Below are 57,671 nucleotides of genomic sequence, written 5' to 3' on the forward strand. Positions count from 1 at the left end.
CTCTTCGCTGTTCTCGCAGCGAAGCCGATGTCCGAAATACGGGTGCCAACGGTAATGGACCTCGACCTCCTGCCCAACATGGGCAGAATGACCCCGAGATGGCGCTCAACCGCAAGAACGCGCTCTTCGCGGGCTCGGACGGCGGTGCCGAACACTGGGCAGTCATCGCATCGCTCATCGAAACCTGCAAACTCAACGGTGTCGAGCCGCTCGGCTATCTCGCCAACGTCCTCACCAGGATCGTCAACGGCCATCCGAACAGCCAGATCGACGACTTGCTGCCCTGGGCCTACATCCGGGCGCCTGAGCTCAAGGCCGTGGCCTGAGAACAGCGCTTACGGTCCATCAAACGTGCGGGAGAAGGGATTTGCTGGTAAGGTCGGTTTCCTTTCAGAACAACCAATACTATGATCCGCTGGGGCCAGGCCACCGATGGACCGCAAGCTTGCCGCGATTCTAGCCGCAGATGTAGTAGGCTATTCGACTCTGATGGAGCGCGACGAGGCCGGTACATTTGAGCGACTACGTGCCGGACGCAAGGAACTGTTCGAGCCCGAAATTGCCCGCCACCACGGCCATATCTTCAAGCTGATGGGCGATGGGATGCTGGCCGAATTCGGTAGTGTCGTCGATGCCGTCGAATGTGCAGTGTCGTTGCAGCGGGGACTATCCGAGCGCAACGCCTCGCTTCCCGCAGTGGAACAGATCGTGGTGCGGATCGGCATCAACCTCGGCGAGGTGATCGTCGACGGCGACGACCGGTATGGCGATGGGGTCAACATCGCGGCCAGACTTCAGCAGTTGGCGGAATCGGGCGGCATCTGCATCTCGGGAAAAGTGGCCAAGGAGGTTGATAGGAAGCTGGCGTTCGCCTTTGAGCCAATGGGCGAACAGAGGGTCAAAAACATAGCCGAACCCGTTCAGGCGTATCGCGTGTTGCTTGATTCCGCGACAGCGGGCAAGACCCTCCATGCTCGCCGCCAGCCGCGCGCCTGGCGTTTTCCGGCCGCGGCGGGAATTCTCGTCCTGGCTCTCGGCCTTGCAGTAGCATGGTGGCAGCCGTGGGAGAGGCCTGCACCGCTTGCCGTTCCGACCGTCAGCGAGGCAGCCGACACCCGGCCCTCGCTAGTCGTCCTGCCCTTCGACAATCTCAGCGACGACAAGGAACAAGAATATCTCGCCAACGGCTTCACCGAGGATCTGACGACCGCACTGGCGCGTGTGCCGGGTCTTTTCGTCTTCTCCCCCAACGCGGGCTCCGCTTACAAGGACAAGGACCCGAAGGAGATTGCGGCGGCATTGGGCGTCCGGTACCTGCTGAAAGGCTCGATTCGCCGCGTCGGCGACGACATGCGCATCAATGCGCAGCTGATCGATGGCTCGACTTCCAGACATCTCTGGGCGGAGCGTTTCGACGGCCGGTGGGCAGACGTATTCGCGCTGCAGGACAGCGTTGTCAGCAGCATCGCGGGTGCGCTGCAGCTCCGCCTGGTGAGCGGCGCGCCGGCTACCCGGGCCGGAGGCACCAGTAATCCCGAGGCCTATGAGGCCTATCTCAAGGGGATGGACATCTACAACCGTATCAACACGCCCGAGGAGTTTGCGCAGGCTGTGAAGTATTTCCAGCAAGCCGTGCAACTCGACCCCGATTTCGGCGCGGCGTACGCCCAGCTCGCCTGGGCCTACTGGGACGCGGATGTCGGTCGGGTCGTAGTAATGGGACTTACGACGGACGTGGCCCAGGGCAAGATCTATGAAACCCTGGAAGCGGCGGCCAGGGATCCTTCGCCGGGCTACTATCAGCTCGTCGCCGAGTTGATGGTCCGCGAGCACGACTCGGACGACGCAGTTACCGTTCTTCTGAAGTCGGTGGCGCTCGATCCCAGCGATACTTGGAATTATCTCTCGCTGGCCAATGCTCTGAATTTCAACGGCAGGCCGAAGGAAGTGCTTAGCTATCTCGATGCGGCTGCGCGCGTCGACCCAAACTCGTGGATGGACTACAGGCGCTACCAAGCCGGACTGGCCGAGTTCGGCCAGGAGAAGTTTGAGGACGCGGTTCGCTCGATCGAGAAGATGGACCTTATATCGGCCGATCCACGGGCGAAATTTTATGCCCTGCAGGTCCTTATTTCGGCTTATGGGCATCTTGGGCGCACAGACCAGGCCGCGGCGGCTTTGGAAACGCTTAGGAAGGTTGTTGGGCGGGTGGACAGGGGGCCGAGCCAGTTGATGACCCAGGATTACATGGTGTTCAAGAATACGGCCGATATCGAACGCCTTTTGGCCGGGCTGACCAAGGCAGGTGTGCCAGAGCTGTCGGCATTGGCAAAGGCAGGCATGAATCCGAAGGACCGGCTCACAGGGGCGGAAATAAAGTCTCTCATGTTCGGGCACGAAACGCGCGGAAAATTGGTAATGCCCACGTTCCTGCCGATGCAGCGCACAACCTCGGTCGACGGCGCCGTCAGCGAGACCGTTGGCCAGAGGAGCCGCGTAGGAACCTCGTGGGTGCAAGGCGATTTCTTGTGCAACGCCTTTCCCATAGAACTGACAAGCTGTGGGGCGATTTTTCGCAATGTGTTCAGGACGCCGGGGCGCGACGACGAATACAAGGCCGTTTACCGCGGGGACCAGTTCGAGTTTTCGGTCGTCAAGTGAAACTCCCAAATGCCGCAAGGCCGTAAGTCTGCTTGCCGAGTAGACGCGACGTTGTTGGCATAACTGCAAACGTCGACAATTGGCGCTATCAAGACGTCCGGCCCTGTCGCTGACCACGTCTGCTTTCAGGCAGCGGCTAAGCCAATCTCTACGGCCGAATGGAGGCGCGAAGCTGACGCCACCGGCGAATTTGAACCGAATACCCCATCATCCTATGTTCATGATTTGTGCTTCGAAAGTCGCATAATTGGCAGACTGGAATGTGAGGGGTTTCACACCTTTCTCATTTCATACTTGCGTGATAGGTGCCGAACCTTGTTAGCAGATTTTGCCAACGCCTCGGCCGAAATCGTTCCGGACCGAGTTGCTGTTTCGATTGCATCGGCGATCTCGTCCAGTTGCGTGCCGATGTCGGCGAGAAGTAGGAAATCGCAACCAGCGTTAAGCGCATCAATTGCGACCGCGGCAACGCTATCGCCACGCATGGTGGCCATGGAATCTAAGTCATCGGCCATCACGACACCATCGAAGCCGAGGGTCTCCTTCAGCATCCGGACCACCGCCTTGGATCGGAGTGCAGCCTTTGCTTGATCGTAGGCCGTCACGATGGCAGGTCCGACCATAATCAGTTCCACCTCGGCAGCGATGGCAGCACGAAAGGGTGCCAGACCCGCCTCGACGTCGGAGAGGGCAAGGGGATTGATTGCAGTAGCATCGACTGCCGGATCGCCAGTTGTCGTGCTGTAGCCTGGAAAGTGCTTGCCCGTCGCTGCGACACGCCCGCTTTGAACGCCGCGGATGTAGGCTGCAGAAAGGCGCGCGATCAGTAGAGGGTCCTTCGACCATGTGCGCCTTTCCAGCCATTTGTTGGAACCGGTCAATACGTCAAGGATAGGAGACAGGAAAACATTGATCCCCATGCCGGCGGCCTGAGTCGCGATAAACATTGAAAGTTCGGAAATCTGTTCTTCCGACGCAAAGGGCAGCTCGCTTGGTGCAGGAAACTGCGGAACCAAATCATGCAGTCGGCAAATCCCCCCCATCTCCTGATCCACTGCCGCAAGTAGCATGCCCGACCTGCCCCGGGCGTCGTCGGTTATCCTCAGGAAGGACTCCGCCGTTTCTGACCCACGTCTGGTATCACTCATTTCGCGGGCTAGATATTCTTCCCGGCTTTCTCCCAGCAGAATGGAGATTCCTCCCCGATCGAGAAAGCGCTTTGCCGGATCACTGAGCATCATTCCATCGAAGGCAGGAAGAATAACCGCGTGAGCATCCTCAGCAGGCGTGAAGCTCATAATTCAGTCCCTCTCGAGTAGATTCTTGAAGACTCACCTCGACGATATAAGCGCGGGCCGAGGCAAGTCTCCTAAAGGCCCTTCCGCCTTTCTGATGACGGCGAGTACCCGCGTCTACGGTCCGTCCGTACCGTCTGGTTGGAAAAGTGAAGCCTGTAGCGCAGCAATGTCCGCTCACGTTCGCCCCCGGCATTGGGGCAAACCGTCTGATTGGACGCGTTCAGTGTTATGGGGTCCACTCGGCGTCTATGACGAATTCTTGCGACGAACAGAGCGCACCATCATCACTGGCCAGAAACAGTGCGAGCCCTGCGATATCATCGGGCTGAACGTGTACTCGAACGGACTGCAGCGCGTCGATCCGTGCTTCTCCTTGCAGAGTCAGATGTTCGCGCCTCTGTCTTTCCTTCATCACCCAACCCGGAAGAAGTGTGTTGACCCGGATATTGAAAGGACCGAGTTCTCGAGCTAGCCCCGTTGGCAGACGGTGCGCGCCAGCCTTGGCCGTCATGTATGTGGGGATGATCGACGCTGTACGCGCGCTCAACGATCCAAAGTTGATGATCGACCCGCCTCCGAGACGCTTCATTTGCGGGATGACGGCCTGTGTAGCGAAGAACATTGGCCGCAGGTTGATCGCCATCCTGTTGTCCCGTGTGTCGTTGGCGACATAGTTGATCAGAACTGAAACGTCACCGAGATCTCGCCCGACACGCTCTATCGTCATCTGGAGAGCGGCGATATTGCGGATGTCACATTCGATGAACACCGGTGGATATACGTGCTCGCTCAGCGACGTCACAAGCGCCTCAGACAAGGATTTCTCGATATCCACGAAGGCCACCCTTCCACCTTGCCAGGAAAATCCTTGGATCATCGCTGCGCCGATGCCAGAGCAGCCTCCGGTGATAAAGATGACCTTGCCCTTAAGCGAAGGGTAACAGGCTGAGTTCCGTCGAGAGTGTTTTTGCTGCATGAAAATCCGCGTCCACTTTCTGGATGATGGAGAAGCGAGGGCAGCGCCAGGCGTTCACACCGTCACTGTGATACCACCGTCCACGTAGAGCGTGTGGCCGTTGACGAATGAAGACGCGTCGCTGGCGAAAAACACTGCAGCCCCGATGAGTTCTTCAACATTGCCCCGCCGACCGGCCGGTGTGCGCCGCTCGAGCCACGTGGAGAATTCGGGGTCTCGAACGAGAGCCTCGTTGAGCGGCGTCTTGAAATAGCCTGGCGCGATGGCATTGACTTGCAAACCATGCTTTGCCCAATCCGCACACATGCCTCTGGTCAGGTTTCTGACAGCCCCTTTTGTCGCCGTGTAGGGCGCGATACCCGGACGGGCCAATTCGCTCTGAACAGAGCCGATGTTGATGATCTTTCCGCGCCCGCGGCCTATCATGCCTTTGGCCACGGCTTTGCTCACATAGAAAATGCTGGAGAGATTGGTTCGAAGGAGATCGTCCCATTTGTCTTCCGGGAAATTCTCCAATGCTGATCGGTGCTGGATGCCGGCATTGTTGATGAGAATGTCGATCGAGCCGATCGAGGTCTCAATCCGCTCGACCCCCTGACGCGCAGACAGGGCATCCGTGACGTCGAAGGCCTCCACCTCCACCGACAGACCGTCCTTGAGCAGATCCGTGGCGGCGTCCTTCAACAGCTGTTCACGGCGGCCGTTCAGGACAACACGGGCACCGCACTCCGCCAGGCCACGGGCAAGCGCCAGGCCAATGCCCTGACCCGAGCCCGTAACCAGGGCAATCTTACCATCGAGGTCGAAAAGCCGTCGCATCTGCATTTCGCCTTCGATCAAGAAGCGTAAGACACTGGCGTCGCATGCCAGCCGTCCTGCCGCTTGTCCCAAAAGGCTGTTCTCAGCCGCGCGGAAATCGGACCCGGCCGGTCGTTCCCCAGGATCCTTTTTCCCAGGCGGCTCACCGGCATGATGCCGCCGGCGGTTGTCGAGAAAAAGATTTCGTCGGCAGCTTCGAATTCGCTACGCGAGATATCCCGGACCTCACAGCGAATTCCAAATTCGTCGCAGAGTTCCAGGACTGTTCTTCGAGTGATGCCTTCGAGCGCACCGTGTTTCGGCGTGATGACCTTGCCATCGATGACGGCGAAGACATTGAAGCCCGGTCCTTCCGTCACGTTTCCATCGCGATCCAGTAAAATGCAGGTCTCGGCGCCTTGATCGTGCGCCTCGAAATTCCCGCGTGTCAGGTCGCCCCAGTGGAAATTCTTGATGGTCGGGTCGACTGATTCCGGCGCAATCCGTTGGGGCGACGCGATCATTGCGTGCACGCCGCGTTCCTGCTGCTCTGGGGTGAACACCCACACCCAAGGCATGACATGGCAAATCAAATAGCTGCGGCCGTTTATGGGATGAAGCGGCACGCCGCGCGGCGGGCGGGAGCGGACACAGTCCATCGCCACATAGGCCTCGCGCAAGCCGGTGCGCCGCACCAGTTCGGCGAGAATATTCTTGATCTCTTCGTCGCTTTCCTTCGGGTTCATCCGCAACTTCGTCATCGAGGTGCGAAAGCGTTTGACATGGTCGTCAAGCCGGAAGAATGCGCCGTAGTAGACGCCCGCGACATCATAGGTAACGTCGGACCGGCGGTAACCCCACTCGGTGATGCCGAGCTTGGCATCCTTGAGAGGCATGAATTCACCATCAATGTAGGCCGCGCCAGCGGACCAATCGACGTCTGTCATCGTAGTTCTCCTTGATCTGAATCGTGCCCGCTGTCGGGCAGCCTGACAAAAAAATCCGGGCTAAACGGCCACCGCCAGTTCGCTCCGGCCGGCGCGCAGGATGCGTGTTTGGACGATGTCCAATTCAAGATTGTCGTCTTCGGGAGACCCCTTGACGGCTACTCCGTAGATGTCTCGTGCGCGCTGCACGCTGATCCACCCTTCGGCGAGATCGTGTAGCACCCGCGCCGCATCGCGTTCCCGGGGCGAGCCATATCCACCGCCGCCTGCGGAGTGAGAGACCATGTGCTCACCCGGCTGCAGAGTGACCCCGTAGCAGGGGGGAAGATCGACGACCGAACCATCAGCCTTGCGCATTGCCGCCCTGGACACACCGCCGGCGCCACCGCCGCGGGCGCCTGCGGCAGGCGTGATGGTACCATCGGCGGTGTAGAGGACGGTCAGGGAGTTTCCGCCCCACGGGCCGTACTCGCTATAGACCGACGGCGCGCCGCGAAACGTGCCTGCCCCCTCGGTGTCGCCGAGGATATGGCGATCCTGGATGATGATTGGATGATGGAGCTCGTCGACTTCAACGCTGTCGATATGGCACATCCCCGCATTGCCGGCATGGATCATGGTGAGGAAGCCGTCGGTGACCGGCGTGCCGGCGCCACCACTGATGCCGATATGGACCTGATTGATGAAGGGCTCGTCATTGTTGTAGGGATCGCGCCCGGAGATGACGCCCATTCCTGGCGGTTGGATCGGGCCGGTCGCGGCTTGCCCGAAGCCAGCCGAAAGCTCGGCGATCGCCCGCTGCACCGGATTGGTGACGTGGTCGGCGAGATTGGTGGTCGCCACCGAGCACGAGGCCGGATGCCTCGGTATGCCGACACAACAATTTTCGCGAACCCGAATCTCAATGCGTCGAAAGCTGCCAGCATTGGCGGTAACATGATGATCGAGTATGCCGTTGAAAATCCCGATCATCGCCGCGCTCTTGGCGGTTGCCTCCGTGAGATTGAGGCCGCAGGGCTGGCAATCGGGATTGTCGCGCAGATCGACGATGATCCTGGCCTGGGCCGTATCGACTTCAACGTCCACCTTGACGGGAATGCCGTGCGGGATGCCGGGGAAGGGGTCGTGAGCAGACTCCAGGACGACACGTCCCGAAGACAACCTCCTGATTGCCTCGATCATCTTTTGTTCGGAATAGTCGAACCAGCGGGCGGCGTAGCCCTCAAGCATGTGCCAGCCGATCTCGCGGCCAAGGTTGAGCAGTTCGCGCTCGCCGATGCGGACGGATCCAAGGCTCGCAAGGAAATCACCCCACCATTGGTCCGGGACCCGGATACGGGCCTGGCACATGCGCACGATGTCGTGGTTGGTCTCGTAGTCTTCCTGAATCTTCGTCGCCGAAAAGATCAGCGCGCCCTCTTCGTACAAATCCTTGACGTCAGCGAGATAGCTGGATGGACGGGAATTGCCGCAGTCCGCCTGATGTGCCTTGGCCAGGACGAAGAAGCGCAGGATGCCCTCATCGTCGATGACCGGGACGATCATGCAGTGGTCGGCCGCGTGCGAGTTTCCCTCATACGGGCTGTTGTGGAGGAAGCAGTCGCCGCGCTTGAGCACCGGATGGTGCTTGAGCACCGCCTGGCACATCAAATCAGGGCCGATGAGCGTGTGGTTCGGCAAGCTCTCCGCCGCCGCCAGCAGCTTGCAGTCGGCGGTCAGAACGACACACGAGAAATCATGGGCCGTGTTGAGGATCCCGGAGCGGGCGGTTCGGAAAAGAGTGTTCTGCATCTTGCGGGCGATGGTTTCCATGCGGCTGGAAATCATCGCCATCTGAACGCCGTCCGGCGCCTTCTTCAAAATTTGCTCAGACATGGGAAAGCGCCTCCTTAGAATGTCACACGCAGGCCACCGCTGGCCGTGCGTTCTGCGACTGTGCCCGGATCGACCACGACGGTCGTGAACGATGATTCGATGATGGCGGGGCCGGCAACTGGTTCGCCCGGCTGCATGGCTTCGTAGCGATGAACCGAGACGTCGCTCCAGCCGAGTTCGGAGAAGTAGACCGGTCGCCTTGCGCGACCACCGGCAAAATCGCCTTCGGGGGGGATCGTGCCGGCGGCCCGATCGGTCAGTCTGCATCTGACCTTGGCGCGCCATGTCACGAATTCGACATTGGAATTGCGATCGCTGATCTCGAAAATACGCTGGTGGGTGTCATGGAAGGCATCCGAGACCTGCTTCAAATCGCCGTCGCTCTTCACCTGATCAAGCGGGAGAGGAACGTCGATTTCCCAGATCTGATGCGGATACCGCGCCTCTACGGAATACTCGATGTGGTAGTCGAGAGCCCCGGCGCCGGGCCCTTCCGCGAACTCAAGGCATCGCTTCCTCAGCTCTGCCAGAACCTCGTTGATCTTGTCGCCCGCAAATCTGTCGCTGGTCGTAAATTGCAGTTGCGCATAGTCCGACGAAAGCTCCGACATCAAGGCCCCGGCCGCGCTCATGACCGCACCTGCTTCGGGGATGAGGACACCAGCGCATTGAAGGCGCCTGGCAACTGCGACCGCATTAAGTCCGGCGGCACCGCCGCCGCCGATCATGACGGCCGAGGTGGGATCGATACCCTGATTGACCGTGATCTCCTCGATCGCTCCGACCATCTTTTCGGTTGAAAGCCTCAACACAGCGGCAGCGGCTTCCTCAACCTTGATGCCGAGCGGTTCGGCGACTTTCAGACGCAATTGCCGGGTCGCGCCCTCCCGGTCGAGGACCATGGCGCCGCCCAGGAAGAAGTCCGGGTCGATATAGCCCAGGATCAAGGCGCAGTCCGTGACGGTGGGTTCGGTTCCTCTGCGGCCGTAAGCGACCGGCCCCGGCGTCGAGCCCGCGCTCTGCGGACCGACCTGCAGAATTCCGCCATTGTCGACCCATGCGATCGAGCCACCTCCGGCGCCGATGCTCTTGATATCGACAGATGGAAAGCCGGTCATATGGCCGCGCGTGCGCTGGCCAATCCATGTTTCGCGGCTCCAGGGGATGCGCCCGTCACGCACCAGGCTGACGTCAAAGGTGGTTCCACCCGTGTCCGCGACAATCGCGATGGCGTTGCCAAAATCGCGCTCTGCGTAGTAGCGGCCGGCGACGGGCGCCATCGCCGGTCCAGAATTGATCGAGTGGATTGGAGCGCGTGCAACTGCCGAGGCATCCATGATGCCGCCACTTGAGGTAACCATCAGTGTCCGGCCGTTGAAACCGGCGTCCTGCAGCCGGTTGGTCAAGCCATCGAGATACTTGAACATCAGCGGCTTCAGCGATGCATCTATGACGGTCGCGGAAGCTCGGCGATATTCGCGCAGGGTTGGATTGAGCTGGTGCGAGAGCGTGTATGGAACGTCAGGCAGATGCTCCTTCAGCAGGTCTCCGATACGTCGCTCGTGAGCCGAGTTGACGACAGACCACAGAAGGCAAACGCCAACCGCTTCAATTTTCAGTGCCTCCAGTTTTTTGATTGTCGTGATGAAGTCGGCTTCGTTCAAATCCTCGACGATGTTGCCGCGCGCATCGACGCGCTCATTGACTTCGAACGTATATCGCCGAGGCACATAGGGCTCAGGGTAGGCGACCGTGAAGTTGAACGGTTCAATACGCCCGCCCTCGCGCATGACCAGGATATCGCGATGACCTTTGGTCGTGATGAAGGCTGTTTTCGCCGTCTTGCCGGTGATGATCGCATTGATGGCCCGGGTGGTTCCGTGCACGAACATGGCGCCGCGGCTGAGGAAATCCCCGAGGCCTAGTCGATAGTGCCTAGCTGCGAGATCCAAGGCATCGAGCACGCCGCGCACCGGGTCGTCAGGTGTCGTCGACGCTTTGAACAGCCTGATCTCGTTGCCATCTTCAACGACGAGGTCGGTGAAAGTACCACCGGTGTCGCACGCCATCCTGATATGATTTGCGCTGGGTTTGATCTCGGTGGCGTGGGTATCCATAAGGCAAGCCTCTTTCGTGCCGGCGCGGATGCATCCGGCCGGATATTCTGGGGTTGTTGGAAGAAGGGCGCTGTTTGGGACTGCTATTCCAAGTGTCGTTTGCCGACACGCGTGGCGGCATCTTCCTGTGGCGGCGCACATGTGTCTCGAATGACGAGTTCGGGCAGGAAGACCGTGTCGGAGCCGGCGTTGGCCGGCGCCGCATTCGGTTTGAGAACACGCTCGACGGCTGCGCTGGCCATCGCCTCGATAGGCTGACGTATGGTCGTCAGTGCGGGAAATGAGAGCTGGCTGATCCAGGCATCGTCCACGCCAATAATCGACATGTCCTTTGGAACGGCAATGCCGGCGGAACGGAAAGTCGCAAGCAACCCCAGCGCGATCATGTCGTTGAACGCGATAATGGCTGTGGGCCTGGGCGACAGCGCCGCCACATCGGAAGCGGCATCGCGACCGACCTCGACCATCTGGGCGTCTGCGACATCAAGTGCGCTCTGGTGACGCTCGAGCACCACTGCCTGGCTGTCATCGAGCTCGTGATCTCTCATCGCTTTCTTGAAGCCGGACAACCTCATCACCCGGCTGTGGGTGATGAGGGGATCCGTGACATACGCAATCCGCCGATGACCGAGAGCAAACAGATGTTCCACGGCAATCCCGATTGCCGCCTCGTGATCGAGATTGACCGTATCGAGCCGAGCAAGCTTCAAATCGAGCCTGTTGGCGTCCACGGCCACGATCGAGAGGTCGCTCCAGGCCGAGTAATAACCCCGCCTGGTGTTCAGGGGCGCGATCGTGATGAGGTCCGCAACGCCTACGGCGGCCAGATTGTCGAGAAACTCCTTCTCGAGCTTCGGATCGCGCATGGTGTTGCACAGGTGAACCCGGTAACCCGCCTTCACTGCGGCCTGCTCGATCGAGAACACCATCTGCCCGTTGAAGGGATTAACGATGCTCGGCACGACAAGGGCGATTACACGGGCCTTACCGGTCTTTAATTGGCGCGCTGCCTGGTTCGGTCGGAAATCAAGCTCAGCAATTGCCGTCGCAATGCGCGTCCTGGTCTCCGTCCCGAGCCGGTGGAATCGATTGTTCATGTAGTTCGAGACGCTGCTCACGGATACGCTCGCCGCTTTCGCGACGTCCTGAATGGTGGCGCGGTCCGCGGCATCTGTGGGCGATCCACTTTTCGGCGGCATGTCGTTCAAATCTCCCAAGGTCCCAGAGACCCTCATTCTACAACTCCCGCAAGAGAACAAAACCTCGATGGTCGCGAGTCCAGCTCCGCCGTTGTGCGGTCGAGCAAGTTGGTAAAACGGTACACTAAAAATTCTCCCTGTCAATCGATCGCCGATCTGGCGATGTCGCCTATCATGTCGTCGATATCCCGGGTTTTGGCGAGATAGCTCGACTCTGATGAAGGCAAACACGTCAAATGGGAGTTGACAGGTGAAAAAAGGCAGGTGTATCGTTTTACCAACTGTAGCAAGCCGAAGAGCTTCGCAGCAGGCTTAACGGCGCTGAACACGTCTCGCTTGGGGCAACGCCACGCCTGAAACTTGCACGATCGTTTTCTTGTGATGCTGCCGCTAGTCCGACGGGTACCGGGGCGAAGTCGGCAATACAAAGCTTTCCATCATCAAAAAACCGACGGAGACGGAACATGAAAAAGTTTTTGCTGGCCGCCGCATGTCTAACGTTGCTCGGCGTCCCTGCTCAGGCCGAAACAATCGGCTTCAGCATGCAGCGGTTCGACGACAATTTTCTCGCGATTCTTCGCAGTGGCCTGGAGGCGCACGCCAAAGACCTTTGGAACGTGACGTTGCTGATCGAGGATGCGCAGGGCGATATCGCCCGGCAGCAAAGCCAGATCGAAAACTTCATTGCCGCCAAGGTCGACGGCATGATCGTGATCCCGGTAGAGGCCGATGCCGGCGTCGCAATGTCCAAGACCGCCGACAAGGCCGGAATTCCCCTGGTCTTCGCCAACAATCAGCCTTCCAACGTCGATCAGCTGCCGGAGAAGCAGGCTTTCGTCGGCTCTGACCAGATCCAGGCAGGCAGCCTGGAGGCGAAAGAGGTGTGTCGCCTGCTGGGCGGCAAGGGCAAAGCCGTCATTCTGATGGGCGAACTCGGAACCCTGGTTGCGCGTGGCCGCACCGAGGCGGTGCACGAGGTCTTCAAGTCCGATGACTGCAAGGGCATCGAGATCGTCGAAGAGCAGACGGCCACCTGGTCACGCACGCAGGCGCTCGACCTGACCACAAACTGGCTGTCGGCGGGTCTCAACTTCAATGCCGTCATCGCAAACAACGACGAGATGGCGCTGGGTGCGCTTCAGGCCATCAAGGCAAGTGGCGGATCAACCGGCGACTACGTCGTTGCCGGCATCGATGCAACGCAGGACGCCTTGACAGCCATGAAGTCAGGCGACCTCAAGGTGACCGTTTTCCAGGACGCGATCAGCCAGGGAAAAGGCGCGCTCGACACGGTTCTGAAGCTGGCCCGAGGCGAGAAGACCGACAAGAAGGTCTTCACCACGCTCGAACTCGTCACCAAGGACAATATGGACAAGTACCTGAAAAGGAACTGACCGCCAGCATCGCGCGCCGGTCATTGATCGGCGCGCGGACTGTTCCGTTCGATCTGGATTTGGGACGACTTCGATGCAGACCACAGTCGCCGCTACGCCAATCCCACCTGGTCTTGAGGACAAGCGTCAGCCCTGCCTGCTGAGCGCGACCGGAATCAGCAAGTCGTTTCCGGGCGTGGTGGCTCTCGACGACGTGAGCTTTCAACTCAGGCGGGGTACCGTCCATGCGCTGATGGGCGAGAACGGCGCCGGCAAATCCACGCTGATGAAAATCCTGGCGGGGATATACCAACCCGATGCAGGAGAAATCTTCCTCGACGGCATTTCCGCCCAGTTCAAGACCCCGCTCGACGCGCTGACACAGGGTGTCGGGATGATCCATCAGGAATTGAACCTGATGCCCTCGATGACGGTCGCGGAGAACATCTGGATCGGCCGAGAGCCACGCAATCGATTTGGGATCGTCGATCATCGGCGCATGAATCGCCTATCGCGCGATCTTCTCGCGGAGCTGAAGATCAGCCTGGATCCGGAGGCGGAAGTTCGCCATCTGTCGATTGCCAGCAGGCAGATGGTGGAAATCGCCAAGGCGGTTTCCTATCGCTCGCGTGTCCTGATCATGGATGAGCCCACCTCGGCACTGACAGAGCGCGAGTCGGCCCATCTCTTCGAGATAATCGGGGATTTGAGAAAGCAGGGCATCGGCATCATCTACATCTCGCACAAGATGCACGAGATCTTCGAAATATCGGACGAGATCTCCGTTTTTCGTGACGGCAAATATATCGGCACCCATGCGGCAGCAGCCACCAGCCGGGACGAGATCATCCACATGATGGTCGGCAGAGACATCTCGACGCTGTTTCCGAAAGAGAACGTGCCGACCGATGATGTCTTGCTTTCGGTTCGGGACCTGACTTTGCGCGGCGTCTTCTCGGGCGTCTCTTTCGATCTGCGGGCGGGCGAGATATTGGGCCTCGCCGGTCTGATTGGGTCGGGGCGGTCCAATGTTGCCGAAACCATCTTCGGGGTGACACCCGCCACCAGCGGCGAGATACGGATAAGGGGGCGACGCGTCGATCTGAGATCGCCACGCGATGCGATCGCCAACGGAATGGCCTTCCTGACAGAAGACAGAAAACAAAGCGGCTGTTTTCTCGTCCTGGACATTCTCGAGAACATGCAGATTGCCGCTCTTCAAAGCCAATTCGTCAATGCCGGTTTCGTGCACGGCAAGGCGATTGCCGCGGCATGCCGCGAGATGAGCAGGACGTTGCGCGTCAAAAGCTCAGGTATCCACACCACGGTCGAAAATCTCTCCGGTGGCAACCAGCAGAAGGTGCTGATCGGACGCTGGCTTTTGACCAGACCGGGCATCCTCATCCTCGACGAGCCGACACGCGGCATCGACGTTGCCGCCAAGGCCGAGATCCACGCTCTGGTCTCAGCGCTCGCCAGCGCGGGCGCCGGCGTCATTCTGATTTCCTCGGAGATGCCGGAGATCCTCGGAATGAGTGACCGCATCATGGTGATGCATGAAGGCAAGATCACCGGCGTTCTGGACCGCGATGAGGCGACGCAGGTCAAAATAATGGAACTCGCTTCGAAGTAGGCGAGGAAAGAGGAACTGTACGATGGGAAAAGACACAACAGCCGCCGCCATGCCTGAGTACCGTGGCGGCCTTGGCGGTTGGCGAAAACCTCAGGAGCTCAATATCTTCCTGGTCCTGGTGGGGATCGTTGTCCTCTGCGAGGTGTGCGGCTGGCTGTTGATCGGGCAGAGTTTCGTCTGGAATCCGCAGCGCCTCACGATCACCATCCTCCAGGTGTCCGTGGTCGGGATTATCGCAATCGGCGTGACGCAGGTCATCATCACCGGCGGCATCGACCTTTCTTCGGGGTCCGTCGTGGCGGCAAGTGCGATGCTGGCGGCTGGGTTTGCCCAATCCGCGGAATGGTCGAAAGCGCTTTATCCTTCGTTGACCGATCTGCCGGCCATCGTCCCGATCGGCGTTGGTGTCCTGGTCGGTTTGATTGCAGGGATAACCAACGGTGTTTTTGTCGCCTATGCCCGGATCCCGCCGTTCATCGCAACGCTCGGCATGATGGTTTCAGCTCGGGGCATTTCGAAATGGTATACAAAAGGCCAGCCCATTTCGGGGCTGACCGATCAATTCACCGCCATTGGCTCGGCTGCATGGCCGGTGTTCGTCTTCATAGTCGTCGCCATAATCTTCCATGTTGCGCTTCGCTACACCCGCTACGGCAAGTACACCTATGCCATCGGCGCGAACGTCCAGGCAGCGCGGGTCTCCGGCATAGATGTCGAAAGGCATCTGGTTAAGGTCTACGCGATCGCCGGAATGCTTGCCGGTCTCGCCGGCATCGTCACCGCGGCGCGCGCGCAGACGGCTCAGTCCGGCATGGGATACATGTATGAGCTCGATGCGATTGCCGCAGCCGTGATCGGCGGAACGTCGCTTGCCGGCGGGGTGGGCCGGATAGGGGGCACCGTAATCGGCGTGGTGATCCTGGGCGTGATGTCGTCAGGCTTCACGTTTCTGCGGGTCGACGCCTACTACCAGGAAATCGTCAAGGGCCTGATCATCGTCACGGCCGTGACCATTGATGTCTACCGGAATCGGCAGAAACGCTCCTAGATCGAGCCCGCTCGCGGGCGCCTACTCCAAAACAATAAAAGCCGCCAGATAAAAATCACAAAGGCAGGAATGTTTCCGCAAGCGCAAGAAGACTTCAGGTCAATTCTGAAAATTCCATCGATGGAGATCGAAAATGCAAATAAGAGCACTGCACAGCTTGACATTGCAGCATTTTGACTTCGGCGCACTCGCCGAATGCGTATCTCAAAGGTGGCGATATCTGGCCAGGGTTCACGACTTTGCTCGTCGCCTTGTTGACAAACATGGGGCGGGCCGTGCGTCGGATCTTACAAAAGGGGCCGCCGCCAGAGCGTCGGGGAGGCGCGGGGCGATCCTGCGGGCCATTGCCGAGTCAGTGAACGATCTGACGCGGTTGGACATTTTCTACCATTGACTGGACGGTTCGAGCTTACGGCAAAAACCGCCCACAGTCGCTCACCAGGCAACGATCAACTCAGCCGATCGGGTGCAGTTCTATGGCCAACCAAACCGCATCGGTGTCGGCGAAATAGCGACGCCATGGATATTTCCACTGGTTCGTTCCGCTGACCCGGCAAAACGCCTCATAGGTAAAGCCCGGCGCCATGAGGACATCTTGATAAAGCGTCGCCTGGTCGTTCTCCCGGAATTTCTGCATGCGGCCGGTTCCGAATATCTGCGTGTGGATCTCCAGGAAGGGATGGTTTGTCGTGAATGAAGCAGTCGGTTTCAGCAGGTGACCACCAGAGGTTCAGTTTGAGCACGAAGCGCTGCATTTGCCGTTCCACGGCGACCTCGCCTGTAAAGAACAGCGGGTCGAGCTCGACTTCGCCGATCGTGTCCTGCGGCGAGATGAAGAGCGGGGTCTGGCGCGGGAAAGACCGGATGCGGTTGCCGAGCCAGTCCCAGCCGCGGAACATGACGCCGCCCAGGTCGACTGTCTTGCAAACTTTCAGGACAGCGATCCGGCCGCTCTGTTCGATCGTCGCTTTCGACAGCATAGCCGAGCGCCACGGCGCAATTGAAGTCTTGATCGCATCGTCGATGATCAGCCGGTCGCTCGACAGGTTGACGACGATGCTGCTTTCGACGTGCAGGCCGGCGCCATTTTCGAAGAAATCGGCGGCGACGAAATCGTCCGCGAAATTCAGAGATCGATGCTGCAGCAGGCCGGTGCCCCGATGAACACTCATATCGTTCCTCCACCCATCGCGACCGTAGGGCGATGCCGTCCTGCGACCGCTGTCGCCATGTCACATCGACTGACGATCAAAAGGACAGAAAGGGCGGGCTTCAGCAATTTCGCAGACGCCCTTCGATCAGCGCGATCTGACGCAATGCCTGCGTCACTGGCTGGCATTGCCCTGTCAGCGGCAATGGTCGAGCCGTCGATCCAACAGCGGGCAGAGGGTCTGGCGCCGAAATTTCAACGGCCGATTTGGTTTCGCTTCGCAAGCCCGGCGCCATCGCAGAACGGGCGGCAGCATAAGCTGACAGCATTTTACGCACTGGCAGCTTCAGCTTGCGTCACATTAGACATCATTGAGAAATTGCGAGTTGGCTGTCGGCGAAGTCACATCGCAGGACAATCAGCCGATCCGGACCGACCTCCCAGAGGAGTGGTCGTGCATACCGGAGGCAAGCCAGAAAAGAGCGGAGCAAATGCATGCCGGCGCACGAAGACGTGCGACGGCCGACCGCTGACGAGGGGAGTTCTGCAGACATGAAGCTTACTGGCGGCCAGGTCATCGCGACCGCATTGAAGAAGTACGGCATCAAATACGTGGCAGCCATCCCGGGGCATGGATGCTGGGCGATGCTCGATGCCTTCCTGCAGAAGGGCAGCGAAATCCCGGTCATCCAGGTGATGCATGAGCAATGCGCCGTCCACATGGCCGATGGATACTGGCGCGCCTCGGGCAAGCCGATGGCGGCGATGACTTCGATTGGACCCGGTGCCGCTAACACCATCATCGGCCTGGCGACAGCCTACGCCGACTCGACGGCGGTGCCGCTCTTCACCGGCGGGCCGGCGACGCATATGCGCGGCCACGGGGTCATGCAGGAGCTCGATCGCCACCGCACCAATTTCTTCCCGCAGATCGCCAGCGGCGCCGTCAAACGATCTTTCGAAGCTGGTCGCGTCGATGAATTGCCCTTCATCATGCATCGCGCCTTCAACGCCATGCTCAGCGGTCGTCCGGGTCCGGTGCATGTCGAAGTGCCGATGGATATCCAGTCGCAGGCAGCCGAGGTGGACATCCACGACCTAGATCTCAGGATGGCGATGGGCCGCGCCCGACCTGACCAGCGGGCAGTCGAGGCTGCCGCCGCGGCGTTGCTTGCGGCAGAGCGTCCGGTGATCGTGGTTGGCGGCGGTGCCATCACGGCGGAAGCAGCACCGGAAGTGAGGAAGTTGGCCGAAAAGACCGGCGCCGTGGTTGTCACGACCTGGAACGGCAAGAGTGCCTTCCCGGAAGATCATGTGCTTTTCGCAGGAGCGGTAGGCCAGACGGGAACTTCGGCCGGCAACAATATCGCTGCCGGGGCGGACCTCGTTGTTTCCGTCGGCTGCCGCTTCACCGATTGGTCCGCGTCCAGCTGGCGCAAAGGCGTCAGTTTCTCGATCCCGCCGGCGAAGCTTGTCCACATCGACATCGACCATCAGGAGATCGGCAAGAATTACCCGACTGCGGTCGGGCTTGTCGCCGACGCCAAGATGGCGCTTGCCGATATCATCGATGCCATTTCGTCCGAGCAGTCAAAGAAGACGCTTGCCCGGCGGGAAGCATTCCACAATGCGGTCGCTCGTGAGAAGGCCGATTGGGAAACGCAGCTCGCCGTACGTCGCGACAGCAACCAGTTCCCTTTCACGACGCAGCGTCCGCTGAAGGAACTTCGCGAAATCATGGGTCGCGAGGACATTCTTCTGGTCGGCTCAGGCAACACGCAAGGCGTCGTCAAACAGACCTATCCGGTTTACGAGCCACGCACGCACATCACCTCCGGCAGCTACTCCTCGATGGGTTGGGCGCTGCCTGCTGCCCTCGGCGCCAAGCTCGCCTGCCCGGACCAAAAGGTCTGCGTCATCCTCGGTGACGGCGACTTCATGATGTCGATGCAAGAGATGGCGGTGGCAGCGATGCACAACATCCCGATCGTCATCGTCGTACAAAACAATTCCGGCTACATGTCGATCCGCGGCGGACAGCGCAAGATCCTCGGCCGCCATGTCGCCAGCGAATTCAATATGGGCAATGGCGGCGCCTACTCGCCGCAATTCGCTGAAATTGCCAAGAGCTTCGGCATGGACTCCTGGCGCGTCGAGAGCGCCGACAAGCTGAAGCCGGCCCTCGAAGCTGCATTTTCCTGCGGCGGCCCAGCGCTCGTCGAAGTGCCGACGGCGCGCGATGCGGCAGGCGCTTTCGTCCCAGGCTGGTGGGACTTCCCGATCCCCGCCTATCACGACGAAGGTCAGGACGACTATTGGCGAGAACGTGCGCAAGAGCAGCATCTTTGACCGCATGGTCAGGGCAGCAGCGACAATACCGCCACCAAACCTGAGAGGCGCAAGAGCCACGTGACGACGAATAGCCCCCGAGCAACGATCACAGAAATTTTGACCGGCTGGCCCTCGAAATCCTGGCTGGTGTTGCTGCCGACTTTGCTGGTCACGTTGCTGGTCGTCTACGGCTATATCCTGTGGACGGTCGTCGTTTCCCTGACCTCGTCGCGCTTCTTCCCCAAGTACGATTTCGTCGGCATCGAGCAATACGCAAAATTGTGGAAGGCTGATCGCTGGCAGATCGCGGTCGACAATCTTTGGATCTTCGCATCGCTCTTCATCGGCCTTTCAGTTGTTGCCGGCCTGGTGCTTGCGATCTTCCTTGACCAGAAAGTGCGGCTCGAGAACGTCATCCGCAGCATATACCTCTACCCGATGGCGATCTCCTTCATCGTCACCGGCATCGCCTGGAAATGGATACTCAACCCTGGCCTCGGCATCCAGAAACTGGTGCGCGATATGGGCTATGTCGATTTCAAGTTCGACTGGCTGATCGACCCGAAGATGGCCATCTACACCATAGTGCTTGCCGCCTTCTGGCAGTCCTGTGGTTTCGTCATGGCGATTTTCCTGGCGGGCCTGAGAGGTGTCGACGCGGAGCTCTTCAAGGCAGCTCGCATCGACGGCGCTGGCCTGCCGAGAATCTACTGGTCGATCGTTCTGCCGATGCTGCGCCCGGTCTTCTTCAGCGTCATCGTCATCCTGCTCTACCAGGCGCTACGCTCGTTCGACCTCATCGTGTCTCTGACGAATGGCGGTCCGGGGTTCTCCAGCGATCTGCCGACGACCTTCATGTACCAATACACTTTTGGACGTGGCCAGCTCGCTCAAGGCGCCGCAAGCGCGGTGATGATCACGATGACGGTGATCGCCATCATTGTCCCTTACCTCTATTCGGAAATACGCCATGAACGCCGCAACGCTCGCTAGCCCGGTGCCGCGTTCGGCGGCGCGTATCGATGTCGCACGAGTCCTGGGATGGGCCGCGGTCTACTTCACCCTTCTCATCTTCGTTCTGTTCTTTGTCGGGCCATTGTTCGTGATGATCACCACCTCGTTGAAATCGATGGAGGAGATACGTCTCGGCACTTTGGTCGGCATCCCGCGCCACCCAACCATTCAGCCCTGGATCGATGCGTGGTCGAACGCGTGCGTGGGAGTCGAATGCACCGGCCTCAGCCCATTCTTTCTCAACACCATCTACCTGGTCGTTCCGGCAACGCTCATTCCCACGGCAATCGGCGCACTCAACGGCTACGCCCTCACGCAGGTCGATTTTCGCGGGCAGAACATCGTCTATGCGATCATCTTGTTTGGCTGCTTTGCGCCCTACCAGGCAATTCTGATTCCGCTTGCTCAAACACTCGGCAAACTCGGCCTCGCCGGCACGATCAACGGCCTGATCCTTGCACACGTCGTCTATGGTCTGCCGTTTACGACGATGTTTTTCCGGAACTTCTTCATCTCTGTGCCAAGCGATCTCGCCAAGGCCGCCAGGATAGACGGCGCGGGTTTCTTTCAGACATTTCGCCACGTGATGCTGCCGATGTCGCTGCCGATCATGGTGGTGGTGATCATCTGGCAGTTCACCAGCATCTGGAACGACTTCCTGTTTGGCGTGGCTTTCACCTCGGGACGAAATGTCCCGATCATGGTGGCGCTCAACAACATCGTCTCGAGCAGCACCGGAGAGCGTCCGTACAACGTCGACATGGCTTCGGCCATGCTCGCCGCGTTGCCGACGCTCCTCGTCTATGTGTTCGCCGGAAAGTATTTCGTCCGCGGTCTGATGGCCGGATCTGTAAAGGGGTAGGGCCGTGGCACAACTCAACATCCGCAGTCTTCACAAGTCCTACGGCAACCTCCCGGTGCTCGAGAACATCGACATCGAGGCAAGGGACGGCGAATTCCTCGTATTGCTCGGCCCGTCGGGTTGCGGCAAGTCGACCCTGCTCGGCGCCATCGCAGGCCTCGAACCAATCAGCAGCGGCGACATTCTGATTGACGGGCGCTCGGTCGCCAGACTTGAGCCAAAGGATCGCGACATCGCCATGGTGTTCCAATCCTATGCGCTTTATCCGACGATGACGGTTCGCGATAATATCGCCTTCGGCATGAAAGTGCGCGGCGTGGCAAAGCCAGAGCGCGACAAGGCGATCGCCCGTGTCGCGGAGACGCTGCAGATCGGCGCTCTGCTTGACCGGAAGCCGGGTCAACTGTCGGGTGGTCAGCGGCAGCGTGTCGCAATGGGCCGCGCGCTCGTGCGCTCGCCCAAGATCTTCCTGTTTGACGAGCCGCTATCGAATCTGGACGCAAAGCTTCGCGTCGAAATGCGCGCCGAGATCAAGAAACTCTACCAGCGTCTCTCGGCGACAATCGTCTACGTGACGCACGACCAGGTCGAAGCGATGACGCTTGCGACCAAGATCGTGGTGATGAAATCGGGGGTGATACAGCAGATCGGCTCGCCCGACGAAATCTACGGCCGCCCCGCCAACACCTACGTCGCGGGGTTCATTGGCTCGCCGCCAATGAACCTGATCCCGGCTCGCATGCGTCGAAAGGATGGCCGTGTGCTGCTTGAAATCGAGGGCGCTGGCGACAAACCGATCCACCTTGCGATCTCGGGTCCTGCCAATCCATCTGCCGCCCCAGAGGGGACGGCGGTCATTGCGGGTATCCGCCCCGAGGCGATCTTTCTGCCGCACGAGAAAAATCATGAACACACCCAGAAAGTCGATGCGGTGGTCGACCTTGTCGAGCCAACGGGCTCCGACACTTTCGTCACGCTTACCCTTGGCGGCAACAAAGTCATTGCGCGGTGCCATCCGAAATCGGCGCTGAGGGCAGGCCGCGAAACCTTCCTGGTCGATATCGATGGCATCCAGATATTCGACGTCAACACAGGCATGCGCATCGAGCAGGCTGGAGAGGACGCGGGCATGCCACCGATCGACGTGACGCGGTTCGCGACCGGGTAGATCAACCCAGGGCCTTCGAGGCAACACGCCACAACCGACAATGAAAAAGGCGGCAGACGTTTCGGCGCGTCTGAGCCTTCGTGCACCAATGTCTGCCGAACAAGGAGCAACCATAATGAGCATCAAGGGGAAGCGGAAATATTTCGGGCCAGTTCTGCTGAGTGCAGCGGCCGTCGCGTCAATGGCAATCAGCATACCGGCCTACTCCGCCGAAAACGAAATCGAGGTCGTCCATCAATGGACCGCCGCGGGCGAAGCTGCGGCAATGAAGGTGTTGAAGGACGCTGTCGACGCGCAGGGTCTCAAGTGGGTGGACTCGCCGATCGCCGGCGCCGGCGGCAAGAACATGACACAGGCGCTGCAGGCGCGCTTCGCGGCCGGCAATCCGCCCGCCGCATCGCAGATGCCAGGTCAGTTCGTCTTGGAATATGCGCAAGCCGGTTCTCTCGGCGACCTGTCGGCAACCGCTGAGAAGGAAGGATGGGAACAGCTCGTCGCTCCCGCTCTGCTCGACTACATGAAGGTCGATGGAAAGATCGTTGCGGTGCCGCTCAACCAGCGGCGCGAGAACATGCTCTGGATCAACAAGAAGGTTCTCGACCGGTTCGGCGGAAAGGTACCGGAAAGCTGGGACGAGTTCCTGACGCTTGCCGAGAAGATCAAGGCGGGTGGGATAATACCGCTGGCGCTGGGTGGTGACGACTGGCAGGAGGGCGAAATCTGGACAGACATCCTGATCGGCCAGGCCGGCGTCGACTTCTACAAGAAGGCAGTGATGGCGACCGACCACGCAGCCATCAAGAGCGACACGATGGTCAAGGTGTTCGACACCTTCCGCAAGGTGCTCGCCTATGCCGACCCCAACCGCGCCGGCACCGACTGGGCGATCGAGACGGGCAAGGTGATCAAGGGCGAAGCCGCAATGCAGTTCCAGGGTGACTGGGCAAATGGCGAGTTCGTCGCCGTCAACATGAAGCCTGGCGTTGACTATCTCTGCACGGCGGCGCCCGGACACGGCCACACGTACGTCTTTCTCACCGACTTCTTTGGCATGTTCAAGCAGCCGAATCCCGAAGCGCAGAGGAAGCAGGAAATTCTCGCCAGCGCGGCGATGTCGATCGAAGTTCAGGAGAACCTGAACCTCAAAGGTGGCTCTATTCCGGCACGCCTCGATGTACCGCGTGACAGGTTCAATGACTGCTCCAAGCAGGCCTTTGCTGACCGTGAGGAAGGCATGAAAGACGGCACGCTCATTCCCTCGTTCGTCGAAAACAATGCGCTGCCGCGCGACATCCGCGCTCCGTACATGGACGTCATTACACAGTTCGCAAATACGCCCGACATGACCTCGCAGCAGGCAGTCGACAAGCTTGTCGAAGGGTTGAATTCCCTCTGACCCTCCTTGGACGCCGCCGGTGCGAAAGCCGGCGGCGTCGCATCCTGCCAACCGGAAAGACGAGATGACCATGGCACGCCATTTGAAGCGAGCAGACGAGAACTTGCGCCCCGCTGTGTTCGAAGGCGAACTGCGCGCGACGATCGAGGCGATCATCACCGACGTCGCAGAGCATGGTGACGCGGCGGTGCGGGCGCTCTCGGCGAAATTCGACAGCTGGGACCGTGAAGATTTTCGCCTGAGCGAGCAGGAGATCGAGGATTGCCTGTCCCAGCTTTCGATGGGTGAACTCAGCGATATCCGTTTTGCTCAAGCACAGGTGCGCAATTTTGCGGAGAAACAAAGGGCGTGTCTGCTCGACCTTGAGGTCGAAACGCTGCCGGGCGTTTTCCTCGGTCACAAGAACATACCGGTCGAGAATGTTGGCTGCTACGTACCGGGAGGCCGCTACCCATTGCTTGCTTCCGCACATATGTCGATCATCACGGCAAAGGTGGCGGGATGTCCGCGGGTGATCAGTTGCGCGCCGCCCTTTCGAGGCAAGCCGGCGCCGGCGATCGTGGCCGCACAGCATCTGGCGGGCGCCGACGTCATTTATTGTCTGGGTGGCGTGCAAGCCGTTGCGGCGATGGCCCTCGGCACCGAGACGATCGCCTCCGTCGATATGATCGTAGGCCCCGGTAACGCCTTTGTCGCGGAGGCCAAGCGGCAACTCTTCGGGCGGGTCGGCATCGATCTCTTCGCAGGCCCGACCGAGACGCTTTTGATCGCCGACGAAACCGTGGATGGCGAACTTTGCGCGACCGATCTGCTTGGCCAGGCCGAACATGGCGTCGATACCCCGGCGATTCTGATCACGAATTCCGAAAAACTCGCTCGAGACACGCTCAACGAGATCGATCGGTTGCTGGCCATCCTGCCGACGGCGGCGGTCGCGGCCAAGGCGTGGGCCAATCATGGGGAGGTCATTCTGTGCGAGGACGCAGTGGAAATGCTCCAGGTGGCCGACAGGATCGCCAGTGAGCACGTGCAGGTGATGACAAGGGATGACCGCTACTTCCAGGAGAATCTCACCAACTATGGCGCGCTGTTTCTCGGGCCGCGCACGACGGTCGCCTATGGCGACAAGGTGATCGGCACCAACCACACGCTGCCTACGAAGCTTGCGGCGCGCTACACCGGTGGGCTGTGGGTGGGCAAGTTCCTCAAGACCTGCACATTCCAGCGCATCGACACTGACGCTGCTTCCGCGGAAGTCGGAGCCTATTGCTCGCGTCTGTGCATGCTCGAAGGCTTCGTTGGTCACGCGGAACAGGCCAACATCCGTCTTCGGCGCTATGGCGGCTTGAATCTGCCCTATGGGACCGGCGCCCGGCGCTACGCCTAATTCGGAGAGGAAATCCGTTCTCACGCGTGGCGCTACTATTGTTTGGAGGGAGTATGGTCGATTTCATCGTGGTTGGAGGAGGGTCTGCCGGTTGCGTGGTGGCTTCCAGGCTCAGCGAGAATCCCGATGTTTCGGTGCTCTTGCTTGAACAAGGCCCCCGAGACAACAGCCCCTACATCCATATGCCGGTCACCTACTACAAGACCGCACAGGGCAATCTGCTGCAGCGCTTTGAGCAGGTCCGCAGCGAGGCGGACAAGCATCTTGGCGCTCAAACAATGGTCCAGCCCAGGGTTCTTGGTGGAGGCAGTTCCGTCAATGCCATGCTCTACATTCGAGGCGCGCCGGACGACTACGAACGCTGGGTGGAGCAAGGGGCCACGGGTTGGTCCTACAAGGAGGTCTTGCCGTTTTTCAAACGCTCCGAGGACAATGACCGGCTGTCCAACGAAGCTCATGGTGAGGGCGGCCCGCTGGGCGTCTCGGATCCCTGCTATGTCCACCCGCTGAGCCGTTCATGGCTGAAAGCCTGTCAGGAGGCTGGCCTTGCCTTCAATGCGGATTTCAACTCCGGGGAGCAGGCTGGATGTGGTTTCTATCAGCTGACAATTCGCAACGCCCGGCGCTCGAGTGCAGCCGTTGCCTTTCTGAAGCCGGCGCAGAGGCGATCAAATCTGAAGGTGCGAACAGATTGTCGCGTCTTGCGCATCGTCTTCAAACAGGGACGCGCCGTTGGGGTAGAGATAGCCGACGGGCAACGGACGTCGACTATCTATGCCGATCGTGAAGTCATCATATCCGCGGGAGCGATCAACTCACCCCACCTGCTGATGCTTTCCGGCGTCGGTCCCGCCGCGCATTTGCGATCCTGCGGTGTCGACGTGGTGCACGATTTGCCTGGTGTCGGACAAAATCTCTGTGATCATGTCGACATCTATATGACCTATCAACTGTCGGGACCCTACAGCTACGATCGCTACAAAAGCCCTCTGTGGCAGTCTTGGGCAGGCCTGGAGTATCTGCTTTTCCGACGCGGGCCGGTTACGTCGAACGTCATGGATTCGGGGGCGTTCTGGAGCTCGAGCCAATCCACCGATCGGCCGGATATTCAGTACATATTCCTGTGCGGCAGCGGCATAGAATCCGGCGCCCCGGTTCCTGGCGGGTTCGGCTGCACCTTGAACGCGACCCACATCCGACCGAAGTCCAGAGGATGGTTGGGGCTACGAAGTTCCGACCCCGCGCAGCCTCCGCATATCGTGCCCAACTATCTTTCCGAGCCTTCCGATCTCGGTTGCCTGGTCGAGGCAGTTCAACGCGGCCAAGAGATCATGTCCCAGAAGGCGCTCTCAAAATACATCGAACGTGAGCATATGCCGGGCAAGCAACTTATGACGAAAGCCGATTACGAGCAGTACATACGGCAGTATGCGCAGTCGTCCTTGCATCCCAGCGGCACCTGCAGAATGGGGACCGACGACCTCGCCGTCCTGGATCCGGAACTACGCGTCCGCGGCCTCGACGGCCTGCGCGTCATCGACGCTTCAGCGATGCCGTCCGTGGTGTCGGGCAACACGAATGCTCCGACAATAATGATCGGGGAACGAGGGGCGGACTTTATCTTGCGCTCATTGACCTGACACGCCGGTTGCTGCGCCTTTCTGCCACCATTCCATGAAGGCGGCGCGCCGGGAAACTTGATCTTTCGGATTCAAAAAAGGAGACAGACATGAACAATCAGACGAAGGGCCTCCCTGGACTGGCAGGGATCGATCACGCCGGTTTGGTGGTGCCGAACATGCAAGAGGCGATCGCCTTCTTTCGAGACATCATCGGATGCGAATTCATCTACTCCGGCGGATCGTTGAAGGACGACACCGGGAATTTCATGCAAGACAAAATGAATATCCACCCGCGCGCACACATGAAAGAGGTCGTCTTCATGCGCTGTGGCAATGGGAGCAACATTGAACTTTTCGATTTCGAGGCCCCTGATCAAAAGACAGTATTCCCCCGAAACAGCGACATTGGCGGCTATCATCTGTGCTTTTATGTGGATGATATCAACGCAGCCAGCGAACATCTCCGCAGCCATGGGGTTAAAGTCTACGACAAACCGGAGTTCGAAAAACACGGTCCCGGAGCGGGCGAGTCGTGGGTCTATTTCGAAGCGCCATGGGGCCTTCAAATGGAACTTATCAGCTATCCATCCGGCAAGGCCTATGAGGCAAATGCAGGAATGCGGCTGTGGAACCCGACACAATCTAGCCACTAGGTCCACCGCTATCTATCCGCCACCCCGATCCAAATCGGGTTCGATTGCCTCCCAAGGCGAAGTGCGCTCCGTAGTCCGGACAGCCCGGCTGCGGGGCGCATTTGTGTGTGCAGATGGGCGGGCGCAGAAGAACTGGGCGGCGACGAGTGCCCTCCGACTTGTCCACAAAGTACTCCACGACCCAATCGCGGATTCAGTCAGTCAGATGGCTTGGGTTGGGCGCACCCGAGCAAGTGTCGCCTTCAGACAAACGGGTCCGCGTCGACCCGTCGCCCCAGCATGAAGCAGTCGGAGACCAGTTGTAGCGGCGTTGAATCTACATCCGATTTCCCGGACTTCAACAGCTCGGCGAAATGGGCATAGATGCCTTCGTATTCCTGGGACGATGAACCGGCGAGAGTAACCTCGCCATTAACACGGAGTTGCGTCCCGCCGTTGCTCAGCTGAAGAGTCGTGCCTTCGTTGGTTTCGACGTCTATGTCCCAGGATGGTTCACCGGTTTGTTGCCAGTCGAGTTCGGCGGTCAAATCGGCGTCAATCCCAATGGGCGACTTGAAGCGAATGGAGGCAGCAATGGGTGTTGCCTTGTTCGACGGGATCATCAGGAGCGCATCGGCTACAAGGATCGGAACCGGCATGATTTTCGAGATGATGGAGAATGCGTTGATGCCAGGATCAAACACGCCGAACCCGCCTGGCTCCCAGATCCATTCTTGACCAGGGTGCCAGTAGCGGACGTCCTCCTTCCACGACACATGCAGACGGCGGACCGTCAAACCAGCAAGGAGGTGTTTTGCCTCGTCGACCGCCGCGTTGTGTTGCGAATGCCATGCTGTGAAGACAATGCGTTTGTGGGCGGCAGCATGGGCCAGCAGTGCCTCCAGTTCACCGATTGTCGATGTCGGCGGCCTCTCGAGAAGAAGGTGAAATCCGGCGTCGATTGCTCGGTGTGCGATATCGAAGCGCGGTTTCGGAGGCATACACAGCGTGACGGCATCGAGTTTGATCCCGCTTGCGACGAGTTCCGAAAAAGTCTTGAAGGTTTTCACATTTCCGTAAGAGCCGCGCGAACTGACTACCGCTGCGAGGTTGAAGTCAGCGTTCTTGGCAGCTACCGGCAGATGCTGATCCTGTGCGATCTTGCCCAGGCCTACAACGCAAATTTGAATTGTCACAAATCCTCCTTCCAAATGGCCGAGTTTTTCGTCGCCATCGTTTGCACCGCTGTTAAGGAATGCCAGATTGGAGCCTGATTGGCTCGCTCTTGCCGTTTCAACGAAACACCTCGTCCAGTCAGTGAGTGGGCGTGGCGTCGGGTCGAACCCGTCGAGCCTTTTCTCAAGCTCAGACCGCCAGACCTGCGGCCAGAAGCACGTTTCGTGTCGATTCCGCAGACTTGCGCGCCACGTCCTCGACGCTCATTGACGTGAGCGTAGGCGAAAACACCTCGGGTCCGACCTGGTTGAGGCCGCCTGTGTCCGCCAGGATTCGCAGGATTTCGGCATTCGGGAATTCACCGTCGCCAGGAAACTGGCGGTCGTAGCAATTGTCTTTGATCGTCACCCCCTTCGGCAGCGCCAGAGGGCCATCGTTGACCTGCACGCAATGGATCATGTCGCCGGGGATCGTCTTGAGGAGCCCAATGTCGGAGCCTCCGCGCACGAAATGCCAGACGTCGAACACCAGCCCGCCATTCGACGCGCCGGAATCACGGACGACATTCCATGCCATTTCCAGCGTTGGAACGCCCCACAGCGGGATGAATTCGAGATCACACTTCAGGCCATGCGCAGCCGCGCGGGCGCAGATCGCCACATAGTGCTCCGTGATCTCGTCTGTCGACATTGCATTCAACGGAAAGGTGGCGTTCAGGCTCGCATGGGTGCAGCCGAGCGCGTCGGTCAGGCGAAAAAACTGGTCCGGTGGCGTGTTAACTGTGGCGATGTAGGCCTCGTCCATATTATCCGGGCGCCAGATCCGCGGCCAGGTGTTCAACGGGTCGAGCCGGGTGATGCGCACACCATGATCCGCGGCCTCCGCGACGATGTCCGATGCCGGTTTGCCGCCCTGGATCAGTCTCTCGACGTCACGCGGCATGAGCGACAGCTCCTTGAAGCCGGCAAGTTGCGTCGCCCGGAATTTGTCCGTTAAAGACAGATGCGCTACGTTCGAGAACGGCATCATGTAGGAATTGACGGTTCTCGACATATGCGGCTCCGGCACGTCTGCGATGGTGCTTACCATCTGCACCCACCAACTGGCGTGGACGCGCGCGGCTGACAGGCATCGACGGCAGCTGACTTCACCCGCAAGCAGCGCTCAGCGCAATTTCGCAGGCGGCATGACACTTGAGCACTCTGACGCACTTCGCTTGAGCGGTGACGGTCAATCTCAAATGGAGTCTATCGTCGACGTTCCGGATGTAAGATAGGTGATCACTTCCTTGGGTATCGAAGCGTCGCTCGGTGAAAGCACCGTGGCACGGCGCAGGTCGCCTTTCCGAGTCTTCCGGTCTCCCACAAAATGCATGGCCACCTTTTGCGCAACCGGCTGTCGCACCATGCTCGCCGCGATTCCGCTGGTTACCCCGAACATGAACTTCTTCGAATTTCGGTCGATTGAGGCGAGATTGCTGAATGTCATCTCGTTACGTTGGATGGTCTCGAAATCGATTGAGAACAGGCGATTGGAAATATAGAAACTGAATCCGTGGTATTTGAAAATATAGTCAATCTTATTAGAGCCATCGAGGTTCGGGAACCGTTCAACGTAGCTATGCATCAATATCCCGTCTTTCGAATAGAGATAAAATATTGACCTGAGTATCTGACCTTTGTAGATGGAGGAGTAGTGGTAGCGTTCGTAGGCCCCAAGAAAATCTGCCGCGTCTGTCGCATTCGCGGACAGTATTTCCGTGATAAACATCATCATCTTAGGCGATTTTTGTATCCGCTTGAACAGATGGAAGTGGTTTCCCTCGACAAGCGATTGGAAGTCATGCGGATTGTATGTCAGGACATCGACGCTCAATCCGAAGAAATTCGCGATCAAGCGGAGATTCTTCTGCGACGGCGCGTGAGTTCCGGCGAGATACTTATTGAATTGCTGACGATTGATGCCCAACTTTCGGCATGCTTCCGATACGGTGCCGTGCTGCTCGCATAGAGTTTTAAGATTATCGGCTAGGTTCGCCTGCTGGTTCATCGCGGTTCTCCTGCTGCGCTCTGCGCTGAGCGTTGGCAGCGATATGGCCTCTATTTTGAAGCTTGGTTGCCGCGAATTGACGCTAGATTACACCGCAGTCGCGTCAGTTTGAATAGCGCACGGTTAGTTGGTGTGACAAAAAGTGGAGGTCGTGTATCACGTCCCGTGTGGCCTCCCGCAGCCTGTGTCGTCCGTGACCTCGCCATTCCATTCGCCGCCGACAACGTCGGACTCGGCGGTGGTGATGGGGCAATCTACCCGTTTTGAGTGTCGGATAATCTGCAGTCTGGAATTGTCAGCGCATATCCAGATCCAGCGTGCTGATCGCGACCAGCCGGGTCGTAGACGATGTCGGTGCGGCCCACTGGTCCGCGAATGTTTCCCTCCAGGAAATGGTCGAAGTTTGGATCAGCGAGCAGCATGGTAACCTGTTCGGCGATGTAGGCCCGGATCTCCGGCTCGCCGTTTGCGATTTCCTCGACGATCTCCTCCCGCCCGTCGACCAAAAGCAGAATGTCCTCGGCATCGCGGCTGGCGATGAGATCGCCTTGGCCGCGTCCGCGGTATGCCTCCAACTTGGTCGCGACAAACAGCTGCGGCTCGGCATGCCGCTAGCAACCGCAGTCCTCGAGTCTCGTCCTCAGTCCCGGGACAGTGGACAAGCGCGGATCGATCCCGCGCACCACAACGGGTTAATACTCCGAGGTGCTGGAGGAGCCCGGTCTCCAAAGCCAGATCAGCGTCGCTCCGCGTGCCAAGGCGGGCGGCTGCAAACCACCCACCGACTTGCACGCTCCAACCCTCATTGGCGACTCCGCCAGTGAGCCGCTCCAGGCGTCCCAACCAAGACGCACGTGTTGAACCTGCTGCACCGCCTGGTTGACCGCAAAGCCATCACGCCGCCGACCATCGATGCGCCCCAAGCCCTGATGCTGACCAATGAGCCAAAGGTCAATGTCGAGCGCTATGACGCTCTGCGCAAAGCCTCGGAGGCCCGCCATGCACCATAACCCCGCCGCCGGCGCGATCATCATCATGCTCAAGAGCCTCAAGATGCACGGCATGGCCCAGGCCGTAGGCGAGTTGACCGAGCAAGGTGCTCCGGCCTTCGAGGCTGCCATCCCGATCCTGTCGCAACTGCTCAAGGCCGAGACGGCGGAGCGTGAGGTTCGATCGACAGCCTACCAGCTCAAGACCGCCCGCTTCCCGACCTATCGCGACCTCAATGGCTTCGACTTCTCCAGCAGCGAGATCAATGAGACCCTGGTGCGCCAGCTTCATCGCTGCGACTTCCTCAAGGAAGCCAATGACATCGTTCTGGTCGGTGGCCCTGGTACCGGCAAGACCCATGTCGCCACCGCCATCGGGGTGCAGGCCATCGAGCATCATCAGAAACGCGTCCGCTTCTTCTCGACCGTCGAGCTGGTCAATGCGCTCGAGCAGGAGAAAATGCAGGGGCGAGCTGGTCAGATTGCCGGCCGCCTGGCTCACTGTGATCTGGTCATCCTCGATGAGCTCGGCTACCTGCCGTTCAGTGCCTCAGGCGGCGCCTTGCTCTTCCACCTGCTCAGCAGGGTTTACGAGCATACCAGCGTGGTCATCACCACCAATCTCAGCTTCAGTGAATGGGCCAGCGTCTTCAGCGATGCCAAGATGACGACGGCGCTGCTCGACCGGCTCACCCATCATTGCCACATCCTCGAGACCGGAAACGACAGCTTCCGCTTCAAGAACAGCTCGGCCCATGCGCCGCCAAAACCGAAGGAGAAACCCAGACCCTTGACCACCACATTTGACCAAGAACCCAATTAAGAGGCGGGTCACTTCTCGGCGGAAATCAACAGGCATACACAAGTATGATGCCACGAACCACTCGTAGAATGGTGCCAAATCATCGTCTGGCCGATGCTCTCCCTATCAACCGGCCGCACCGGCGGGTTCGCGACAGTGGAGAGCAAAATGAGCATTTTTCAGGTCACCGACGGCACGGCAATTTCCTACACCGACTGGGGCACGGGTCAGCCGATCCTGTTCTCGCATGGCTGGCCGCTGGCCGGCGACGCGTGGGCGCCGCAAATGCTGTTCTTTGCTTCGCAGGGCTACCGCGTGATCGCCCATGACCGCCGCGGCCACGGCAAATCGGGCCAGCCATGGGCCGGAAACAACATGGACCAGTATGCCGACGATCTGGCCGAGCTGATCGAGGCGCTCGATCTCAAGGACGTGATCATGGTCGGGCACTCGACCGGCGGCGGCGAGATCGCCCATTACGTTGGCCGGCACGGCACGGCACGGGTCGCCAAGATGGTGCTGGTTGGTGCCGTGCCGCCCTTGATGCTCAAGACCGAAGCCAATCCCGAGGGTACGCCGATTGAGGCGTTCGACGGACTCCGCAAGGGAACGGCCACCGACCGGTCGCAGTTCTTCAAGGACCTGTCGATGCCGTTCTACGGCTTCAACAAGGAAGACGCCAAGGTCAACCAGGGTCTGCGCGACACCTTCTGGCGGCTGGGCATGCAGGGCAGCATCAAGGCCGAGTATGACTGCATCCGCGAATTCTCCGAGGTCGACTACGCCGAGGACCTCAAGAAGATCGACAAGCCCACGCTGGTCGTACACGGCGATGCTGACCAGATCGTGCCGATTGCAGCGGCCGGCCTCAAGACGGCCAAGATCGTCAAAGGCGCCGAGCTCAAGATCTATCCCGGCGCGCCGCATGGTCTGGCCGAAACGGAGGCCGAAAAATTCAATGCTGACGTGCTCGCCTTCATCAGGGCCTGATCAGCGCCCGGGGCCACGCAGCCGCTGTGTGGCCCACTTTCTTTCGGCCCCAGGAGAGACTCCCATGTCCAGCCATTGCACGCATGTACAGACCATACGCGAGGTGACACCCGGTAGCCGCGGCTGCGAGGAGTGTCTTAGGACCGGGCAGCGCTGGCTGCACCTGCGCATCTGTCGCACCTGCGGCCATGTCGGTTGCTGCGATCAGTCGCCCGGACGCCATGCCACCGCCCATTTCCACCATACCGGTCACCCGATCATCGAAGGCTATGATCCGCCCGAGGGCTGGGGCTGGTGCTATGTCGACGAGATGATGATCGATCTGCCTTCCCAGACGCCGCAGCTGGGGCCAATCCCCCGCTACTACTGAATTATTGCCAGGAGGGTTTGGGCCATGGCTACCAGCGAGACCACTGAGGATCGACGCTTTCCCACCCTGACGGCTGATCAACTCGCTGTGGTCGAGCGGCGGAGCGGCGGTGCCCCGGCAACATTGACGCCAGGTGCCCTGGCCTATGCAGTGGGCGCGACAGACGCGCCTGCCTGGTTCATCGTCGCCGGCACGATGGACATTTTTTCGCATGCGGGCCTCGACCATGAGCGCCTGATCCAGACGCTTGGCCCCGGGCAGTTCAGCGGGGAAATCAATCAGCTGACGGGGCAGCCGACGCTGGCCGGCGGCCGCGCCGGTGCGCAGGGGTGTCAGGCGGTGCTATTGACGGCGGCGCAGGTGCGGGAGCTGGTGATCGGTTCGGCCGATATTGGCGAAATGGTGATGCGTGCGTTCATGCTTCGGCGGGCTGCGCTGATCGACGCCGGCAGCGGGGGACCGATCCTCATCGGTGACCCCAATAGTCCGGACATGGTGCGCCTGCGTGGCTTTCTGGCCCGCAATGGCTTTCCCCATGTCGTGCTGGACGTATCAGTTGATGAGAGGGCTCGGGCCTTCGTTGCGCAGATGCAGCCCGGCGGGGCCACTCTGCCGCTGGTGGTCTGCGCCGACGGCAGCACGCTGCGCTGTCCGGACGACGCTGCGCTGGCGCATTGCATCGGCATATCGCCAACCATCGACACGGACGTCGTCTATGACACGGCCATCATCGGTGCTGGTCCCTCGGGACTGGCGGCGGCGGTCTATGCCGCGTCAGAAGGGCTCAGCGTAGTCGTGCTGGAGGCCAATGCCATTGGTGGGCAGGCCGGCGCATCGGCCCGAATCGAAAACTATCTCGGCTTTCCCAGTGGCATTTCCGGCCAGGCGCTGGCCGGGCGCGCCTTCAGCCAGGCGCTCAAATTTGGCACGAAAATAGCGCTGGCGCAGTCGGTGACCGCCCTGAAGTCTCTGACGGATGAGCGCCTGACCGCCCTGACGTTGTCTGACGGGCAGGTCATCCGGGCCCGGACCACGGTGGTGGCCTCCGGGGCGCGCTATCGCCATCCACCGCTTGCCAATCTCAAGACCTTTGAGGGGCGCGGCATCGCCTACTGGGCGTCCCCCATTGAAGCCAGGCTGTGCGAGGGCGAGGAGATTGCGCTGGTTGGCGGCGGCAATTCCGCTGGCCAGGCTGTGGCCTTTCTGGCGCCGCGGGTGAAAAAGCTGCATCTGGTGATCCGCCGGCCCGATCTGACGGCCACCATGTCGCGCTATCTGATCGACCGCATCGCATCGCTGCCCAATGTGGTGCTGCATGCCAGCTCCGAGGTGTCGGCGCTGGAGGGCGATGAGGTCGCCGGGCTCGATGCAGTGGTCCTGCGCCATCGGAAGAGTGGGCAGGACAGCAGGCTGGCGCTGCGACACCTGTTCCTGTTCATCGGCGCCGATCCCAACACTAGCTGGATGGACGGCTGTGTCGAAACGGACAGCCACGGGTTCATTGTGACGGGTGCGGGTATGGCTGCCATCCCGCCGCCGGCCGGTCGTTTGCCGCTGGAGACCTCCATGTCGGCCGTGTTTGCCATAGGCGACGTGCGGGCAGGCTCCACCAAGCGCATTGCTGCGGCGGTCGGCGAAGGGGCTGCCGTAATCTCCCAGATCCATGCCGCGCTGGCTGCCCGCTCTTCTGCCCCTTGATGGGTCAAAAGCCGTCCGGCCTAACCGATGCTCGGCAGGCCTTGCGGCCGGGCGACCTCCTGCCACGGCGGGCGACCCATACCTGCGTATGAGGCAATCAAACCAAGACACGTCCGGGCCGCCTACACGTACGACAGACCCCACGACGGTGCCCATGCGATCCTTGTAGTCATCGAGAGGACGGTATGTCGAGGCGGAGTTCATCGCCGCCGACGCGGGCTGATCGCGGGTACGCATTGCACCAGACCGTCCCTCCAACCCTTGAAGACAGGAGATGAAAATGGACGACATATCCACCTCAACCGCCAGCAGCATTGTTTCCGACAAACCCCGCAACGGCCGGATCTGGCTGGCTATGCTGGGCTTGGCCCTGCTCGTCGCCGGTCTGCTGGCCAGCGCAAGCCTGATGCTCGCAACCGTCTTTTCGATCATCTATATTGCCGCAATGATGATCATTGCCGGTCTTGCGCAGGTGGGCTTTGCCTTCACCGCCCCGGGCTGGCAGGCCAAGATCCTTTGGACGTTTGGCGGCGTGCTCTACACCGTCGCGGGCGTTTTGGCATTTACCAACCCGCTGCTGGCCAGTGCCGGGTTGACATTGCTGATCGGCGTATTGCTGGTGATTGGCGGCGCGTCCCGCATCGGCTCGGCCGCGCTTGAACACAAGGGCAGTCCTTCCTGGTCGCTCGCTGCCGTGGGAACGGTGACCGCCTTGGCTGGTCTGGCGGTCCTTCTGGCATGGCCCGGGGTCAGCCTGTGGCTTCTGGGCGCCATCCTGAGTGTGGACCTGATCTTCCAAGGGCTCAGCACGCTGGGCATGGCCTGGGCGCTACGCCAGCGCTAGGCAAGTGCTGCCAGTATCGCAGAAAGGGTCGCCCCGTGTCGGGCGGCCATTTTTGCATGTGGAACACGCGTCAGAGGGAAGCCGACCTCACGCCGCAAGGGCGGTTTCGATGCAGTCGATCAGCATCTGGCTCTCGAAGGGCTTGCCCAGGAAGCCAATGGCGCCGGCGGCCATGACCCGTTCGCGGATACGCTCGTCGGGGAAGGCCGTTATGAAGATGACAGGCGTTGCATTGCCCCGGTCGCGCAGGATCTGGGATAGTTCCACGCCGCCGATCCCATCCATCTGGACATCAGTTATCAGGCAGTTGACATCGGACGTGCCGAGCGCGGCAAGATAGTCCTCTGCCGAGGCAAAGGTGGTGGCGTGCATGCCTAGCGAGCGGATCAGGCTGGATGTCGCCTGACGCACCGAAGGGTCATCGTCGACAATGGCAATGGTCTTGACGTGTGACATTGAAATTCCTCGCGCAGCATACTCGAGCGCGCTGCGCCAATGCCATGCAAATGCGCCCACCGGGGCACCAATTCAATCATACACAGGTTTAGTGTCGTCGGCGCTACCCTGACGGGCGCAGGGCCTCGCCCATCTTGACCAGCTCGGCAAGCGAACGCGCGGCCATCTTTTCCATGACATGACCCCGGTGGATCTTGACGGTAATCTCACTGACGCCCAGTTCGCCGGCGACCTGCTTGTTCATCAGGCCGGTGGTGACCAGATCCATCACCTCGCGCTCGCGCGGGGTCAGGGTGGCATGGCGCGCCCGGAGGGAGGCCAGTTGGGCATCGCCGGCACGGCGCTCACGATCAAGCGCCAGGGCCGCCGAAACTGCATCGAGCATGTCCTGATCGCGGAAGGGCTTGGTCAGGAAGTCGAGGGCGCCCGCTTTCATTGCCTTGACCGACATGGGAACGTCGCCATGGCCGGTCATGAACACGATAGGGATGGCGTTGCCCATCTGGGCCAGCTGGGTCTGGAACTCGAGGCCACTGACGCCGGGCAGGCGGATATCGAGCACCAGGCAGCTTTCCGAGATGACCGGGCCCCGTGCCAGGAAGTCGTTTGGCGAGGCAAACTGCTCTACCCGCATGCCCACCGAGCGGAACAGGCTATCGAGGGCATCGCGGAGCGAGGCGTCATCATCAACGACGAAGACCGTGGGTGCGACAGCCGTCATGGTTGTGTCTCCGTATGTGCAGGTAGATTGAACTCGAACGCAGCGCCGCCCTCTGCAAGCAAGTGGGCCCGCAGGGTGCCGCCATGGGCCTCCACGATCGAGCGGCAGATCGCCAAGCCCATGCCCATGCCTTCGTCCTTGGTGGTGAAAAAGGGCGTGAAGAGCTTTGCGGCGGCATCGCTGCTGAACCCCGGGCCGGTGTCGGTGATTTCAACGGACAATCCAGTGTCCGTGGGTCTCGAACGGATGGTCAGATCGCGCTGGGTGGTGCCTGTCGCGGCCATGGCCTGGATGGCGTTGACGATCAGGTTGATCAGCACCTGCTGCAATTGCACGCGATCGCCCAACGCCGGTGGCAACCCATCCGCCAAGGCCAACTTGAGGCTGACCTGGTGGCCGGCGATCTCGCGCTGCACCACTCCCAGCGTGTCGTGCACCAGCTCGTTGACATCGACCGGCGCGGCCTGTGGCACGGCTTTGCTCGCGAGCGCGCGCAGACGCTTGATCACTTCGCTGGCGCGGCGCGCATCGGCGATCATGCGTTCGATGGCGGCGGAAACCTCGGCAAGATCAGGCTCGGGCCGCCGCAGCCAGCGCAGTCCGGCTTCGCCATTGGTCACCACGCCCGCCAGCGGCTGGTTCACCTCATGGGCAATCGAAACGGTCAGTTCGCCCAGGGTCGCCACGCGCGACACGTGCGCCAGCTCGGCCTGCGCCTGGTGCAGATCGTTCTCGGCCTGATGCCTGGCTGTGACGTCCATGAAGCTGACCAATACCCTGTCGAGCGCCGGACGGTCTGTTGGCATGGCCACGGTATACAGAACATTGAGCCGCTTGCCGTCGACGGTATCGAACACGCTTTCGGTCTCGAAACTGGATTGTTCCGACCAGATGGCCTCGAGAAGTCGCCAGGTCGATGGCGCTATCTCGGGCGGAATCAGCGACGGCAGGCGCTGGGCAAATACTGCCAGGGTGGGGGCGCGGAACATGGTCAGCGTCCGGTCGTTGGCATTGATCAGCCGCATCAGGCCAGTGACCTCGCCAATTAGATCGGGCCTTTCGCGCGCGATGGCCGCGACGCTGGTGAAGCCTTCGGCCCGCAGGGCCTCCAGTCGCGCCTTGAGGGGCGAAAAGTCCATCTCGAGAATGGCCACGCCGGCCGCCCGGAAGATCGAGCGATAGCGCTGTTCGCTGTCGGCGATCACCGTGATGGTCGAGGCCAGCCGCAGCGCCAGAAAGGTTGTGACGCCGATGGCCGCCAGGCTGAACAGCCCACGTGCTGTGGCGCCGGCCTCGAAATCGGCACTGTGGGTAATGGCAAAGCTGAGGATGGTCAGGCCCATGCAGCCGGCTCCGACCAGCAGGGTACCGCGCCGGTTGGTGAAGTTGAGCGACAGCAGGACGACGGCCACATAGAGCACGGCGACGGCGATATTGAGCGGTGTCAGCGTATCGAAGATGAAGATGCCTGTGGCCAGAACGATAGCCGCGAGAAAGGCATAGCGTGACATGGTGCCCCCAGCCGGAACATATGGCCGAGACATATCATAGGCTTCCGGCGTGGGGACGCGTTTTTGCGGTGACCACAAGAATTTCGCGGGCCACCAGCGCGCAGAGCGCCAGAGCCGCAAGGCCAAGGCAGGCGAGACCAGCGACGCGATGGGCGAGAGCGCCTGCGATGATGCCGGCGAGAAATGCCAGCATCACACTGCCGGTCTGCAGCAGCCTGACTGTGGGCCGGCGGCTGCGGCAGCTGTCGACAAGCTCAATCGCCATCTGGGTGGTATTGCTGGTCATGACATTGGTAGAGGCCGAGCTGGGGAGCAGCAGGCGCACGGTCGCGCTCTGGAGGCCCATCGCCGCCAGACCAAACAGGGCCGGCCCGGCCGTGATGGGGTCCGCGCCGTCGTGCAGGCTCGCAATGGTGAGGCCGCACAGGAGCGCGGCCTCAAGGCCGAGCGAGCCGACCATCGCCAGGTGCTGACGCGGTCCGGATAGTCGAACGATGGCGGTGGTCATCATGCCAGCGAGGAGGAAAACGGGGATGGCGAGCACCTTGACGCCCAGACCGTCACCGTCGCCGAAGAGGCCTGATCCAGCCACGACGTAGCTGCCTGTCACCTGGGCGACGAAGAAGCCCGCGAATGCCAGAAAGGTGCAGACATCGACATAGCCGGCGACGAGCGCCAGCATCACCGATAGTCCCGTGTCGCTGCGTTGCGCAGCGCTGGCGTCGTTCTTGGTCAGCATCAACATGCTCCTGGGCGCGCGCAGCGCCCCGCTCGGAAATAGCTGGCCAGAACCTAGCCGCAGCGACCGCAAGCCGTCGCCCTATACGCACGTATGAGCCGGCCAAACCAGGGTCCGATAGTGCGCTGAGTGGGGCCGCCGTAATTTGTGGCCATCGGGTTTGAAACCAGGAGGGGATGAGACGATGACCATGACCAAGAGCACCAGCCGCCACGTTGCAACACTATCGGGCCAGCCACGGTTCGACGGCCCGATGGGTTCGATAACCCATGTAGATGCAGGCGATTTGCCGATCATGCGAGGCCTGTCGATCCGTGGGTTGCGCCTGGCTCCAAACGGGGTGCGCGAGCCGCACTGGCACGCCAATGCGCACGAATTGGGTTATTGCCTGCGCGGCGAGGCACTCATCACCATCGCCGCCAACCACGCCCAGCGTGAGAGTTTTGTGGTTGGCCAGGGCGAGATGTTCTTCGTGCCCAGCGGGGCGATGCACAGTATCGAAAACATCGGCAGCGAACCTGCCGAGTTCGTCCTCGCTTTTTCCCATGAACATCCCGAAGACTTCGGCCTAAAGGCCGCCTTCGGCGCCATGAGCAATGCGGTTCTGGGCAATACCTATGACCTGCCCAGCGCTGCCTTCGAGGACTTTGATCGCCAGCAGGCTGACCTTGAGATCGTTGCTGTGCAGGGCCACACCCTGGTCGAGGGCCAGGCGCGCCATGTCAATGCTTACAAGTATAGCGTTGAGGCCACGCCGCCGCAGATCGATTTCCCGGCCGGCACCGCCCACACGACCAAGGCCGCCCTCTGGCCAGCGCTGCGCGACATTGCCATGTTCTCGGTACGGATAACCGATCGGGGCGCGCGCGAGCCGCACTGGCATCCTGAGACCGCCGAAATGGGTTATGTCGCGGCGGGCACCGCCCGCATGACCATTCTGGATCCGGATGGAAAGATCGATACCTACACGGTGACGCAGGGCGACGTGTATTTCATCCCGCCGGCCTATCCCCACCACATCGAAAATATCGGAGCGGGCACGTTCCACGCCCTGATCTTCTTTGACCAGGTATCGCCCGGGGACGTCGGCTACCGGTCGCTGATCAATGTGTTTCCGCGCAGCGTGCTGGCGCAGTCCTTTGGCATTGCGGAAGACCAGTTGCCGCATTTTCCCTTCACAGAGATCGACCCGCTCCTCGTGCCGCGCACCAATCCCATCGACCCCGTGATCTAGCCGCCGTTCCCCTTTCAAACGCCTACCCAACCAGAAGGAATTCAACATGAGCAACCTGACCGCACCCCTGCTTACCCCCACCGACCTGGGCAATGACGCCAGCCATGATATTTCGGCCGCCCTGACGGCCCTGCTGGCCGATACGTTCGCGCTCTATCTCAAGACCAAGAACTTCCATTGGCATATGTCTGGGCCACATTTCCGCGATTATCACCTGATGCTCGACGAGCAGGGCGACCAAATCTTTGCCATGACCGATGTGATCGCTGAGCGGGCCCGCAAGCTCGGTGGCACCACCCTGCGTTCGATCGGCCAGATTGCCCGCACACAGCGTATTGCCGACAATGATGCCGCCTTCGTTACCCCCGGCGACATGCTGGCCGAACTGGCCAGCGACAACCAGCAGCTGCTCGTGATCTTGCGGGCCTGCCACGGTGCTGCCGATGAGTACAACGATGTTGCGACCACCAGCCTGATCGAAGTTTGGATCGACGAAACCGAGCGCCGCGTGTGGTTCCTCTACGAATCCAACCGTCGCGCCTGACTTTGCACGGTGGTGCCGGCCAGTCCGGCGCCACTGCCCCTTGAGGGCCTGACCTTTCACCACGCCGCCGCTATGCGCGGCCACCGAGCCGGAACGATTTGCCATGAGCAGGAATGTTGCTGAACTGATGGTCGAGACACTGGCCGCCGCCGGCGTGAAACGGATCTATGGCGTGGTTGGCGACAGTCTGAACGGGTTTACCGATGCCTTGCGGACCCATGACGAGATCGAATGGATCCACGTTCGGCATGAAGAGGTTGCCGCCTTTGCCTCCGCAGGGGAGTCCCAGGTTACCGGGGAACTCGCAGTGTGTGCGGGGTCATGCGGCCCGGGCAATCTGCATCTGATCAATGGTCTGTTTGATGCCCATCGCAGCCGCACGCCGGTACTCGCGATCGCGGCGCAGATTCCGACCACTGAAATCGGTAGCGGCTATTTCCAGGAAACACATCCGCAGAACCTTTTCGCCGAATGCAGCCACTATTGCGAACTGGTGTCTGATCCGAGCCAGCTGCCATATGTGCTCGAAAAAGCCATTCGCGCTGCCGTGGGCATGCGCGGCGTTGCCGTCGTGGTCATTCCCGGCGACGTCGCCCTGCGCGACGCCCCGGCTCGCGCTGTCGCCAGCCGGCAAAGTCTGCTGCCGTCTCTGCCCCAGGTTTACCCCGCCGATGCCGACATCGAGGCGCTGGCGCAACTGATCGGCGAGGCGCGCAAGGTGACACTGTTCGGCGGTCGCGGTTGTGCCGGCGCCCATGCGCCGCTGATGGCGCTGGCCGAGGCCCTGAAAGCGCCAATCGTCCATGCCCTGGGCGGCAAGGAATATGTCGAATACGACAATCCCCATGACGTGGGAATGACCGGGTTCATCGGCTTTGCCTCGGGCTATGAGGCCATGCACGATTGCGACCTGCTGGTCATGCTGGGGACCGACTTCCCCTACAAGCAATTCCTGCCGTCTACATGCAAAATAGCCCAGGTCGATATTCGACCCGAGAACCTGGGGCGCCGGGTACGTCTCGACGTCGGCGTGGTCGGCGATGTGGGGCTGACGATTGCCGCGCTCTTGCCCCATGTGCCGGCGCGCACAGACCGGGCCCATCTGGATAAATCGCTCAAGCGCTACGCCGCTTCACGCAAGGGGCTCGATGATCTGGCCGCGGGCACCGCAGGGCGCGGGCCGATCCATCCGCAATATTGACCAAGGTGGTCAGTGACCTGGCAGCCGAGGATGCCGTGTTCACCTTCGATGTCGGCACGCCCACCATCTGGGCGGCCCGCTATCTCGAGATGAATGGCCGGCGCCGGCTGGTAGGTTCGCTGGCACATGGTTCGATGGCCAATGCCATGCCGCAAGCCATCGGCATCCAGGCGGCGCAGCCCGGCCGCCAGGTGGTCGCGCTCGCCGGCGACGGTGGCTTCTCGATGCTGATGGGCGACCTGATCACGCTGCGCCAGCAGAATCTGCCGGTCAAGATCATCATCCTCGACAATGGCGTACTGGGCTTTGTCGCCATGGAAATGAAAGCGGGCGGGTTTCTCGAAACCGGTGTGTCGCTGGATAATCCCGACTTTGCCGCCATGGCACGGGCCATGGGCATCCATGCCATCCGCGTCGAGGATTCGGGCGAGTTGCCCGGTGCAGTCGCCGACATTCTGGCCCATGACGGACCGGCCCTGCTTGATGTCGTCAGCGCCACCCAGGAGCTGTCCATGCCGCCCACGATCACCAGCGCCGAAATGAAGGGCTTCGGCCTGTGGATGATCCGCGCCGTGATGAGCGGTCGCGGCGATGAGGTGATCGATCTCGCCGCCACCAATCTGCTGCCCCGCTAGGATATGACCGAAATGACCTCTTCTGAAGAGAAGTCCGCTGCGGGCCTATCGGACATGGGCTTCGTCCTTAATCACCCCGAGGTCTTTTTGCCTCGCCCTGTTGCGCGACATCGCTCGTGAGCTGGATTTGAGCTTGACCAGCATCGTCCACCACTTCGGGACGAAGTTTGAACTCTCGAAGCCGTGCTTGAGCGTGCGGACAAGACCGATGGCAACGAGATGTTCGATTTTGGCGCTGCCCGCGCGCAGTACGGAGTCGCGCATGCCACCCTGGAGCGGGCCCGCTCGGGCCTCGAACGCCCAGGAATACTCAGGCTGTTCGCAATCCTGTCGGCCGAGTCGTCCGCACCCGAGCATCCCGCACATGACTGGTTTGTCGAGCGATATCGCCGCAAGACCGAGGAGCTCGCCGCGGCATTCGCCTTCGACCAAGCGAAGGGCCGTGTTGACCGCGCTCGTGACCCCCATCTGCTTAGTCGATTGCTTATCGGCGCCTGGGACGGAATTCAAAGGCACTGCCCGGCAATCCTTATGACGGCCACACGCTGGCAAGCGTCATCCCCGATATGGAAAAGACCATCCGCGGCTCCCCCTCAGGCCGTTCGTGGTAGAGCGAATTGAGGGTCCAGCAGACCCAGAAATCCTTTTCGACATTGCCCACCGGAGCTCCGATCCGATTGGCCGTGGCGAGGAACAGGTCGAGCCGGTCACGTGGGGATGCCGCGATGATCTGGCGGTAAGCATCGGTACTCATGGCTTCGCCTCGTGCGGGTCCGCCCTCAGGATTTCGCGGAGGAACTCCTGCATCCAGATCGGCACGGCGGAGAGACTGGCCCGCAGAATCCTCGCGAATGGCCTCGCCGTGCTTTGGGTCGGCAAACACGCGGCGCAACGTCGCCTGGATACGCTTCCGTTCGCCCTTCTGGGTCAGCATGTCCTGCATCCAATGCAAGGCCTGGACGACCCGCATCCCCGGCCGATCCGCCCAATAGAGGCGGCTAGGGGCAGCGTATTTGAAGTGGATTTCCTGCGTGCCGAGCTTGATTGGCTTCAACCGCGCATCGACCAGCACTTCTATCCGGGCGGGGACGGCGGTCGTCAGGCCGAGGTCGTTGGCGGCCGTCATTCCATCGATGACGGCGCGCGCCCGATCGCGGCGCGTGACGGCGCGGATCACAGCGCGATAATCCGGCACGGTGGCGCGGCCAGTCAGGTTGTTCGTGCGCGGCCGGTCATAGAGGCCTCGGTCGATCCGGCGCAGCTCCCCGGCGGTTGCCAGGCGCTGCAGGGTTTTGTCGACGGCGGCGCGTGCGCCGAGATCGGCGAAGTCGCCGGGGGTCCAGACCTCGTCGGGTTTGGACTCAATGCGGGCAAACAGGCGCGAGCGAAGATCGGCATCGGGCTTAACTTTGGGCATGTCCGAAATATGCTACAATTTTCGGACATCCGCGGCGCCCAAACTCCACAAACGGAACTCGCATTTTCGCATTGAAGTATATGGCCCTATGGCCCGCGCTCTGGACTATCCGAGAGCCTCGAATGCCTCCTTCCGCAGGGGCACGACATTGTCCCGGTTGCCTCTTAACCAAGACGAGAACAAATGTAGAACATATAACAGGCTTTCCGCGTTTCAAGGGTCAGATGAGTGTATCGGCGCCCCCTGCTGCCATTTCCGACCTTCGAGAACGCATCGCGCGCCTCGAAGGCGGAAATGCACGCGAGCGTACGGTTTTGCCGTTCGGAGTGGCCGCGATTGACAGGGTTCTGCCGGGAGGGGGATTGGCTTTTGGCGGTCTGCACGAGGTCGCAGGCGGTGGCAATGGCGCCGTCGATGGCGCAGCCGCGGCACTCTTCGCTGCCGGTATTGCCGCGCGCACGGTGGGCAAGGTGCTGTGGTGCGTTACCCGGCCCGATCTTTTCGCGCCTGCAATCGAACAGGCCGGCCTTCCTCCGGGACGGGTAATCTATGTCGAAGCCGGCGACGAAAAATCCGTTCTCGCCTGTTTCGAAGAGGGTCTTCGCGGCGGTTTTGGCGCTGTCGTTGCCGAGATTGCCCGGCTTTCGATGACGGTCTCACGGCGGCTGCAGCTTGCCGCCGAAAGCTCCGGCGCCATCGGCATCGCCATTCGCCGCTGGCGTCGGCAGACGGAGGCAACGGATTTTGAGCAGCCAACCGCCGCCGAGACACGCTGGCGGGTGTCGGTCCTGCCGTCGACACCATTGCCGGTGCCGGGGATTGGACGGGCGCGCTGGCACGTTGAACTGATCCGATGCCGTGCAGGAGAGAGTGCAGATTTCATAGTGGAGGCTTGCGATGCCAAGGGTCGTATCGCTCTTCCTTCCGATGTGGCCGACAGACCGCTTCAGAAGGAAATCGGGCGCCGCCGCGCCTCCGCCTGAGACGCCGCTCGTCCTCATCGGCCGTGACGGGCGCCGCCGTGTCGTGCTTGCCGCTGATGCTGCAGCCCACGCAGCGGGCCTGCGCATAGGCATTCCGGCGAGCAAGGCACAGGCGCTGGTCCCGGGCCTGATCGTCCATGATGCCGAGCCCGATGCCGACGCCATGGCGCTCGAGCGGTTGGCGCTGTGGGCGCTACGTCGCTATGCGCCGATCGTCGCTGCCGATGCGCCGGACGGCATTGTGATCGATACGACCGGCGCCGACCATCTGCACGGCGGCGAGGCGGCAATGCTCACCGATATGGTGGAGCGACTTGGCGGCTCCGGTCTAGCCGCGCGTGCCGCGTTCGCTGATACATGGGGTGCAGCCCACGCGCTGGCGCGCTTCGGCACGCGGCAGATCCTTGTGGTTCCATCTGGTGAGATCGCACAGGCGATCCAGCCTTTGCCGATCGCGGCGCTTCGCTTACCCGCCGTGACGATCGATGGTCTGCGTCGGCTCGGCTTCGAGACAATTGCGGACCTCGCCGCTACGCCACGCGCGTCGCTCGCCTTGCGTTTCGGACCGGAACCCGGTCGCCGCCTTGACCAGGCGTTCGGGCGGGTGAATGAACCGATAGAACCGATCCGACCGCAGGAAATCGTCGAGGTACGCCGCAATTTTGCCGAGCCGATCGGCGCGGCAGAGACCATCGCCCGCTATACCGGCAAGCTGGTCGCCGAACTATGCGCCTCACTCGAGACGCAAGGGCTTGGCGCACGCCGGCTCGATCTTCTGTTCTTCCGTGTCGATAACCGCGTCGAGGCGATCCGTATCGGCACTGCAATGCCGGTGCGTGACACGAAGCGCTTGACCCGGCTTCTCACAGATAAAATAGAAACTATCGATCCAGGGTTCGGCATCGAGCTGATGCGGCTTGCCGCGACCGTTGCCGAGCCGCTGCGGGCCAAGCAGATGATTTCCGCGCTCGCCGAGGCGCCCGAACCCGATGTGTCGGATGTGATCGACATCCTCGCCAACCGTGTCGGCGAGAACCGGCTCTATCGCTTCGCCCCGGTGCAGAGCGATGTTCCCGAACGGTCGGTTCAACGTATCGCGCCGATGGCGCCTGATACCGGCGAGGGCTGGCCCGGCCATTGGCCGCGCCCAACTCGGCTGTTGCCACGACCCGAGCCGATCGAGACGGTAGCACTTCTTCCCGACCATCCGCCCGTGACCTTTACCTGGCGCGGCGTCCGCCGGCGCGTGAAACGGGCGGACGGTCCGGAACGCGTGTTCGGGGAATGGTGGAAGCGCGACGCCGAGCTCGCGGCGGTGAGGGACTATTTTCACGTCGAGGATGAGAACGGCGAACGCTACTGGGTCTTCCGTGCCGGCGACGGGGAGGATGCCGCGACCGGATCGCACAAATGGTTCATTCACGGGATCTTCGGATGACAGGCGCCACCCGATATGCCGAGTTGCAGGTGACCTCGCATTTCTCGTTCCTGCGTGGAACATCATCCTGCGAGGAGCTGTTTGCGCAGGCGGCGCTGCTCGGCATCGAGGCGCTCGCCGTCGTCGATCGCAATTCGCTTGCCGGCATCGTGCGCGCGCATGAAGCGGCCAAAACGACAGGCGTCCGGCTGATCGTCGGCTGCCGTCTCGATCTCGCCGACGGCATGTCGATCCTAGCCTATCCAACCGACCGACTGGCCTATTCGCGGCTCTGCCGCCTGCTGTCGCTCGGCAAGGGCAGGGCCGGCAAGGCAAAGTGTCATCTCGAATGGGATGATGTCGTCGCCTATGGCGAGGGACTGATGGCGGTGCTCGTGCCGGACGAAGCCGATGATCTTTGCGCCGTCCGGCTGCGGCGGCTGCGCGAGGCTTTCGGCGATCGCGCCTATCTGGCGCTCACCTTGCGCAGGCGTCCGAACGACCAGCTCCGGCTTTACGAGCTGGCTAACCTGGCGGCCGCGATGCGCGTCTCCACCGTCGTCACCAACGATGTGCTTTTCCACGAGCCGGCCCGCCGCATGATGCAGGATGTCGTCACCTGCATTCGCCACAACGTCACCATCGATGACGCCGGCTTCCGGCGCGAACGTCATGCCGATCGCTATCTCAAACCGGGCGATGAAATGGCGCGGCTGTTCAGCCGTTACCCCGAGGCGCTGGCGTGCACCGCCGAAATCGCCGGCCGCTGCCGGTTCTCGCTCGACGAGCTCGCCTATCAATACCCCGAGGAAAAAACGATGCCGGGTCTCACCGCCCAGCAGGCGCTGGAAAAACTGACCTGGGAAGGTGCAGCCCGCCGTTACCCCGAGGGCTTGCCCGACAAGGTGATCAAGATCCTGAAGCACGAGCTGCGGCTGATCGAGACGCTCAAATATGCGCCGTACTTCCTGACCGTCAACTCGATCGTCCGCTTCGCCCGCAGCCGGGACATCCTCTGCCAGGGCCGCGGCTCGGCCGCCAATTCCGCCGTCTGCTATGTGCTTGGCATCACCTCCATCGATCCGGAACGCAACAACCTTCTGTTCGAGCGCTTCGTTTCGCAGGAGCGGCGCGAGCCGCCCGACATCGATGTCGATTTCGAGCATGAACGGCGCGAGATCGTCATGCAGTGGGTTTATGAAACCTACGGGCGCGATCACGCAGCACTTTGCTCCACCGTCATCCGCTATCGCACCAAGGGTGCTGTCCGTGATGTCGGCAAGGCGCTCGGCCTGCCCGAGGACATGACCAAACTTCTGTCCTCGCAGGTCTGGGGCCATGGCGAAGCAGTGGATGAGCAGCGCGCCGGCGAGCTCAATCTCAATCTCGGCGACCGGCGGCTGCGGCTGACCCTTGAACTCGCCGCGCAACTTGCCGGCACGCCGCGTCACCTCTCGCAGCATCCGGGCGGTTTTGTCCTGACGCATGACCGGCTCGACGATCTCGTGCCAATCGAGCCAGCGGCGATGAAGGATCGCCAGATCGTGGAGTGGGACAAGGACGACATCGACGCGCTGAAATTCATGAAGGTCGACGTGCTGGCGCTCGGAATGCTGACCTGCATGAAACGATCATTCGATCTCCTGTCCGAACATAAGGGCATCGCCCTCGACCTGGCGACGATCCCGGCCGAGGATCCGCGCACCTACGCCATGATCAGGAAGGCCGACACACTCGGCGTCTTCCAGATCGAATCCCGCGCGCAGATGTCGATGCTGCCACGCATGAAGCCCCGAACCTTCTACGACCTGGTCATCGAGGTCGCGATTGTCCGACCCGGCCCGATCCAGGGCGACATGGTCCATCCCTATCTTCGCCGGCGCGACGGGACGGAAGAGGTGACGTTTCCAACACCGGAGCTGGAGCGCGTTTTAGGCAAGACGCTCGGCGTGCCGCTGTTTCAGGAGCAGGCGATGCAGGTCTCGATGGTCTGCGCCGGCTTTTCAGCCGGCGAGGCCGACCAGCTGCGGCGCGCCATGGCCACCTTCAAGCACACTGGCGGCGTCTCGAAATTCCGCGACAAGCTGATCAACGGGATGATCGCCAACGGCTACACCCCGGAGTTTGCGGAAAAGACCTTCTCGCAACTCGAAGGGTTCGGCAGCTACGGCTTCCCCGAAAGCCACGCCGCTTCCTTCGCGCTGATCGCCTACGCCTCATCCTGGATGAAGTGCTGGCATCCGGATGTCTTCTGTGCCGCGTTGCTGAATTCGCAGCCGATGGGCTTCTATCTGCCGGCCCAGATCGTGCGTGATGCTCGCGATCATGGCGTCGAGGTGCGTCCGGTCTGCGTCAATGCAAGCCGCTGGGATTGCACGCTGGAGCCGACCGATGCCGAAGATCGCTTCGCTGTCCGCCTCGGTCTGCGCATGGTGAAGGGTCTCGCCAATGATGACGGGGCGGCGATCATTGCTGCGCGGGCCGATGAGCCCTTCGTCTCGGTTGACGATCTCTGGCGCCGCGCCGGCGTGCCGGCGGCTTCCCTTGTCCAGCTCGCCGAGGCCGACGCCTTTCTGCCGGATCTGAACCTTGCCCGCCGCGATGCGCTCTGGGCGATTAAGGCGCTGCGCGATGAACCTTTGCCGCTGTTCGCGGCCGCCACGTCCCGTGAACAGAAAACGGTGCCTGAAATCCACGAGCCTGTCATCACGCTCAGACCGATGACGGCCGGGCGCGAGGTTGTCGAGGATTACGGTCATGTCGGGCTGACCTTGCGCAGCCATCCGGTGTCGTTTCTACGCGCCGATCTACGCCGGCGTCGCATCGTGACTTGCCAGGAAGCCATGCAGGCGAGGGACAAACGATGGCTCGAGGCCGCTGGCCTGGTGCTGGTGCGGCAAAGGCCGGGCTCGGCCAAAGGCGTCATGTTCCTCACCATGGAGGATGAGACCGGCGCCGCCAACGTCGTTGTCTGGGTCAAGGTGTTCGAGAAATTCCGGCGCGTGCTTCTTTCGTCGGCCATGCTCGGCGTGCGCGGCCGCATCCAGCGGGAAGGGGAGGTGGTGCATCTCGTTGCCCACGAGTTGACCGATCTTTCGGCCGAACTCGCCAGCGTCGGAAACCGCGACACGCCATTTCCATTGCCACACGGCCGCGGTGACGAGGCCCATCATGGCGGATCGGGCGTTGATCCGCGCGGCATGCCGAAAACGCGCGATATCGTCGATCCCTACGAGCACATCGACCGCATCAAGGTGAAGACGCGGGATTTCCGATAGAGCTGCGGCGGTTATCATGTGGTAGTCTCGCCCACATGACGACGCTTTATCTCAATTGGCGCGCAAGACGGTGAATCCCACAAAGCCGAACAAAACGCATCCGCCGAAATGGATCAAGCCCCAGCTCACGCGCCTCGCCGACGAAGCGCCCGACGGCCCGAACTGGCTTCACGAAATCAAGTACGACGGATACCGCATGCACGCGCGGATCGACGGCAGCGACATCCGCTTGCTCACCCGCACCGGCCTCGATTGGTCGCATCGCTATCAAGCGACGATAGCGGCGCTGCGCGCGCTCCCGGTGGAAGAAGCATATGTCGACGGGGAGCTGTGCGCCGTTCGGGCCGACGGCGTGACCTCCTTCAGCCGCCTGCAGGCCGCTATGGACGAGGGCCACACGGGCGATCTTGCCTTCTTTGCTTTCGATCTTCTGTTTCTGAACGGAGAAAGCATTGCGAAGCTGCCGCTGATCGCTCGCAAGGCGCGGCTGGAAGGCCTGTTTTCGAACGACATGCCCGGCCTGCGCTTCAGCGACCACGTGATCGGCGACGGGCCTGCGTTCCGCAAGCACGCCTGCCGGCTTGCACTCGAGGGCGCTATCTCAAAGCGGATCGACAGCGCCTATGCATCCGGCAATCGCGGGCTATGGGTCAAGTCAAAGTGTCTCAACAGAGAGGAATTCATCGTCGTCGGCTGGACCGATCCGACGGGAAGCCGCCCGCATATCGGCTCGCTGCTTCTCGGCCACTACACCGAGGATGGGCGTCTGATGTACGCTGGCCGCGCCGGCACGGGCATCACGGTTGCAGAGCTCAAGCGATTGGCTGGCCGGCTTGGACCACTTCAGGCAGCTCGAATGCCCCTCGACGCGCCACCGCCACGTGAGAGCCGGTTCGGCTCGCCGCTTGAGCTGTCGCGCGTCCATTGGGTCAGGCCTGAAATGGTGGTCGAGGTCGCCTATCTCACCTGGACGGAAGACAATCTCCTGCGTCAGGTTTCGTATCAAGGTGAGCGGCAGGATAAGCCAGCCCGGCAGGTGGTGCGTTCCGTGCCCCATCCCTGATCGGCATCGGTCGCCGACCGGTTCATTCATCCGACTTGCTCCACCTGCAGCGTGCCGGGTGAAAGGGGCTTGATCAGCGACTTGGCCGACACCGAAGGGTCGAGCCAATCCGCCCACGCGCTGCGATCGAGGATTACGATCTGCCGGTCGTGGTAGGGCGCGATGTCGGGTCCTGGCTCCATCGTCAGCATGGTGAATGCCTCGCCGACCTCAGGCGTTTCACGCCAGATGCCGGCGATGCAGAAGATCGGCTCCTCCTTCTTTGTGAAGAGCCACTTGTCCTTGCGCCTCTTCTTGGGGTCTTCCGGATCGGTGAACTCGTAGAAGCCGTCCGCCACGATCAGGTACCGGTTCGACGAGAACTCTCGGCCCTCTGAACGGAAATCATAAACGGGCCGCTTGTTCGGTCCGGGCCAGCTCCAGCGCCGTTGCACCATATCGCCTTCGCTGAGCACGCCCTCGATCGTCCTGATGATCGGCGCCATGTCCGTGATCTTGATGTCTTCGCGCGCCTCGATGTTCGGCGCGCCTTCGCCGAAACGGATCTTGATCTTGAGGTCGGCGAAGTCCTCCACGATCGAAGCGACATCCACCATCAATCGATAGTCATTGCACATCGGTCCTCTGTTCGATCGCCATCGCAGCGCGACCGTGTTCTTGTTATGTTCGAACGACGATGAGTGCAAAGGTTTGGTCCCGCACAGGCTTGGTGAGAAAATCCACCGCGCCGGCCTTCATCGCTTGGACAGTCATCGGAATGTCGCCATGCCCGGTCAGGAATATCAATGGCTTGGGATTGCCGTTTTGGGCCAGATGACGCTGCAGATCGAGACCGCTCGCTCCTGGCATGCGCACGTCGACGATGAGGCAACCTGGACTGTCCAACACATCGGAGTCAAGCAATTCGCGGGTCGAGGCAAAGGAGACTGGCTGGAAACCCGCCGACAGGATCAATTCCGACAGGGCCTCCCGAACAGACGTATCGTCATCGACAATAATGACGAGCACCGGGTCCGCTTCACCCTTCCGCTGCTGCGATAACGGCGCCGATCTCCATAAGAGCGGCTGGTCAACTCTCATATCCGTCCTCCGCGTCATGGTTGCGCAAAGTCTCGCCGATGGCCGCAAGTAGGGCGTGGGCATCGAAGGGCTTCCGGAAGAACCCGCTCATCCCCTTCGCTCGGTCCTGATCGACTATCTCGTGACGACCTGTGATCAGGAAGACCGGCAGCTCCGGGCGTGCCCTGTTCACCAGGTCACGAAGTTCAAAGCCATCCATGCCAGGCATTCCGATGTCGGTGATCAGCACATCGAGCCCCGTTAGCCCGCAGATCAACAGTTGTTGCGCCGACGAGAAGCTGCGGGCCACATAGCCAGCGGATTCGAGGAGCTCCTCGATTGACTCGAGAAGTCTTGGATCGTCGTCGACCACCGCCACAATAGGTTTATGCTTACTCACGCTCACTCCCTGCCGCCCGGCGCGAGTGGGTTATCGGTATTTCCAGTCGCTCGGCGATACGCACGAGATCGGCAAGGGACGCTGCCATATCTTCTGCACGACGTTTCTTCTGTGGATTTGCAAAGTGACCTCGCTGATCCCAAGCTCGGCGGCGGCCTGCTTGTTGAGCAGGCCACTCACCACAAGCGGCAGCGCCTCACGCTCGCGTGGCGTGAGTTCCTGATGGCGCTGCTTCAACACGCCAAGTTCAGCGCGCTCCGATCTGATTTCTCGGTCGCGGGCGATCGCCACGCGAATTGCGGCCATGAGATCAGAATCGCTGAAAGGCTTGGTCAGGAAATCTACCGCGCCATCCTTGATAGCCCGGACGGATGACGGGATGTCGCCATGCCCTGTTATGAAGACGATCGGTGGATGATCCCTTCCCGCGATCTGCTTCTGCAAATCGAGCCCGCTGATATCCGGCAACTCGACATCGAGGATTAAGCAGGCTGGAAGGTCTGGCTTGTCCGCGCTGACATAGCGCCCAGCCGATCCAAAGGCGAGGGCACGCAGTCCGTGTGAAGCGAGCAACTCGCTCAGAGCCTCCCGAACGCGCTCGTCATCATCTACCACGAGGACAATATGATCAGTCACGGCGCAGACCTCCCTTCAGGGGATTGTTGGCGCTTCGTGCAGCAACTTGCTCAGCAATTGAATCTGGACTGATGGACTCACCTCAGTAACCTAGTCCCACCATTCCCGACTGCACCCTACGGAAATCCATGCATTGTGCGGCCGGCGGCGTCGGCGATCCTGCGCCGGTGAGGTGGCGGATGAGGTCGGATTTGCTTAGCACGCCTGCAGCCGCTCCATTGTCGTCACACACGACGACGAGACCAATACCGGGCTTCGAAAGCGAAAGAGCAGCGACTTGCACCGCTGCATTGGCGTCGAGCACCATCAGCCGAGCCTTCGTCATCGAGTTGAGTTGTTCGATTTGCATCAAAATCCTCCGAGAGATCGCCTGCTGTCGAGCTCATTTTTCGGATGTCGTCAGGTTGGTGTCGTTCGTATCGACAACGAACACGGCAAGCATGCGCGCGCGTTCCGTCTTGCTGGCATTCTCCTCGAAGGTGTGATGATCACCCGGAAACTCAGAAAAGTTTTCGCCGGCCCGATAAGTCTTTATCGGACCGTGATTGACCTGAGTGTTGATTGCTCCTTCGAGGACCGTGGCATAGATGAATGCCGACTTTGCGTGAGTGTGCGCCTGGGAACTGCCGCCGGGCTCATATTCGACAAGCACGCCCTTGATGCTCTTGCCTGGAACATTGGGTAGCGGCTGGTCGTAGACCAGCGTGGCCCTGGGGCCGTGCGAATCGTCGGCCAGAGCGCCGGTTGCGGAGATGGCTGCGACAGCAGCGATGAGGAGTGTAGTCCTGATCATTGTCTTGGCTCCTAGTTGTGATTGGGGATCGCCAGCCGATGGGAGGGGCGGCCGGGGATCAGGCTCTCGCCGAGGGGACGCGGCGCGAGCAGATGGGGTTGATGATCGCGCTTCTCGCGCAGTACAAGTTTGCCGTTACTTCTGCGGCCTCGCATGACCGTGGTTCTGTCAGCCTTTGCTATATAGCGGCCGTCAGTCAGTGTCTCGATGTAGTTCGTAGCCTGACAACCTTCGAACCGCGGGCCGGCGATGTATTTCTCGTCGTTGTAGACGTAGAATCCAGAGGAACCATTGCCGTCAGCTTGTTCTCTTACATAGTAAGGCATTTCATCATTTCCTGCATTTATTTCTGCCGGTCTCATAGCTGGACCCGAAGGAGGTTGAGCTTCAGGATTGTCTCGTCCTGCTTGACCTTGAGGCGCGCGGGCCACATATCATCCGTGCAGGGAGGCGTGGCTGAACCAGTCTTCGAAGCGCGTTGTGCCGATGCGCGGATGGTCGCTTGGCACGAGCGAGTGGTCGTCCAGCAGCGTGCCAAAATATCGCGCATGGGGATCCGCGGTAACTTTGCGCGGATCGTTCGTAGCCTTCAAAAACCGCGCGACAAGCTCGCTCATGCGGACCGGCTCCGGACCCGCGATCTCGATCGCGCCGTTGACCGGCGGCGAGAGCGCAACCTCGGTCATGATGTCCGCGACGTCGTTAGACGCGATTGGCTGAAAATAGGCACTCGGGACTGTGGTGATGTCGCCGACCGTTCCTGACTGCGCGATGCCGCCAAGAAACTCGAAAAACTGCGTCGAGTGGACGATGGTGTAGGGGATGCCGGAGCTCCGAATGAGCTTTTCCTGGGCAATCTTGGCGCGCATATAGCCGCTATCGGGCAGACGCTCGGCCCCCACGATCGAAAGTGCGACGTGGTGCGTCACGCCCGCCAGCTTTTCTGCTGCGAGCAAGTTCCGGCCGGAAGTCTCGAAGAACTCCAGAACTGCCTTATCCTCGAAGGAGGGCGAATTTGCCAGGTCGATGACGGTCTGCGCTCCGGCGAGCACTTTCGCGAGGCCTTCGCCGGTAATGGTGTTGACGCCGCCGTTCGGTGACGCGGCGAAGACTTCATGGCCCTTGTTACGCAGCCTCTCAACTGTTTTCGAGCCGATCAGCCCGGTGCCACCAATTACCACGATCTTCATGACGACTTCCTCGTTCGCGTTCGGCGTTGATTGCCTGACCGAGCGGACAACCGCTGGCGCATCAGCTCCCGTCGTTCGGACAATGCATCGGGGCGCAGGCCCAGACTATCGAACGGAAGCATCTGTCATGTCATGCGAAGGTCTAGGATAGATGCATCCGTAGATTGGGGACTCTAGTCAGCAAGGAGACAGAGTCTCATCTGCTAGCCAACCGACATGCGGCCAGGGAGCGATCAGAAGGCCACATTCATCAGCAGCGTGAGGTCGGCCGAGGGCGACTTTCGGCCAAACAGCAAAATCGAACTCTTCGACCGAGATGCGCAGCGCAAAGCTGCGGCTCGCGTCGTGGAAAATGTAGTCGGTCTACGGTCAGACTTTCCCGTTCGCCACTGCTCTTTAGCAGCAGCGAGACAATACATCATGTCCATGGAAAAATCGCAGGGATCCGCGAGTGTGGGGAAGCGGTAACGCTCTATCAATCGAAGCCTCGCGCATTTTGCAGCGCGACAGCGTCCGTGCCCCCTTCGTCAACCCGCGACTCCTTGGCGCTCGAGCAGTTGTTCAAACTCGTGTGTTCGTCGTGGTTCGATCTTGACTCAACAAGCGGCCGTCACTCCCAGAAAGCCGGCCTGCGGCAGCCGAGTCACGATTGGGAAGACCGCGCGCAGCCGTTGCAGGATGCCGCGCACGCAACGGCCGCACTTGGGACTGCAGCCGAGACAGCCATAGACCTGACTAATCGAGCGCGTCCGCCCCGCCTCGACGGCGGAGCGGACATCCTGATCGCTCAACACATTGCATGAACAGATGATCATGGCGAGGTGGCTCTCGACGGAGATTGGCTAGGTTGGTCGTCACCCGGCAAGCGGTCAGTAGTCCCAAACCGCCGGTACGCAACGAAAGGCGTCGCCGTCGACCGCCACATGGCAGACCGACGGGAACGGCAGGTGAGTGGCCACCAGCGGCTCGCGGTTCGCCGCGAGTTCCCGCATAAGACTAACGCGGACGCGGGCCGCCTCCTCGGGGTCGTGTTCGAAGCCGTTGTGCCAGTCGGGATGGTCGAATCCGACCTGGAACACGAGGTCCCCGGCGAACGTCAGCCGGTCGCCGCCTGACGCCAGACGGACCACGCTGTGCCCGGGGGTGTGGCCGCCTGTGCGACGGACGACCACCCCCGGCGCCACCTCGTGTTCGTCTTCGAACGGGCGCAGCTGGCTGCGGTACTCATTGACGAATCGCTTGGCTGCCCGCCGAAGCGCGTCTGGAAACCCCTGCGGCATGGACACGCGGGAGAAATCGGGCGATTCCCAGAACTTGATCTCAGCGGCTGCAACGTGAATCCGCAGGTGCGGATTCAGCCGCTCCTTCACGCCGTCGATGAGCAGCCCGCCAATGTGGTCCATGTGCATGTGGGTGAGCACCACGTCAGTCACTGATGCCAGATCGATGCCGGCGGCCTTCAGTCGATGGATCAACTGCCCAGCCCGCGGCAAGTGCAACTCCGGGTCCGCCCCCAGCCCAGCGTCGACGAGTATGGTTTGTTCGCCGCTGCGCACCACAGCCACGTTCAGCGGCCACTCGAGCGTCTCCGGCGAGAGGAATTCGTCCTCCAGCCAGGCTGTCCGGACGGCCGGGTCGACGTTGTATGCGATGGTCGGGGCTGGAATTGGTAGGATCCCATCGCTGACCACGAGCACGTCAATCTCGCCGATCTTAAGTGCGTAGCGCGATGGAACCAGCTCGTCGGGCCCCGGTCGAGCGGAAATGTCGTCCACGTTCATGTTTGTGCTCATGTTTGTCTCCTGTTGATCGCCTTTGCCACGGCCATATCGGCCGCCTCCGCCGCTGGCCCCGTGGATCGGCGGACGGCCACACGGCGTCTGCACACGAGATTGCGCCGCCGCGGCCTGCGCGACCATCAAACGGAAGTATCGGTCAGGCAATGCGAAGGTCCATGACCGTTGCAAGGGCGGATGATCTCCCGCAAAC

At 60.8% G+C, this 57,671-nt stretch carries 48 protein-coding genes and 7 pseudogenes; 26 read left to right on the plus strand and 29 right to left on the minus strand.

The features are described 5' to 3' along the window. Nucleotides 1–98: 98 nt before the first annotated feature. Together NKH49_RS26120 and NKH49_RS26125 are read left to right on the plus strand one after the other, a co-directional pair. Nucleotides 99–326, plus strand: a pseudogene (locus NKH49_RS26120) (transposase domain-containing protein); the annotation flags it as partial. Between the two features lie 106 nt (nucleotides 327–432). Beyond that, nucleotides 433–2,661 (plus strand): adenylate/guanylate cyclase domain-containing protein, encoded by a 2,229-nt coding sequence (locus tag NKH49_RS26125; RefSeq protein ID WP_352502250.1) that lies wholly within the window; start codon nucleotides 433–435, stop codon nucleotides 2,659–2,661. 272 nt (nucleotides 2,662–2,933) lie between these two features. Here the strand turns inward: NKH49_RS26125 and NKH49_RS26130 are convergent, their stop codons facing one another. The 7 genes from NKH49_RS26130 to NKH49_RS26160 all read right to left on the minus strand — a co-directional run bounded on the left by NKH49_RS26130 (nucleotide 2,934) and on the right by NKH49_RS26160 (nucleotide 11,871). Continuing rightward, nucleotides 2,934–3,959, minus strand: a complete 1,026-nt coding sequence (locus tag NKH49_RS26130; RefSeq protein WP_352502267.1) for a glycoside hydrolase family 3 N-terminal domain-containing protein — start codon at nucleotides 3,957–3,959, stop codon at nucleotides 2,934–2,936. Between the two features lie 226 nt (nucleotides 3,960–4,185). Continuing rightward, the gene (locus NKH49_RS26135; RefSeq protein WP_352928538.1) at nucleotides 4,186–4,935 is read right to left on the minus strand and encodes an SDR family NAD(P)-dependent oxidoreductase; all 750 of its coding nucleotides are present in this window, start codon (nucleotides 4,933–4,935) and stop codon (nucleotides 4,186–4,188) included. Between the two features lie 54 nt (nucleotides 4,936–4,989). After that, nucleotides 4,990–5,754, minus strand: coding sequence for an SDR family oxidoreductase (locus tag NKH49_RS26140; protein WP_352928608.1), 765 nt, complete (start codon nucleotides 5,752–5,754; stop codon nucleotides 4,990–4,992). Between the two features lie 17 nt (nucleotides 5,755–5,771). After that, nucleotides 5,772–6,680: an aminotransferase class IV gene (locus NKH49_RS26145; protein WP_352928540.1), complete on the minus strand. Its 909-nt coding sequence runs from the start codon at nucleotides 6,678–6,680 to the stop codon at nucleotides 5,772–5,774. Nucleotides 6,681–6,740: 60 nt separating this feature from the next. Then, a complete protein-coding gene (locus tag NKH49_RS26150) occupies nucleotides 6,741–8,555 on the minus strand; it encodes a hydantoinase B/oxoprolinase family protein (RefSeq protein WP_352824802.1) in 1,815 nt (604 codons plus the stop codon). A gap of 14 nt (nucleotides 8,556–8,569) precedes the next feature. Further along, on the minus strand, nucleotides 8,570–10,672 hold the full coding sequence (locus tag NKH49_RS26155) for a hydantoinase/oxoprolinase family protein (protein ID WP_352718720.1): 2,103 nt from the start codon (nucleotides 10,670–10,672) through the stop codon (nucleotides 8,570–8,572). An 83-nt stretch (nucleotides 10,673–10,755) separates the two neighbouring features. After that, the gene (locus NKH49_RS26160; protein ID WP_352824800.1) at nucleotides 10,756–11,871 is read right to left on the minus strand and encodes a LacI family DNA-binding transcriptional regulator; all 1,116 of its coding nucleotides are present in this window, start codon (nucleotides 11,869–11,871) and stop codon (nucleotides 10,756–10,758) included. Nucleotides 11,872–12,335: 464 nt separating this feature from the next. Here NKH49_RS26160 and NKH49_RS26165 point away from each other — a divergent pair, with 464 nt between their 5' ends. The 3 genes from NKH49_RS26165 to NKH49_RS26175 all read left to right on the plus strand — a co-directional run bounded on the left by NKH49_RS26165 (nucleotide 12,336) and on the right by NKH49_RS26175 (nucleotide 15,925). After that, nucleotides 12,336–13,265 (plus strand): sugar ABC transporter substrate-binding protein, encoded by a 930-nt coding sequence (locus NKH49_RS26165; RefSeq protein ID WP_352928542.1) that lies wholly within the window; start codon nucleotides 12,336–12,338, stop codon nucleotides 13,263–13,265. Nucleotides 13,266–13,338: 73 nt separating this feature from the next. After that, on the plus strand, nucleotides 13,339–14,877 hold the full coding sequence (locus NKH49_RS26170; protein WP_352928544.1) for a sugar ABC transporter ATP-binding protein: 1,539 nt from the start codon (nucleotides 13,339–13,341) through the stop codon (nucleotides 14,875–14,877). Between the two features lie 49 nt (nucleotides 14,878–14,926). Then, the gene (locus tag NKH49_RS26175; RefSeq protein WP_352502357.1) at nucleotides 14,927–15,925 is read left to right on the plus strand and encodes an ABC transporter permease; all 999 of its coding nucleotides are present in this window, start codon (nucleotides 14,927–14,929) and stop codon (nucleotides 15,923–15,925) included. Between the two features lie 563 nt (nucleotides 15,926–16,488). Here the strand turns inward: NKH49_RS26175 and NKH49_RS26180 are convergent. Continuing rightward, the gene (locus NKH49_RS26180; RefSeq protein ID WP_352928546.1) at nucleotides 16,489–17,097 is read right to left on the minus strand and encodes a hypothetical protein; all 609 of its coding nucleotides are present in this window, start codon (nucleotides 17,095–17,097) and stop codon (nucleotides 16,489–16,491) included. Between the two features lie 530 nt (nucleotides 17,098–17,627). Between NKH49_RS26180 and NKH49_RS26185 the strand changes: the two genes are divergently transcribed. From NKH49_RS26185 to NKH49_RS26220, 8 genes are all read left to right on the plus strand, one after another. Continuing rightward, nucleotides 17,628–19,424, plus strand: a complete 1,797-nt coding sequence (locus tag NKH49_RS26185) for a thiamine pyrophosphate-binding protein (protein ID WP_352928548.1) — start codon at nucleotides 17,628–17,630, stop codon at nucleotides 19,422–19,424. A gap of 99 nt (nucleotides 19,425–19,523) precedes the next feature. Continuing rightward, the gene (locus tag NKH49_RS26190; protein ID WP_352901173.1) at nucleotides 19,524–20,399 is read left to right on the plus strand and encodes a carbohydrate ABC transporter permease; all 876 of its coding nucleotides are present in this window, start codon (nucleotides 19,524–19,526) and stop codon (nucleotides 20,397–20,399) included. Then, nucleotides 20,377–21,282, plus strand: a complete 906-nt coding sequence (locus tag NKH49_RS26195) for a carbohydrate ABC transporter permease (protein ID WP_352928550.1) — start codon at nucleotides 20,377–20,379, stop codon at nucleotides 21,280–21,282. Before NKH49_RS26190 ends, NKH49_RS26195 begins: the two co-directional genes overlap by 23 nt. Before the next feature lie 4 nt (nucleotides 21,283–21,286). After that, complete coding sequence (locus NKH49_RS26200) at nucleotides 21,287–22,450, plus strand: ABC transporter ATP-binding protein (RefSeq protein WP_352718709.1); 1,164 nt, start codon at nucleotides 21,287–21,289, stop codon at nucleotides 22,448–22,450. Between the two features lie 115 nt (nucleotides 22,451–22,565). Then, nucleotides 22,566–23,846 (plus strand): ABC transporter substrate-binding protein, encoded by a 1,281-nt coding sequence (locus NKH49_RS26205; protein ID WP_352928552.1) that lies wholly within the window; start codon nucleotides 22,566–22,568, stop codon nucleotides 23,844–23,846. A gap of 70 nt (nucleotides 23,847–23,916) precedes the next feature. Then, nucleotides 23,917–25,233 (plus strand): histidinol dehydrogenase, encoded by a 1,317-nt coding sequence (hisD, locus tag NKH49_RS26210; protein ID WP_352928610.1) that lies wholly within the window; start codon nucleotides 23,917–23,919, stop codon nucleotides 25,231–25,233. 53 nt (nucleotides 25,234–25,286) lie between these two features. Then, nucleotides 25,287–26,873 (plus strand): GMC family oxidoreductase, encoded by a 1,587-nt coding sequence (locus NKH49_RS26215; protein ID WP_352901182.1) that lies wholly within the window; start codon nucleotides 25,287–25,289, stop codon nucleotides 26,871–26,873. Between the two features lie 89 nt (nucleotides 26,874–26,962). Further along, nucleotides 26,963–27,508: a VOC family protein gene (locus NKH49_RS26220; protein ID WP_352502284.1), complete on the plus strand. Its 546-nt coding sequence runs from the start codon at nucleotides 26,963–26,965 to the stop codon at nucleotides 27,506–27,508. Nucleotides 27,509–27,750: 242 nt separating this feature from the next. Here NKH49_RS26220 and NKH49_RS26225 read toward each other — a convergent pair whose 3' ends face one another. The 5 genes and pseudogenes from NKH49_RS26225 to NKH49_RS26245 form a co-directional block, all read right to left on the minus strand. Next, nucleotides 27,751–28,683: a Gfo/Idh/MocA family protein gene (locus tag NKH49_RS26225; RefSeq protein WP_352928554.1), complete on the minus strand. Its 933-nt coding sequence runs from the start codon at nucleotides 28,681–28,683 to the stop codon at nucleotides 27,751–27,753. Nucleotides 28,684–28,852: 169 nt separating this feature from the next. Further along, nucleotides 28,853–29,752, minus strand: coding sequence for a sugar phosphate isomerase/epimerase family protein (locus NKH49_RS26230; RefSeq protein WP_352928556.1), 900 nt, complete (start codon nucleotides 29,750–29,752; stop codon nucleotides 28,853–28,855). Nucleotides 29,753–29,899: 147 nt separating this feature from the next. Further along, a complete protein-coding gene (locus NKH49_RS26235; RefSeq protein WP_352928558.1) occupies nucleotides 29,900–30,712 on the minus strand; it encodes a helix-turn-helix domain-containing protein in 813 nt (270 codons plus the stop codon). A 254-nt stretch (nucleotides 30,713–30,966) separates the two neighbouring features. Further along, on the minus strand, nucleotides 30,967–31,287 hold the full coding sequence (locus tag NKH49_RS26240) for a hypothetical protein (protein ID WP_352502363.1): 321 nt from the start codon (nucleotides 31,285–31,287) through the stop codon (nucleotides 30,967–30,969). Between the two features lie 127 nt (nucleotides 31,288–31,414). Next, nucleotides 31,415–31,555: pseudogene (locus tag NKH49_RS26245) on the minus strand (aminoglycoside phosphotransferase); the annotation flags it as partial. Between NKH49_RS26245 and NKH49_RS26250 the strand changes: the two are divergent. The 6 genes and pseudogenes from NKH49_RS26250 to NKH49_RS26275 all read left to right on the plus strand — a co-directional run. Next, nucleotides 31,546–31,722, plus strand: a pseudogene (locus NKH49_RS26250) (IS21 family transposase); the annotation flags it as partial. The pseudogenes NKH49_RS26245 and NKH49_RS26250 overlap by 10 nt on opposite strands. Continuing rightward, nucleotides 31,712–32,524, plus strand: coding sequence for an IS21-like element helper ATPase IstB (gene istB, locus NKH49_RS26255; protein ID WP_352928560.1), 813 nt, complete (start codon nucleotides 31,712–31,714; stop codon nucleotides 32,522–32,524). The pseudogene NKH49_RS26250 and the gene istB, both read left to right, overlap by 11 nt. A 147-nt stretch (nucleotides 32,525–32,671) precedes the next feature. Continuing rightward, the gene (locus NKH49_RS26260; protein WP_352928562.1) at nucleotides 32,672–33,493 is read left to right on the plus strand and encodes an alpha/beta fold hydrolase; all 822 of its coding nucleotides are present in this window, start codon (nucleotides 32,672–32,674) and stop codon (nucleotides 33,491–33,493) included. A gap of 64 nt (nucleotides 33,494–33,557) precedes the next feature. Then, nucleotides 33,558–33,863: a UBP-type zinc finger domain-containing protein gene (locus NKH49_RS26265; protein ID WP_352928564.1), complete on the plus strand. Its 306-nt coding sequence runs from the start codon at nucleotides 33,558–33,560 to the stop codon at nucleotides 33,861–33,863. 24 nt (nucleotides 33,864–33,887) lie between these two features. Continuing rightward, on the plus strand, nucleotides 33,888–35,561 hold the full coding sequence (locus NKH49_RS26270) for an FAD-dependent oxidoreductase (RefSeq protein WP_352928566.1): 1,674 nt from the start codon (nucleotides 33,888–33,890) through the stop codon (nucleotides 35,559–35,561). Nucleotides 35,562–35,841: 280 nt separating this feature from the next. Continuing rightward, on the plus strand, nucleotides 35,842–36,405 hold the full coding sequence (locus NKH49_RS26275) for an HdeD family acid-resistance protein (RefSeq protein ID WP_352928568.1): 564 nt from the start codon (nucleotides 35,842–35,844) through the stop codon (nucleotides 36,403–36,405). An 87-nt stretch (nucleotides 36,406–36,492) separates the two neighbouring features. Here NKH49_RS26275 and NKH49_RS26280 read toward each other — a convergent pair whose 3' ends face one another. From NKH49_RS26280 to NKH49_RS26295, 4 genes are all read right to left on the minus strand, one after another. Beyond that, entirely contained in the window at nucleotides 36,493–36,861 is a 369-nt protein-coding gene (locus tag NKH49_RS26280; protein ID WP_352608321.1) for a response regulator transcription factor, read from the minus strand. 103 nt (nucleotides 36,862–36,964) lie between these two features. Continuing rightward, on the minus strand, nucleotides 36,965–37,582 hold the full coding sequence (locus tag NKH49_RS26285; protein WP_352502293.1) for a response regulator transcription factor: 618 nt from the start codon (nucleotides 37,580–37,582) through the stop codon (nucleotides 36,965–36,967). After that, nucleotides 37,579–39,093, minus strand: a complete 1,515-nt coding sequence (locus NKH49_RS26290; protein WP_352928570.1) for a sensor histidine kinase — start codon at nucleotides 39,091–39,093, stop codon at nucleotides 37,579–37,581. The genes NKH49_RS26285 and NKH49_RS26290 overlap by 4 nt, the downstream gene beginning before the upstream one ends. Before the next feature lie 34 nt (nucleotides 39,094–39,127). Next, nucleotides 39,128–39,832 carry a YoaK family protein gene (locus NKH49_RS26295; RefSeq protein WP_352928572.1) on the minus strand — a complete coding sequence of 235 codons (705 nt, stop codon included), beginning with the start codon at nucleotides 39,830–39,832 and terminating at the stop codon, nucleotides 39,128–39,130. 184 nt (nucleotides 39,833–40,016) lie between these two features. On the opposite strand from NKH49_RS26295, the gene NKH49_RS26300 reads away from it, so the two are divergent. The 3 genes and pseudogenes from NKH49_RS26300 (at nucleotide 40,017) to poxB (ending at nucleotide 43,446) form a co-directional block, all read left to right on the plus strand. Next, complete coding sequence (locus tag NKH49_RS26300; protein ID WP_352928574.1) at nucleotides 40,017–41,066, plus strand: cupin domain-containing protein; 1,050 nt, start codon at nucleotides 40,017–40,019, stop codon at nucleotides 41,064–41,066. A gap of 46 nt (nucleotides 41,067–41,112) precedes the next feature. Beyond that, the gene (locus NKH49_RS26305) at nucleotides 41,113–41,610 is read left to right on the plus strand and encodes a Dps family protein (protein ID WP_352928576.1); all 498 of its coding nucleotides are present in this window, start codon (nucleotides 41,113–41,115) and stop codon (nucleotides 41,608–41,610) included. A 103-nt stretch (nucleotides 41,611–41,713) separates the two neighbouring features. Next, nucleotides 41,714–43,446: pseudogene (gene poxB / locus NKH49_RS26310) on the plus strand (ubiquinone-dependent pyruvate dehydrogenase). A 45-nt stretch (nucleotides 43,447–43,491) separates the two neighbouring features. Here the strand turns inward: poxB and NKH49_RS26315 are convergent. After that, nucleotides 43,492–43,962, minus strand: a complete 471-nt coding sequence (locus NKH49_RS26315; RefSeq protein ID WP_352928578.1) for a hypothetical protein — start codon at nucleotides 43,960–43,962, stop codon at nucleotides 43,492–43,494. Between the two features lie 427 nt (nucleotides 43,963–44,389). Beyond that, nucleotides 44,390–44,863 (minus strand): annotated as a pseudogene (locus NKH49_RS26320) (DUF6088 family protein); the annotation flags it as partial. 224 nt (nucleotides 44,864–45,087) lie between these two features. On the opposite strand from NKH49_RS26320, the gene NKH49_RS26325 reads away from it, so the two are divergent. The 4 genes from NKH49_RS26325 to ligD all read left to right on the plus strand — a co-directional run bounded on the left by NKH49_RS26325 (nucleotide 45,088) and on the right by ligD (nucleotide 51,604). Further along, complete coding sequence (locus NKH49_RS26325) at nucleotides 45,088–45,846, plus strand: ImuA family protein (RefSeq protein ID WP_352928580.1); 759 nt, start codon at nucleotides 45,088–45,090, stop codon at nucleotides 45,844–45,846. Next, entirely contained in the window at nucleotides 45,761–47,284 is a 1,524-nt protein-coding gene (locus NKH49_RS26330; RefSeq protein ID WP_352928582.1) for a Y-family DNA polymerase, read from the plus strand. The genes NKH49_RS26325 and NKH49_RS26330 overlap by 86 nt, the downstream gene beginning before the upstream one ends. Continuing rightward, a complete protein-coding gene (locus tag NKH49_RS26335; RefSeq protein ID WP_352928584.1) occupies nucleotides 47,281–50,541 on the plus strand; it encodes an error-prone DNA polymerase in 3,261 nt (1,086 codons plus the stop codon). Before NKH49_RS26330 ends, NKH49_RS26335 begins: the two co-directional genes overlap by 4 nt. 70 nt (nucleotides 50,542–50,611) lie before the next feature. Beyond that, nucleotides 50,612–51,604: a non-homologous end-joining DNA ligase gene (gene ligD, locus NKH49_RS26340; protein WP_352928586.1), complete on the plus strand. Its 993-nt coding sequence runs from the start codon at nucleotides 50,612–50,614 to the stop codon at nucleotides 51,602–51,604. Nucleotides 51,605–51,630: 26 nt separating this feature from the next. Here the strand turns inward: ligD and NKH49_RS26345 are convergent, their stop codons facing one another. The 10 genes and pseudogenes from NKH49_RS26345 to NKH49_RS26390 form a co-directional block, all read right to left on the minus strand. Then, entirely contained in the window at nucleotides 51,631–52,221 is a 591-nt protein-coding gene (locus NKH49_RS26345; RefSeq protein WP_352928588.1) for an SOS response-associated peptidase family protein, read from the minus strand. Between the two features lie 70 nt (nucleotides 52,222–52,291). Continuing rightward, a pseudogene (locus NKH49_RS26350) lies at nucleotides 52,292–52,684 on the minus strand (response regulator transcription factor); the annotation flags it as partial. Beyond that, nucleotides 52,674–53,069, minus strand: coding sequence for a response regulator (locus NKH49_RS26355; protein WP_352928590.1), 396 nt, complete (start codon nucleotides 53,067–53,069; stop codon nucleotides 52,674–52,676). The gene NKH49_RS26355 and the pseudogene NKH49_RS26350, both read right to left, overlap by 11 nt. Further along, nucleotides 53,056–53,699, minus strand: a pseudogene (locus tag NKH49_RS26360) (response regulator transcription factor). The gene NKH49_RS26355 and the pseudogene NKH49_RS26360 overlap by 14 nt, the downstream one beginning before the upstream one ends. Before the next feature lie 82 nt (nucleotides 53,700–53,781). Continuing rightward, nucleotides 53,782–54,048: a CBS domain-containing protein gene (locus tag NKH49_RS26365; protein WP_352928592.1), complete on the minus strand. Its 267-nt coding sequence runs from the start codon at nucleotides 54,046–54,048 to the stop codon at nucleotides 53,782–53,784. Between the two features lie 33 nt (nucleotides 54,049–54,081). Then, entirely contained in the window at nucleotides 54,082–54,492 is a 411-nt protein-coding gene (locus NKH49_RS26370) for a cupin domain-containing protein (protein WP_352718760.1), read from the minus strand. A gap of 11 nt (nucleotides 54,493–54,503) precedes the next feature. Beyond that, complete coding sequence (locus NKH49_RS26375; RefSeq protein ID WP_352928594.1) at nucleotides 54,504–54,818, minus strand: hypothetical protein; 315 nt, start codon at nucleotides 54,816–54,818, stop codon at nucleotides 54,504–54,506. A gap of 108 nt (nucleotides 54,819–54,926) precedes the next feature. Continuing rightward, nucleotides 54,927–55,682, minus strand: coding sequence for an SDR family oxidoreductase (locus NKH49_RS26380; RefSeq protein WP_352928596.1), 756 nt, complete (start codon nucleotides 55,680–55,682; stop codon nucleotides 54,927–54,929). Nucleotides 55,683–56,278: 596 nt separating this feature from the next. Further along, a complete protein-coding gene (locus NKH49_RS34965; RefSeq protein WP_502907940.1) occupies nucleotides 56,279–56,497 on the minus strand; it encodes a (2Fe-2S)-binding protein in 219 nt (72 codons plus the stop codon). Nucleotides 56,498–56,551: 54 nt separating this feature from the next. Then, nucleotides 56,552–57,475 (minus strand): MBL fold metallo-hydrolase, encoded by a 924-nt coding sequence (locus tag NKH49_RS26390; RefSeq protein WP_352928598.1) that lies wholly within the window; start codon nucleotides 57,473–57,475, stop codon nucleotides 56,552–56,554. Nucleotides 57,476–57,671 lie beyond the last annotated feature (196 nt).

The organism is Mesorhizobium sp. M1088, assembly GCF_040318575.1.
GTDB lineage: Bacteria > Pseudomonadota > Alphaproteobacteria > Rhizobiales > Rhizobiaceae > Mesorhizobium.

Coding starts and splice junctions, on each gene's coding strand:
- NKH49_RS26345 (WP_352928588.1), bottom strand. CDS start 52,221: ATGTGCAATGACTATCGATTGATGGTGGATGTCGCTTCGATCGTGGAG.
- NKH49_RS26275 (WP_352928568.1), top strand. CDS start 35,842: ATGGACGACATATCCACCTCAACCGCCAGCAGCATTGTTTCCGACAAA.
- NKH49_RS26135 (WP_352928538.1), bottom strand. CDS start 4,935: ATGCAGCAAAAACACTCTCGACGGAACTCAGCCTGTTACCCTTCGCTT.
- istB (WP_352928560.1), top strand. CDS start 31,712: ATGCACCATAACCCCGCCGCCGGCGCGATCATCATCATGCTCAAGAGC.
- NKH49_RS26290 (WP_352928570.1), bottom strand. CDS start 39,093: ATGTCACGCTATGCCTTTCTCGCGGCTATCGTTCTGGCCACAGGCATC.
- hisD (WP_352928610.1), top strand. CDS start 23,917: ATGGCACGCCATTTGAAGCGAGCAGACGAGAACTTGCGCCCCGCTGTG.
- NKH49_RS26380 (WP_352928596.1), bottom strand. CDS start 55,682: ATGAAGATCGTGGTAATTGGTGGCACCGGGCTGATCGGCTCGAAAACA.
- NKH49_RS26265 (WP_352928564.1), top strand. CDS start 33,558: ATGTCCAGCCATTGCACGCATGTACAGACCATACGCGAGGTGACACCC.
- NKH49_RS26140 (WP_352928608.1), bottom strand. CDS start 5,754: ATGCGACGGCTTTTCGACCTCGATGGTAAGATTGCCCTGGTTACGGGC.
- NKH49_RS26260 (WP_352928562.1), top strand. CDS start 32,672: ATGAGCATTTTTCAGGTCACCGACGGCACGGCAATTTCCTACACCGAC.
- NKH49_RS26220 (WP_352502284.1), top strand. CDS start 26,963: ATGAACAATCAGACGAAGGGCCTCCCTGGACTGGCAGGGATCGATCAC.
- NKH49_RS26150 (WP_352824802.1), bottom strand. CDS start 8,555: ATGTCTGAGCAAATTTTGAAGAAGGCGCCGGACGGCGTTCAGATGGCG.
- NKH49_RS26205 (WP_352928552.1), top strand. CDS start 22,566: ATGAGCATCAAGGGGAAGCGGAAATATTTCGGGCCAGTTCTGCTGAGT.
- NKH49_RS26335 (WP_352928584.1), top strand. CDS start 47,281: ATGACAGGCGCCACCCGATATGCCGAGTTGCAGGTGACCTCGCATTTC.
- NKH49_RS26295 (WP_352928572.1), bottom strand. CDS start 39,832: ATGCTGACCAAGAACGACGCCAGCGCTGCGCAACGCAGCGACACGGGA.
- NKH49_RS26325 (WP_352928580.1), top strand. CDS start 45,088: ATGAGTGTATCGGCGCCCCCTGCTGCCATTTCCGACCTTCGAGAACGC.
- NKH49_RS26330 (WP_352928582.1), top strand. CDS start 45,761: ATGCCAAGGGTCGTATCGCTCTTCCTTCCGATGTGGCCGACAGACCGC.
- NKH49_RS26170 (WP_352928544.1), top strand. CDS start 13,339: ATGCAGACCACAGTCGCCGCTACGCCAATCCCACCTGGTCTTGAGGAC.
- NKH49_RS26270 (WP_352928566.1), top strand. CDS start 33,888: ATGGCTACCAGCGAGACCACTGAGGATCGACGCTTTCCCACCCTGACG.
- NKH49_RS26215 (WP_352901182.1), top strand. CDS start 25,287: ATGGTCGATTTCATCGTGGTTGGAGGAGGGTCTGCCGGTTGCGTGGTG.
- NKH49_RS34965 (WP_502907940.1), bottom strand. CDS start 56,497: ATGATCATCTGTTCATGCAATGTGTTGAGCGATCAGGATGTCCGCTCC.
- NKH49_RS26285 (WP_352502293.1), bottom strand. CDS start 37,582: ATGACGGCTGTCGCACCCACGGTCTTCGTCGTTGATGATGACGCCTCG.
- NKH49_RS26305 (WP_352928576.1), top strand. CDS start 41,113: ATGAGCAACCTGACCGCACCCCTGCTTACCCCCACCGACCTGGGCAAT.
- NKH49_RS26175 (WP_352502357.1), top strand. CDS start 14,927: ATGCCTGAGTACCGTGGCGGCCTTGGCGGTTGGCGAAAACCTCAGGAG.
- NKH49_RS26235 (WP_352928558.1), bottom strand. CDS start 30,712: ATGAACCAGCAGGCGAACCTAGCCGATAATCTTAAAACTCTATGCGAG.
- NKH49_RS26165 (WP_352928542.1), top strand. CDS start 12,336: ATGAAAAAGTTTTTGCTGGCCGCCGCATGTCTAACGTTGCTCGGCGTC.
- NKH49_RS26365 (WP_352928592.1), bottom strand. CDS start 54,048: ATGCAAATCGAACAACTCAACTCGATGACGAAGGCTCGGCTGATGGTG.
- NKH49_RS26375 (WP_352928594.1), bottom strand. CDS start 54,818: ATGCCTTACTATGTAAGAGAACAAGCTGACGGCAATGGTTCCTCTGGA.
- NKH49_RS26390 (WP_352928598.1), bottom strand. CDS start 57,475: ATGAGCACAAACATGAACGTGGACGACATTTCCGCTCGACCGGGGCCC.
- NKH49_RS26230 (WP_352928556.1), bottom strand. CDS start 29,752: ATGGTAAGCACCATCGCAGACGTGCCGGAGCCGCATATGTCGAGAACC.
- NKH49_RS26155 (WP_352718720.1), bottom strand. CDS start 10,672: ATGGATACCCACGCCACCGAGATCAAACCCAGCGCAAATCATATCAGG.
- NKH49_RS26125 (WP_352502250.1), top strand. CDS start 433: ATGGACCGCAAGCTTGCCGCGATTCTAGCCGCAGATGTAGTAGGCTAT.
- NKH49_RS26130 (WP_352502267.1), bottom strand. CDS start 3,959: ATGAGCTTCACGCCTGCTGAGGATGCTCACGCGGTTATTCTTCCTGCC.
- NKH49_RS26300 (WP_352928574.1), top strand. CDS start 40,017: ATGACCATGACCAAGAGCACCAGCCGCCACGTTGCAACACTATCGGGC.
- NKH49_RS26370 (WP_352718760.1), bottom strand. CDS start 54,492: ATGATCAGGACTACACTCCTCATCGCTGCTGTCGCAGCCATCTCCGCA.
- NKH49_RS26180 (WP_352928546.1), bottom strand. CDS start 17,097: ATGAGTGTTCATCGGGGCACCGGCCTGCTGCAGCATCGATCTCTGAAT.
- NKH49_RS26145 (WP_352928540.1), bottom strand. CDS start 6,680: ATGACAGACGTCGATTGGTCCGCTGGCGCGGCCTACATTGATGGTGAA.
- NKH49_RS26195 (WP_352928550.1), top strand. CDS start 20,377: ATGAACGCCGCAACGCTCGCTAGCCCGGTGCCGCGTTCGGCGGCGCGT.
- NKH49_RS26160 (WP_352824800.1), bottom strand. CDS start 11,871: ATGCCGCCGAAAAGTGGATCGCCCACAGATGCCGCGGACCGCGCCACC.
- NKH49_RS26280 (WP_352608321.1), bottom strand. CDS start 36,861: ATGTCACACGTCAAGACCATTGCCATTGTCGACGATGACCCTTCGGTG.
- NKH49_RS26185 (WP_352928548.1), top strand. CDS start 17,628: ATGAAGCTTACTGGCGGCCAGGTCATCGCGACCGCATTGAAGAAGTAC.